The sequence below is a fragment of the Myroides sp. N17-2 genome (genome assembly GCF_002286775.1).
Classification (GTDB): domain Bacteria; phylum Bacteroidota; class Bacteroidia; order Flavobacteriales; family Flavobacteriaceae; genus Flavobacterium.
On record NZ_NSGJ01000036.1, the window covers coordinates 1 to 54,094 of the forward strand.

General features: G+C 36.5%; 43 protein-coding genes and 2 pseudogenes. 16 read left to right on the plus strand and 29 right to left on the minus strand.

Features of this window, described 5'->3' with window-relative positions; all coding sequences use genetic code 11:
* A pseudogene (locus CF599_RS20080) lies at window positions 1–192 on the minus strand (transposase); the annotation flags it as partial.
* Window positions 193–1,341: 1,149 nt separating this feature from the next.
* Between CF599_RS20080 and CF599_RS13925 the strand changes: the two are divergent.
* From CF599_RS13925 to CF599_RS13935, 3 genes are all read left to right on the plus strand, one after another.
* Complete coding sequence (locus CF599_RS13925) at window positions 1,342–2,274, plus strand: type IX secretion system membrane protein PorP/SprF (protein WP_121966618.1); 933 nt, start codon at window positions 1,342–1,344, stop codon at window positions 2,272–2,274.
* A gap of 26 nt (window positions 2,275–2,300) precedes the next feature.
* Complete coding sequence (locus CF599_RS13930) at window positions 2,301–4,325, plus strand: OmpA family protein (protein ID WP_121966619.1); 2,025 nt, start codon at window positions 2,301–2,303, stop codon at window positions 4,323–4,325.
* Between the two features lie 289 nt (window positions 4,326–4,614).
* A complete protein-coding gene (locus CF599_RS13935; RefSeq protein ID WP_121966620.1) occupies window positions 4,615–5,040 on the plus strand; it encodes a hypothetical protein in 426 nt (141 codons plus the stop codon).
* Window positions 5,041–5,158: 118 nt separating this feature from the next.
* Here CF599_RS13935 and CF599_RS13940 read toward each other — a convergent pair whose 3' ends face one another.
* From CF599_RS13940 to CF599_RS13995, 12 genes are all read right to left on the minus strand, one after another.
* Window positions 5,159–5,749, minus strand: coding sequence for a DUF3347 domain-containing protein (locus CF599_RS13940; RefSeq protein WP_121966621.1), 591 nt, complete (start codon window positions 5,747–5,749; stop codon window positions 5,159–5,161).
* A gap of 294 nt (window positions 5,750–6,043) precedes the next feature.
* A complete protein-coding gene (locus CF599_RS13945; protein WP_121966622.1) occupies window positions 6,044–7,648 on the minus strand; it encodes an efflux RND transporter periplasmic adaptor subunit in 1,605 nt (534 codons plus the stop codon).
* A 3-nt stretch (window positions 7,649–7,651) separates the two neighbouring features.
* Window positions 7,652–9,136, minus strand: a complete 1,485-nt coding sequence (locus CF599_RS13950) for a TolC family protein (RefSeq protein ID WP_121966623.1) — start codon at window positions 9,134–9,136, stop codon at window positions 7,652–7,654.
* A 78-nt stretch (window positions 9,137–9,214) separates the two neighbouring features.
* A complete protein-coding gene (locus CF599_RS13955) occupies window positions 9,215–13,105 on the minus strand; it encodes an efflux RND transporter permease subunit (protein ID WP_121966624.1) in 3,891 nt (1,296 codons plus the stop codon).
* 357 nt (window positions 13,106–13,462) lie between these two features.
* Entirely contained in the window at window positions 13,463–13,924 is a 462-nt protein-coding gene (locus tag CF599_RS13960; RefSeq protein WP_254050321.1) for a hypothetical protein, read from the minus strand.
* A gap of 199 nt (window positions 13,925–14,123) precedes the next feature.
* Window positions 14,124–14,537, minus strand: a complete 414-nt coding sequence (locus CF599_RS13965) for a heme-binding domain-containing protein (RefSeq protein WP_121966626.1) — start codon at window positions 14,535–14,537, stop codon at window positions 14,124–14,126.
* 113 nt (window positions 14,538–14,650) lie between these two features.
* A complete protein-coding gene (locus tag CF599_RS13970; RefSeq protein ID WP_121966627.1) occupies window positions 14,651–15,214 on the minus strand; it encodes a DUF3347 domain-containing protein in 564 nt (187 codons plus the stop codon).
* Window positions 15,215–15,387: 173 nt separating this feature from the next.
* Complete coding sequence (locus tag CF599_RS13975) at window positions 15,388–15,753, minus strand: hypothetical protein (protein WP_121966628.1); 366 nt, start codon at window positions 15,751–15,753, stop codon at window positions 15,388–15,390.
* Window positions 15,754–16,489: 736 nt separating this feature from the next.
* A complete protein-coding gene (locus CF599_RS13980) occupies window positions 16,490–18,061 on the minus strand; it encodes an MFS transporter (protein WP_121966657.1) in 1,572 nt (523 codons plus the stop codon).
* Between the two features lie 185 nt (window positions 18,062–18,246).
* On the minus strand, window positions 18,247–19,389 hold the full coding sequence (locus CF599_RS13985; protein ID WP_121966658.1) for an HlyD family secretion protein: 1,143 nt from the start codon (window positions 19,387–19,389) through the stop codon (window positions 18,247–18,249).
* Between the two features lie 197 nt (window positions 19,390–19,586).
* Window positions 19,587–20,906: a TolC family protein gene (locus CF599_RS13990; RefSeq protein WP_121966629.1), complete on the minus strand. Its 1,320-nt coding sequence runs from the start codon at window positions 20,904–20,906 to the stop codon at window positions 19,587–19,589.
* Window positions 20,907–20,997: 91 nt separating this feature from the next.
* Window positions 20,998–21,864: an AraC family transcriptional regulator gene (locus CF599_RS13995; protein WP_121966630.1), complete on the minus strand. Its 867-nt coding sequence runs from the start codon at window positions 21,862–21,864 to the stop codon at window positions 20,998–21,000.
* Between the two features lie 216 nt (window positions 21,865–22,080).
* On the opposite strand from CF599_RS13995, the gene CF599_RS14000 reads away from it, so the two are divergent.
* The 5 genes from CF599_RS14000 to CF599_RS14020 all read left to right on the plus strand — a co-directional run bounded on the left by CF599_RS14000 (window position 22,081) and on the right by CF599_RS14020 (window position 25,718).
* Window positions 22,081–22,512, plus strand: a complete 432-nt coding sequence (locus tag CF599_RS14000) for a MarR family winged helix-turn-helix transcriptional regulator (protein ID WP_121966631.1) — start codon at window positions 22,081–22,083, stop codon at window positions 22,510–22,512.
* The gene (gene dapB / locus CF599_RS14005; RefSeq protein ID WP_121966632.1) at window positions 22,509–23,309 is read left to right on the plus strand and encodes a 4-hydroxy-tetrahydrodipicolinate reductase; all 801 of its coding nucleotides are present in this window, start codon (window positions 22,509–22,511) and stop codon (window positions 23,307–23,309) included. Before CF599_RS14000 ends, dapB begins: the two co-directional genes overlap by 4 nt.
* A 336-nt stretch (window positions 23,310–23,645) precedes the next feature.
* Complete coding sequence (locus tag CF599_RS14010; protein WP_121966633.1) at window positions 23,646–23,879, plus strand: type II toxin-antitoxin system HigA family antitoxin; 234 nt, start codon at window positions 23,646–23,648, stop codon at window positions 23,877–23,879.
* 28 nt (window positions 23,880–23,907) lie between these two features.
* Window positions 23,908–24,045, plus strand: a complete 138-nt coding sequence (locus CF599_RS19545; protein WP_158221785.1) for a hypothetical protein — start codon at window positions 23,908–23,910, stop codon at window positions 24,043–24,045.
* Window positions 24,046–24,266: 221 nt separating this feature from the next.
* Complete coding sequence (locus tag CF599_RS14020) at window positions 24,267–25,718, plus strand: ATP-binding protein (RefSeq protein ID WP_121966635.1); 1,452 nt, start codon at window positions 24,267–24,269, stop codon at window positions 25,716–25,718.
* Between the two features lie 76 nt (window positions 25,719–25,794).
* On the opposite strand, the gene CF599_RS19550 is transcribed toward CF599_RS14020, so the two are convergent.
* The 3 genes from CF599_RS19550 to CF599_RS14030 form a co-directional block, all read right to left on the minus strand.
* A complete protein-coding gene (locus tag CF599_RS19550) occupies window positions 25,795–26,013 on the minus strand; it encodes a hypothetical protein (protein WP_158221786.1) in 219 nt (72 codons plus the stop codon).
* 315 nt (window positions 26,014–26,328) lie between these two features.
* The gene (locus tag CF599_RS14025; RefSeq protein WP_121966636.1) at window positions 26,329–27,513 is read right to left on the minus strand and encodes a multidrug effflux MFS transporter; all 1,185 of its coding nucleotides are present in this window, start codon (window positions 27,511–27,513) and stop codon (window positions 26,329–26,331) included.
* 67 nt (window positions 27,514–27,580) lie between these two features.
* On the minus strand, window positions 27,581–28,420 hold the full coding sequence (locus CF599_RS14030) for an AraC family transcriptional regulator (protein ID WP_121966637.1): 840 nt from the start codon (window positions 28,418–28,420) through the stop codon (window positions 27,581–27,583).
* A 473-nt stretch (window positions 28,421–28,893) separates the two neighbouring features.
* Here CF599_RS14030 and CF599_RS14035 point away from each other — a divergent pair, with 473 nt between their 5' ends.
* Both CF599_RS14035 and CF599_RS14040 read left to right on the plus strand, forming a co-directional pair.
* Window positions 28,894–29,247, plus strand: a complete 354-nt coding sequence (locus CF599_RS14035; RefSeq protein WP_143824823.1) for a hypothetical protein — start codon at window positions 28,894–28,896, stop codon at window positions 29,245–29,247.
* A gap of 1 nt (window position 29,248) precedes the next feature.
* Window positions 29,249–29,623, plus strand: coding sequence for a helix-turn-helix transcriptional regulator (locus CF599_RS14040; RefSeq protein ID WP_121966639.1), 375 nt, complete (start codon window positions 29,249–29,251; stop codon window positions 29,621–29,623).
* A gap of 114 nt (window positions 29,624–29,737) precedes the next feature.
* Here CF599_RS14040 and CF599_RS14045 read toward each other — a convergent pair whose 3' ends face one another.
* The 8 genes from CF599_RS14045 to CF599_RS14080 form a co-directional block, all read right to left on the minus strand.
* The gene (locus CF599_RS14045; RefSeq protein ID WP_121966640.1) at window positions 29,738–30,472 is read right to left on the minus strand and encodes an acyl-[acyl-carrier-protein] thioesterase; all 735 of its coding nucleotides are present in this window, start codon (window positions 30,470–30,472) and stop codon (window positions 29,738–29,740) included.
* A gap of 331 nt (window positions 30,473–30,803) precedes the next feature.
* The gene (gene miaA / locus CF599_RS14050; RefSeq protein ID WP_121966641.1) at window positions 30,804–31,724 is read right to left on the minus strand and encodes a tRNA (adenosine(37)-N6)-dimethylallyltransferase MiaA; all 921 of its coding nucleotides are present in this window, start codon (window positions 31,722–31,724) and stop codon (window positions 30,804–30,806) included.
* Entirely contained in the window at window positions 31,708–32,559 is an 852-nt protein-coding gene (locus CF599_RS14055; RefSeq protein WP_121966642.1) for an ion transporter, read from the minus strand. Before CF599_RS14055 ends, miaA begins: the two co-directional genes overlap by 17 nt.
* A 12-nt stretch (window positions 32,560–32,571) precedes the next feature.
* Window positions 32,572–33,921 (minus strand): exonuclease domain-containing protein, encoded by a 1,350-nt coding sequence (locus CF599_RS14060; protein ID WP_121966643.1) that lies wholly within the window; start codon window positions 33,919–33,921, stop codon window positions 32,572–32,574.
* A gap of 17 nt (window positions 33,922–33,938) precedes the next feature.
* Window positions 33,939–34,610, minus strand: coding sequence for a YggS family pyridoxal phosphate-dependent enzyme (locus tag CF599_RS14065; RefSeq protein ID WP_121966644.1), 672 nt, complete (start codon window positions 34,608–34,610; stop codon window positions 33,939–33,941).
* A gap of 74 nt (window positions 34,611–34,684) precedes the next feature.
* On the minus strand, window positions 34,685–35,908 hold the full coding sequence (locus CF599_RS14070; RefSeq protein ID WP_121966645.1) for a DUF1015 domain-containing protein: 1,224 nt from the start codon (window positions 35,906–35,908) through the stop codon (window positions 34,685–34,687).
* Window positions 35,909–35,989: 81 nt separating this feature from the next.
* A complete protein-coding gene (locus CF599_RS14075) occupies window positions 35,990–36,877 on the minus strand; it encodes a 3-hydroxyacyl-CoA dehydrogenase family protein (protein WP_121966646.1) in 888 nt (295 codons plus the stop codon).
* A gap of 29 nt (window positions 36,878–36,906) precedes the next feature.
* The gene (locus CF599_RS14080) at window positions 36,907–37,875 is read right to left on the minus strand and encodes a Gfo/Idh/MocA family protein (protein WP_121966647.1); all 969 of its coding nucleotides are present in this window, start codon (window positions 37,873–37,875) and stop codon (window positions 36,907–36,909) included.
* A gap of 150 nt (window positions 37,876–38,025) precedes the next feature.
* Here CF599_RS14080 and CF599_RS14085 point away from each other — a divergent pair, with 150 nt between their 5' ends.
* Entirely contained in the window at window positions 38,026–38,667 is a 642-nt protein-coding gene (locus CF599_RS14085; protein ID WP_173835557.1) for a protein-L-isoaspartate(D-aspartate) O-methyltransferase, read from the plus strand.
* 1,675 nt (window positions 38,668–40,342) lie between these two features.
* Here the strand turns inward: CF599_RS14085 and CF599_RS14090 are convergent.
* The 4 genes from CF599_RS14090 to CF599_RS14105 all read right to left on the minus strand — a co-directional run bounded on the left by CF599_RS14090 (window position 40,343) and on the right by CF599_RS14105 (window position 45,135).
* The gene (locus CF599_RS14090) at window positions 40,343–41,656 is read right to left on the minus strand and encodes a PQQ-binding-like beta-propeller repeat protein (protein WP_121966649.1); all 1,314 of its coding nucleotides are present in this window, start codon (window positions 41,654–41,656) and stop codon (window positions 40,343–40,345) included.
* Between the two features lie 75 nt (window positions 41,657–41,731).
* Window positions 41,732–42,184: an SsrA-binding protein SmpB gene (smpB, locus tag CF599_RS14095; protein WP_121966650.1), complete on the minus strand. Its 453-nt coding sequence runs from the start codon at window positions 42,182–42,184 to the stop codon at window positions 41,732–41,734.
* Window positions 42,185–42,286: 102 nt separating this feature from the next.
* On the minus strand, window positions 42,287–42,880 hold the full coding sequence (locus CF599_RS14100) for a porin family protein (protein WP_121966651.1): 594 nt from the start codon (window positions 42,878–42,880) through the stop codon (window positions 42,287–42,289).
* 314 nt (window positions 42,881–43,194) lie between these two features.
* Window positions 43,195–45,135: an oleate hydratase gene (locus CF599_RS14105; RefSeq protein WP_121966652.1), complete on the minus strand. Its 1,941-nt coding sequence runs from the start codon at window positions 45,133–45,135 to the stop codon at window positions 43,195–43,197.
* Between the two features lie 574 nt (window positions 45,136–45,709).
* Between CF599_RS14105 and CF599_RS14110 the strand changes: the two genes are divergently transcribed.
* From CF599_RS14110 to CF599_RS14130, 5 genes are all read left to right on the plus strand, one after another.
* Window positions 45,710–47,995, plus strand: coding sequence for an excinuclease ABC subunit UvrA (locus tag CF599_RS14110; protein ID WP_121966653.1), 2,286 nt, complete (start codon window positions 45,710–45,712; stop codon window positions 47,993–47,995).
* A gap of 179 nt (window positions 47,996–48,174) precedes the next feature.
* Complete coding sequence (locus CF599_RS14115; RefSeq protein ID WP_121966654.1) at window positions 48,175–49,026, plus strand: GNAT family N-acetyltransferase; 852 nt, start codon at window positions 48,175–48,177, stop codon at window positions 49,024–49,026.
* Between the two features lie 153 nt (window positions 49,027–49,179).
* Entirely contained in the window at window positions 49,180–49,785 is a 606-nt protein-coding gene (locus CF599_RS14120; protein ID WP_121966659.1) for a transposase, read from the plus strand.
* 383 nt (window positions 49,786–50,168) lie between these two features.
* Entirely contained in the window at window positions 50,169–51,953 is a 1,785-nt protein-coding gene (locus CF599_RS14125; protein WP_121966655.1) for an ABC transporter ATP-binding protein, read from the plus strand.
* 590 nt (window positions 51,954–52,543) lie between these two features.
* On the plus strand, window positions 52,544–54,004 hold the full coding sequence (locus tag CF599_RS14130) for a TonB-dependent receptor plug domain-containing protein (protein ID WP_121966656.1): 1,461 nt from the start codon (window positions 52,544–52,546) through the stop codon (window positions 54,002–54,004).
* Here CF599_RS14130 and CF599_RS19920 read toward each other — a convergent pair.
* Window positions 53,980–54,094 (minus strand): annotated as a pseudogene (locus tag CF599_RS19920) (IS5/IS1182 family transposase); the annotation flags it as partial. The gene CF599_RS14130 and the pseudogene CF599_RS19920 overlap by 25 nt on opposite strands.

A 54,094-nucleotide genomic window follows, 5' to 3' on the forward strand; every position in this document is an offset into this window, starting at 1 on the left:
ACTGCCTTTGAGTAATGGGATATCATAAGCTCCTTTATTATCAGCCGTTTTACCATTTGTAATATTAATATAAGCTGGTAAATTCCCATCAAAATCAAGGAGTGTATGCATTTTAACAGTACCTTTATTGGTCTTGTATTTTGCCCAATCAAAGATGCTCAAACACAGAGATATTGTTGTGGAGTCTAATAACAGGATTTTTGACTTGATTCGGAACTTCACCTGCTTAAACTTGGGATGCTGTCCTAAACTTTCGAGCAAAGCAAAATAGTACTCTTTAAAGAGCTCATGGGATCTTTTTTTAAAAAAATCCGTAAGGTTGACTTACTGACACTTATTTTATGTTCTTCTTTTAGAATTGCTAATACACTATTCAAATTTCTATTATTTGCTTCTAGTAGATTACTCACAACTTCCTTAACTGGCTCTAATTTAGGTTTTGCTCCTCTTCCTGGCTTTATTTTTAAAGTTGCTGTTTTTGCTTCTAAACCATCTGCATTTTCCCAAGCATTAAAGAAATCTACAATTCTAAGTCATTTAACATCTGTAAGTCGTGCAATCTCTTTCATAGAAAGTTTTTTACCAGACAATTTCAGCAAGTTACAACGCAGTCTTATAATATGATTTAAACTTTCTCTTTCAAGTTGGTTGATTAATACTTTTTCTTCTTCTGTTAGAGTAATGTGCCGCATTATGTTTCTTAAAAATGTTTTCGCAAAAATAAGAACTTATGACATACTAAGAAAGTATTTGATTAAATACGTTCAACTACTTAATAGGGAGGTAATTAGAAAGTATATAGAAAATCAAGGTAAGTCTGATACTGATTATCAAAAAGTATATTCAAGTCAGCTTACTCTGTTCTAGGAATACCTAGTGGACTTGCCCCGAGGTATTTTATTCTTTAGATAAAAATATGTCTACTACCTACCAATTTAAGCATCTAGATACTGAGAATAATAGAAAAAACGAGATTGTTGAAATATTGTTCAATTTGCGATTATTTGTTTTATGTGGTGGTAAAAATAATATCATTATCTAGGGGTGTGAAGTTGTAATGGTGATTTGTGATTATGTGTGATTATTTAGGGTGTGTTGATATTGTGTTTTAATTCGTTGTTTTGATTATATTTTTATAATTATGGTTATTTTGTGTTATTTTGTGTATTTATATTGAATAATATTTTGTTAATGTTTGTTTTTTGTGTGATATTGTTATTTTTGTATTGTGTATGAACTAAGTGAAAACGGCATTGTATTTGACTTTAGTCAATAGACTGTTTTTAGAAAGTGAAAAGGTTATTTGAAAAGTTATGATTAAGAAAATAAAAGAATAAACACATGAAAATCCAACAAAAGATAAAGACGATAGGATTAGGGTTACTTGCTTTGGGATGTTATACACAGGCTCAAGCTCAACAAGATCCTCAGTATACACATTATATGTATAATACGACTAATATTAACCCTGGATATACAGGTACTCGTGAGGTATTAAGTGTATTCGGTATGTATCGCACCCAATGGGTGGGGCTAGATGGAGCTCCTCAAACAGCAAATATATCTATCGATACTCCTCTAGGAAGTAATGGACTGTCAGGGGGAATTAACTATACGAATGATCGTATAGGGGCAATGTCTGAAAACAACTTCTCGATTAACTTAGCGTATGCTATTGACTTAAATGATACGTATAAGTTGTCTTTTGGATTAAAGGGGACTGCTAATATATTAGATGTAGATTATACAAAATTAGACGTATATGATCCTAGTGATCCTACTTTCGGTGAGAATATTAGCAATAAGTTTAATCCAAATATAGGGGCAGGTTTATTTATGTATTCTGAGAAGTCTTATCTAGGTATGAGTGTACCTAACTTCTTAACGACTGATAGAGCGAAGAATGAAGGAAGAGAGTTAATGAAGCAAAAGATGCACTTCTACTTATTAGGGGGATATGTGTTTGAGCTTAACCCAAGCTTGAAGTTTAAACCAGCTTTCTTATTAAAGACTGTTGAGGGAGCGCCAGTACAGGTGGATTTAACAGCAAACTTCTTAATTGTGGACAAGTTTACTATAGGAGCTGCTTATAGATGGGACGCTTCTGTAAGTGCACTAGCTGGGTTCCAAATCAATGATGGGTTGTTTATCGGATATTCTTATGATGCCGATACGACTAAGCTAGCTAGATATAACTCTGGATCTCATGAGATTTTCTTGAGATTTGATTTGTTTAATAAGTATAATAAGGTTAGTACTGCTCGTTTCTTCTAATCATAGAAGTAAAAAGAAAATATGCTATGAAAAAAAATATTTATAAAATTGGAATAATGACTTTGTTAAGTCTGTATTCTACAATTGGGGCTGCCCAAAATCATTATATCAAGAAGGCGAATAAGGAGATAGAGAAAATGGCGTATGCCGATGCGATTAAGACTTATGAAAGATTAGTATCAAAAGGTAAGCAGGGAGATGATATCCTTGTTAATCTGGCTAAAGCATATTATGAGAATGGGATGTACTTAGAGGCTAATCACTGGTATAGTAAATTATATGAGAAGGTGTCAAATCCTAATGATATAAAGGATATCGATGCATTCTATAAATATATTCAGACTATTAGAACAACAGGTGATTATGTTCTAGCAAGCGCAAAGATGGAGCTATTAGTAGAAAAAGTTCCTAATGATGGTCGCGTAAAGAAATATCTAAGTGATCCTAATTATTTAGAGCAGGTTAATGCTAATAGAGATGGCTATAGAATAAAACAGCTTAACAGCGTGAATACTGCTGGTTCTGAATATGGCTCGGCTTTATATAAGGGGGAGATCGTATACGCTTCTTCTACAAATAAAAAAGGAAAGAACAAGAAAACACATAGCTGGACTAATGATCCTTATACGAAGTTATACTCTGCTCCTGTAAGAATAGATGGGTATGTAGGAAAGGCTAAACCTTTTGCGAAAAAGCTTGAAGGGAATTTTAATGAAGCTAATGCAATCTTCACCGCTGATGCTAGAGCAATGTACTTCTCTAGTAACAATAGAGGAGATAATGCTTTAAGATATTCGGATGGTACGTTGATGGTTAATCTATATCGTGCATATAACTTTGGTTCTGGTAAATGGGGAGATGTAGAGAAGTTAAGTATTAATGTAGATCACGGTAATACTGCTCATCCTGCCTTAACTCCTGATCAGGATTGGATTTATTTTTCTTCTGATAGACCTGGTGGATATGGACAGTCTGATTTATATCGCGTGAGGCTGTATAGAGATGGTACTATGGGAACACCTGAGAACCTTGGAGATAAGATAAATACTGAAGGGAGAGAAAGTTTTCCTTTTGTTAGTTCTGATAACGTACTTTACTTTGCCTCAGATGGTCATCCTGGTTTAGGAGGACTTGACTTATTCGGTGTACAGATTTATGACGATGGGACATTCGGAGAGGTAGTTAACTTAGGGAATACAATTAATAGCCCTTATGATGACTTCGCAATGTATCTAGATCCAGAAGCTAAGTTCGGATTTATTACTTCTAATAGACCTAATGGAGAAGGAAAAGATGATCTATACTATGTGAGAATGAAACAAGGGACTGAACTTAATATCGCTCAGGAAATTAGAGGTAGTGTCATCGATAAAGATACTAAACTACCTATACTAGATGCTTACGTTTACTTATATGATAATAAACACAGGTTGATAGAAGAGGTAGAAGTAGATAAGCGTGGTGAATACGTATTTAGAGATGTGAAGGTAAATAGAGACTATTATGTAGGTGTAAAATCGGAAGGATATCCATCTGAAGAGTCATCAGTAGAGGACGTGAATAAGAATGATGTAATCATAGTTAAGTTTGAATTAGCACGCACTAATGGTAACTTTAATAAGAATGGAAACAATCACTATGGTCAAGGTCATAATGATGTGTCTGAAGGATTAAAGAAAGGGGATGATTTAAGTAGTCATGTTGCTTTAGCTCCGATTTATTTTAACCACGATAGTTTTGTCATTAGAAAAGATGCTCAACAGGAGTTAATGAAGATAGCATCTGTTATGAAGGCTAAACCGTCTGTGAAGATAGATGTAATATCTCATACAGATAGTAATGGATCAGATGCTTATAATAATAGATTATCTCAACGTCGTGCTGATGCTACCGTAGAATGGTTAGTAGGACAAGGAGTTAGCCCTTTAAGATTGCACGGTGTAGGTAAAGGGGAATCTGAGATTCTTAATCGTTGTAAAAATAATGTTCCTTGTAGTGAGAAAGAACATCAAGTGAATAGACGTAGCGAATTTATCGTTACTGATTTATAGTATTTCCAACCAAAAACTATAGGTTATAACTTTACCCAATATTAGTTCCTAATAGGAATAAAAGAGAAGGTCAGCTTTTATTAGTTGGCCTTTTTTTGTGGTGTCGTGAAGTTGAGAAGTTGAGAAGTTGTTGTTTGCCTTTGTCAGAGGGATGATATATACTGCGATTACTATATGTTCTTTATAAAGTGATAATGTAAAGTCTAGCGTAGCGACTTCCTAACATGGTTGTCTTTCATTAATGATGTTGTGAAAATATAAATTCATATATAGGTAAAAATAATTGATAATGAATAAGTTGATGCTATTTCTGATGACTCTCTTTATAGTTTCGGGTTGTTTATCAGATAAAGATAAAATAGATAACTTGCCTGAAATAGAACAGGGAATATCATATTCTGAAAAGATTAATCCACCTAAATGGTTACAGGGAAGCTGGGTAATACAAGGAACTCCTACCTCAGGTTTTATTATCTTACCTAATGATTTGTGTTTAGTATCACTAGGGCAGGAGTGTTTTCAATATAGGATTGATACTGCATATCAAAAAGACCCAAGTGTAGTCAAGGTAGAGCAGGAGTATAAAGATGGGTATTACCGCTTGAGTATAAATCTTGCAGGTAACATAACAGAGTTTTCTTTTACCCAGCGTGATATGTTTCAAGCTAAGTATACTATGGGAAGTGTAAAGGGGACTCTGTATAAAAACCACTGATTTGTTTGAGATATCAATAACAAAATAGGGTAGTCTTGACGTTATTATAACTTGAAGGATAAAACAAAGAAAGGGCGTAAAACATTATTTTAAGCCCTTTCCTCTTAGTCTATAGTTATTACTTCGCCTCGAAAGTAATCTTGTTTTGTGTAGCTCCACATTTAAGCATAGAAGATCCGTATAATGGATTAGATAATTCTTCTACATCACTTAGCCATTTACCACCAGTACCGTTGTCAAACATAGGGCAGTATTGTTCGAATACTACGCGGTCTGTACCTACTGTGTTGATTAGTTTTACTAAGTCTTCTGTTAAGTCCTCGAACTCTTCTCTCTGTACTTTAATGTCTTTAGATTCTAATTTAGTAGCTGTTTCGATTAGCTCTTTCACTAATTCTTTCGCTGTAGCATCTTCTGTAACTACTGCCTTTAGATTAGACACTAATGTTTTACCAGCTGTAGAAGCCTCTGCTGCGTTATCCTCTTGAAGAGCTTTCTTCACTAAGAAGTATGCATCTAAAGAAGACTGAAGTACATCAGATTCTTTTACTGTTGTAACACTCTCTGTTTTTTCGTTTGCAGTGTGCTCTTCGTGTCCTTCGTGCCCAGCGTGTTCTTCTGTAGCAGGAGTTGCTGTGTCTTGTTTTTTGTCATTACACGCAGTAAGTGTGAAAGCTAATACTACGAAACTTAAAATTACTTTTTTCATTTGATTATTTTGTTATTTGTTTTTTTTATTATGTGAAGTAAAGTTAGAAAAAAGAATGCAGAGTTACCTCTACATTCTTTTCTGTGTTTTTTGTTCTTTTGTATTTCTGTGTTTCTGTGTGTTGGCGTAGTGCTCGTAAAACATCAATGATGTTTTATGTGGACGTATGTGATACGTCCCTACCGTTGTGGAAGTGTATCGCAGATATATGTTCTGCACAAAACATATCACATTCTATCGGCACACAAACCTGCAAAAAAACAAAATACCAAAAACACAAAACAACAACAATTACTATCTCTCAAACTGGCAACAGCTATGTAGCGCTTTATAATCAGCCTCAGTAGCCTTGTCAAGTTCTGTATCGTGTCCTACCTTAGCTACTGCTTTAGAGATAGCTGCTTTAGAGGTTAGCTTCTTGTCAAAGTTAAGGTGAAGTACTTTCGCCTTTACATCCCAAGTAGCTGTAGATACCCCTTTTACTTTCTTAGCTGCAGTCTCTATTCTCTCTTTACATAGATCACAGTTTCCTTTTACCTTTAGCATAGCGTGTTCTTGATTAGCAGATGGAGTAGGGGCTGCTGCTGAAGTCTCACTATGTCCCGCACCGTGATTAGCATGACCTGTAGCTGCTGGAGCACCATCATTATTCATCATACTGCGTTTACCTTCTAGTTGAGCACTAGCATCTACTGTAAATACTCCATTAGTTACGATTTCCTCATCGTTCTCTAATCCAGACATCACTACGTAGTTATCTCCTAAAGAAGGCCCTAAAACGATCTCTCTTAGCATAAAGGCAGGTGTAGCCGTGTTAGGTTGTTTTACATAGATCACAGAGCGTTTACCAGTCCACAGTACAGAAGACTTAGGGATTACCATTTCTTTGTTGTACTGTTTTAGAGGAGCTGATATTTTTGCACTTGCATACATCTCCGGTTTTAACTGATTCTTTCTATTATCTGTTTCTACTCTTACTTTTGCTGTTCTAGAAGTAGCATCTATAATCGGGTTGATAAATGCGATCTTTCCTTTAAATACTTCTCCAGGCAAACTTTGTAGTGTATACTCTAAAACATCTCCTTCTTTAATAAAAGGCAAGTCATTCTCATAGGCATCAAACACAGCCCATAGTTTAGACAAGTTAGAGATGCTGTATAGCACTGTTCCTTGGTTGATGTAATCTCCTTGGTTTACACTTTTTTCTACTACGATACCGCTTGTATTAGCATGAACAGAGACGTAAGGAGAGGCTGTACCTGTACTAAGTACTTTGTTTATCTGCGCTTCAGACATTTTCCAAATACGCAGTTTCTCCTTAGCAGCGTCAAGAAGTAGGGGTTGTAAGTCTCTAAGTTTTGATGCCTCTAATAACTCTTGTTGAGCAGTAAGTAAATCCGGAGAGTATATCGTTGCAATAAGTTGTCCTTGTTTTACGGCTTCTCCTGTAAAGTTTACATACAGTTTCTCGATACGACCATTTACGTGTGAAGTTTGCGATTGTTGCAACCTTTCATCCACTTGTATGGTTCCATAGAGCTGTATATCCTTAATGGCGGCTTGATGACCTACTTTAGTGGTTTGAATATTGGCAAGAGCCACTGCTTCCTTACTCATCTGGATAGCTTGATCATCTACTACATCATCTCCACCATCAGATGACTTTAGCGGAATTAAATCCATTGCACACAGTGGGCATTTACCTGGTTTATCCATTCTGATTTGCGGGTGCATAGAACACGTCCATACTGTATTTCCCTCTTCCGTAGTCGCTGGTTCGCCATTGTGTTCGTGTGAGCCCGCATCTCCAAATACCATCCATCCAAGAAGAAGTCCCACTAGTAGAATAGCCCCGTAACGCACGGCATTATTCTTAAATATGTTTTTTAATTTATCCATTGTCTAAAGATTTTGTGTGTTGTCGCGTACTGCTAATAATTTCTTGATAGAAGCCACCATCGTATTATAGTTAGCGATTGCTTCTGCTTTTTTTAGTTTGTAATCCAGTAGCTGACGTTGTACTTGGATTACATTGGTTAAATCACTTTTACCTGTTACGAACTCCTTGATAATAAGGCTGTAGGTGGTCTCTGCTAAAGTGGTTTGTTTTTCATAAAGCGTCACTATTCTCACCGCATCATCAAGTTGACTCTTGTATCCGTAGTACTCACTTTTTAGGGTGTTATACGTATCTTTGAACTTGTGATCACTTGACTTCCACCATAGTTTACCTTCTTCTTGTTGGGCTTTATACTTCTTGCGGAAAATAGGTAAGCTTACTGTCATCATAGGCATAATCATATCTTTTCCATTCATATCTCCCATACCCAGCATCATATCATCTGTCTTTCCGATAATCATGTATTGTACTCCAAGGCCTATCATTGGGTAACTCATCTTTCTGTCCATCTCTGCCTTTGCCTTATAAGCAAGTCCTTCTTCTGTTATCATCTCCAGCATAGGGTTGTTTGCTTCGATCATTAAAAGAGCATCCTTTTCATTGTATAGAAAGCTTGTCTTTACTATTTCTGATAATACTACTTCCTCTTGTGCTTCTCTGTTTAGCAGGGCATTAAACTTCGCTTTCTCCGCTTTGATTTGCGAGTGTAAGCTCTCTATGTTATTCTCTATCTCGATACGCTCAAGGCCTATACGCAGTACATCAGACATGCCTGATGCGCTACCGCCTCCGCCCATCTCACTCATTCCTCCACCAGAACTCATAGAAGAAGACATAGCAGGTGCCGCGCTAGCTGTAGCGCCACCGCCCATACCCATGCCTCCCATACCCCCTGAACTAGCAGAAGATGCAGGACTAGAAGCTGTCTTACTTGTTACCTTAGGCGTAGCAGTTATCTTAGCACTGTTAGAAGGAGCAGAGAATTTTCTGATCGCTAGTTTTTCTAACTGATCTAATAACTTCTTATTCTCTTGATTGTTATCAAGCTGCTCATTTAACTTTTGCATGGCATACCACTGCGTGTATACCTGTAGAGTTAAGTTGTCTAAAGCTTCTTTATACTGTTGGTCTTGCATATTAGCCATATGATTTGCCTCTATACGTGCTGTTTTACGGGTTCCAAACCACGGAATCATTTGCATTACCTTTAGGTTTCCGATAGAGCGTCCACCTACGATATCCATAGGTTTCGTATAAAAGTCCATACCCAGTTCAGGATCTTGAAATGCGCCTGCTTGTGGCACTTTCTGTAAGAAGGCCTCGTGCGCATATTTCTGTGCTTTTACTCCAGGGTTATTCTCTATGGCTACATTTAAATAACGTGATAAAGAGTCCTTTGGTTGCTCTTGCGCTACAGCCGTAGCAGTGAAACTTGTCACTGCTAAGAAGGCCGAAGCTAAATATATATACATTTTATTTTTGTTCATTGTTTTTTTAGTTTACAGTTAACGGTTTGCAATTCATTGATTTTAGTTAACTTATCTTCTAAGTTTACTTGTCACGGATTACAAATCCGCGCCATCCAAATCCGCACCATCCAAATCTGCGCTATCTTGTTGCTTGTTGTTGGCTAGTTGTTTTTTACTCTCATTCTTAATCGCCCATTCTCTCCACCAACATTGGAACACAGGAACCACGAACATAGTCATTGACTGAATAAGCATTCCTCCAAAAGTAGGGATAGCCATCGGTACCATAATCTCGGCTCCTTTACCAGTAGAAGTCATAACAGGCAGAAGTGCGATTAACGCCGTAGCTGTTGTCATGGCCGCTGGTCTTACACGTTTAAGTCCTGCGTATACGACAGCCTCTCTGATTTCTTCTTTTGTTTTTGGGTCTCTAGCCTCAAAGGTGTCGTGGATATAAGTTCCCATTAATACTCCATCGTTAGTAGCTAATCCAAATAAGGCAATAAACCCAACCCAGACGGCAATACTCAAGTTGATATTGTGCATTTGGAAAAGATCCCTCATATTCATATCACCAACATTGAAGTTCATAAACCAAGGTTGTCCATATAACCACAGTAAGATAAATCCTCCTGCGAAGGCTACGAACACTCCTGAGAAGTGAATAAGTGATGCTGCAACTGTCTTAAACTGGAAGTATAGAATCAATAGAATCGCTAATAAACTTAGTGGTACTACCAGTAATAGACGCTGTGAAGCTCTCTCTTGTTGCTCATAGTTACCTGCAAATTTATACGATACTCCTTTAGGCAAGGTAAGTTCTCCAGAGGCTAACTTCGCTTGTAGAATCTTATCTGCTTCGTGTACTACATCTACTTCAGCTTTTCCTTCTATCTTATCGAAGATGACATACCCAAGTAAGAATGTATTCTCACTCTGTATCATCTGTGATCCTTTAGCATACTCGATATCAGCTACCTCAGTTAGTGGTATCTGTGCTCCTGTAGCCGTTGGGATAAGCATCTTGCCTAAGGCATCTGGATTATCTCTAAGCTCTCTTGGATAACGAAGTCTCACTGGGAAACGCTCACGCCCTTCTACAGTAGTGGTTAATGCCATACCTCCGATAGCTGCCCCGATAACATCTTGTAGGTCTGATACCGTGATACCATATCTCGCCATATTATTGCGATTTAGGTGTATCTCTATATAGGGAGCACCTACTGCACGATCATAAAACACAGTCGATGGCATAATAGACGGAATGCTTTTAAGGGCTGTCTCTAACGCTTTACCACCTGCTTCGATAGACTCTAAGTCTGGTCCTGATACTTTAAGTCCCATAGGAGCACGCATACCTGTAGATAACATCACAAGTCTTGCCTCGATAGGCTGCAGTTTAGGAGCAGAGGTTAGTCCTGGTAAGTGAGATACATTGACAATCTCTTGCCAAATGTCATCTGCTTTCTTGATTTGTGGTCTCCACTGACGGAAGAACTTCCCATCTTTATCTACAATTAAACTATCTCTTGGGATTATTCTAAATCCGTTATCTTGGTGGTGTGTAGTTCCGTTTATTAACTCAAACGCACCTTCTTTATCTGTTTTAAATCGCTCTCTATGCCCATTTTTATCTAAGATATACTCTGGGATATAATTAATCGTGTTTTCGAACATCTGAGTAGGAGCAGGGTCAAGGGCTGAGTTGACACGTCCCCATTTACCTACGATGATTTCTACTTCAGGAATGTTCTGAATACGCTTGTCTAATGTTCCGATGAATTGAAGGTTTTGTTCAATACCTGTATGTGGCATACTTGTCGGCATTAATAAGAAAGATCCTTCATTTAAACTTGGCATAAATTCCTGTCCAATACCAGGGAACGTAGCTGTTGACTTTTGCCAAAGAGCAGTTTCTCTAAATGACTTCCAACCCACAGTTTCAAACCCTTTAGCTACAAATCCGAAGCTCTTATCTACTCCTAACCATACTAGCATACCGAATGCCATCGTGATAATAGGTATACTCATAAACTTCCAACGGTGGGTTAGTGCCCAACGAAGAATTTGCTCATAATAGATAACCAGAATCCACAATATCCCAAGGATAGAACCAATAGCAAAGAATACAAAAATGAAGTTCAGTCCTGTGCTTTGTTGTGTTCCCAGTGGTAACCATTCTACTGTTAGGTAGTATAACGCTACAAATAGAGTAAGGGCTACGTTTATATAGTTGGCTATTGTTTCTCCTTTCCATGCAGGAGTAAATAGGTTGTTTATCGCTACTAAAGTCAGGGTTACAGCTACAAATTCTCCTGTGAATATCCACAGTCCGATACCTAATACAGCTAATATATAGTTGGCTATTTTACGTCCTTTTTGTTTGTCTATCTTGATAGAGTATACATAGTATGCTATGGTCGGAAGTACAATAATCCCTAAGATAAAAGCCGATAATAGGGCGAAAGTCTTCGTATAAGCTAATGGCTTAAACAGTTTTCCTTCTTGGGCTTCCATAGCAAATACAGGCAAGAAACTGATAATAGTAGTCATCATCGCTGTTGATAATGCACCAGATACCTCAGATACAGCTTTGGTAATTAGATTGACAAAAGCCATTCCCTTACTCTGTATTCCCTGGGCTCGTTCTTCTTCCATATACCGAATGATGCTCTCGACAAAGACGACTCCCACGTCAACCATTACCCCGATAGCAATAGCAATACCTGATAAGGCAACGATATTCGCTTCGACTCCTGTATATCGCATAATAATAAAGGTTGCGAGTACCCCTATAGGTAATATACTGGAGATAATAATAGAGGCTCTAAGGTTAATCACCAGTACGATAACTACGATAATACAGATCAGTATTTCGTGCGCTAAGGCAGTCTCCAAAGTACCGATGGTCTCTTGGATTAATCCTGATCGGTCATAGAATGGTACAACGGTTACCTTAGAGATTGTCCCATCGGCTAACGTTTTCTGTGGAAGACCAGCTTCCATTTCTTTAATCTTCGCTTTTACATTGTTGATGACATGCATCGGGTTGGCGCCATAACGGGCAACCACAACACCTCCGACTGCTTCGATACCCTCTTTGTCCAGTCCACCACGACGCGTGGCAGGACCAAGGTTCACAAAGGCTACATCTTTTACTTTTACCGGTACGTTATTACGCACGGTCACAACTGCGTCTTCTAAGTCTTTGACACTTTTTATATATCCGAGGCCTCGCACTAAGTACTCCGCCTTGTTAATTTCGATTGTTTCTGCTCCTATATCTAGGTTACTCTTCTGTATAGCAGTCATCACATCCATGACAGATACGTTATAGGCACGCATCGCATCTGGATTAACTTCTACTTGGTATTCTTTGATAAATCCACCGATAGAGGCTACCTCAGAGACACCCTCTGCGGCTGATAAATTATACTTAGTATAGAAGTCTTGAATAGTACGCAGTTCATCTGGATCCCATCCGCCTGTAGGTTCTCCTGTCTCAGGATTACGCCCTTCTAAGGTGTACCAATACACTTGCCCAAGAGCCGTAGCATCAGGACCTAATGAAGGGATAACCCCCTCTGGTAGCGTACCAGCAGGTAGTGAGTTAAGCTTTTCTAAGATACGAGAGCGGCTCCAGTAGAACTCGACATTCTCTTCAAAGATGATATAGATAAATGACATCCCGAACATCGAACTACTACGCACCGTCTTCACTCCAGGTATACCTAGTAGAGAAGTGGTTAGCGGATAGGTGATTTGTTCTTGGATATCTTTAGGTGAGCGTCCCATCCATTCTGTAGCTACGATCTGCTGGTTCTCACCGATATCAGGTATCGCATCTACCGGAACTGGGTCGCTAGGTAGTATGTTTTGATGCCAATTAAACGGAGCTGTTACCAGTCCCCATATAATCACCACCGCTAGTAATAATAGAGTGATCACTCTGTTATGTAAGAAGTACTTAATGATTTTATTAAGCATAAGATATGTATTACTGTATTAATAAATGACACCTACTACTATTTATCGAAACTATATTATATAGTATAAGTCACAACATATATGCCATAAAAGCTCAAAAGCCTTTATAGGTAATTAATAGGTGTGATAAAATAAAGAGTAGTGATGATAACTGTAATCATCATGTAGTCCAAGTGAAGTAATAGGGTATAGCACTAAGTAAAGTAAAATTGTATTAGCTATCTATAATAATAAATCTACAATAGAATTTCACTCTATGTACTGGGATAAATACTAAACTTGGAAAAAGTAACTATATAAGAATTGCTCGCCAGTATAGAATGGACTATTGGCAATTAGCTAGTTACTAAAAGGAAATCAAATACGATAGGTACAGATATAAGATAAGGGATCTATATTTTTAAACTTAAATCCTGTGGTAGAAACAGATAGAGGAGTAACAGAAACTAAATCAACAGTAGATCTATTCTCTAAGTAATTAGAGTTGAACCATTGTGATTTGATGTTTGCTGTTTTCGCCTTAGTATCTTGTGTGATTTTTAGGGACTCAACTTTTAATTCGGTTGTAGACGAAAGTACTCGTGAAGCAGGTGTACAACATGGCATATTCATATCCATACTGTGTGATCCTTGCGTAGACTCTCCACCACAACAAGACATATTGCTCATATCACTCATTTCCATACCACACGTCATTATCTCTTCAGTACATGACCACTCTATAATAGGGCTAGCTGTAACTAAAGTAGATAAGAATAGGAATAATATGGATAAATGTTTTTTCACTAAATGTCTGAATTGTTCATTTGTATGCGACAAAGATACTTATTTTTTGATTAAGTGCCTCTTTTTAAGCGTCTATTATGGGCTAAATCTGTTGTATAATTTGTAGAGATTGTTGTACTATTCCTAAAAGGATAGGTAATTAGGGCTTATTTGTCTATTCTCCAAGCTAGTAAAAATAATAACCGATAGCAACAAGTACTATCGGTTATAAGTATACATCAACTAGATTACCTTATTGGAGTTGTATTAGAGAATTAAAGTAATCAACTAATAGTTGTTGTTCTTCCTTGCTAAGAGCAGTGTTTTTATGCATTAGGGTATAGGAATCTAAAGGCATTTTATTCTGCTGAATCTGATTAATGATCTGTTTGAACTTTGATTTTGTTCTCCTAGGACCATAACTAGATAGTTCATCGAAGTTAAGTTTTTCTTTCCCATCCACGATATGTTCCTCCATTAGAGAAGCCATAGGTTGCACTTCACTATACCAAGGGTATTTGGTATTATTACTATGACAGTCATAACACGAGTTACTCAATACAGTATTAACCTGCTCAGGAACCTTATACGCCGTAGCGAAAGTAGTATTTTCTGAAGTTACAGAGATATTTTTCTCAAGTCTTTTTAGCTGTATAAGTAAAAAAATAACTAGTAGAGTAACTTCACTATTTTAGTAAACATAGTAGTTTGTTTTTTAAATTAGAATCTAGTTCACCCTGCTATGTGTTTAACTAAGCAAGGTGAAGCTTAGCTATAGACTTACTTTAGTTCTTCTTGAATTTCACCGCATGAAGACATTCTTGATCCCATATAAGGATTCTTATACTCCTTGTTCTCACTTAACCAAAAGGCTCCTTTTTTATCATTATACATAGGGCAGAATACTTTATAGTATGGCTTAGAAGTACCGAATAACTTTGCTATATCATAGATGTCAGTGCTGATATCGATTAAATGTTCTCTTTGATGAGCGATATTACCAATGTTATCAGCTATGTGTTCAGCATTCTCTTGAATGTTAGGCATAATATCATCATACATACTTTTTTGTTCTGCAGTTAGCCCTGTGCTATTTATATCTTTAAGAGCGACTAACATACCCTTTGCTGCATTTGCAGCGTCTTTATCGCTATCTGTAGCTAAGGCATTGATTAGTTGTTCATAATGGGCAAATAATTGAGAGAAGTCTGTTTTTTGAACTGCAGTCTCTATTGTAGTAGTTGATACTGAGTTTTCCTCATTATTTTGTGTAGTTTGCTTATTGTTGCAGCCTGTTAATACTAAGGCAGTAAAGGTAATTAATCCTAAAAATAAATGTTTCATTGTAATGAATGTTAAAGTTAAACTATCTTATTTTCGAGCATATAGAATAGGGGGACTTTACTATAAATAGTAGTCACATTACGATGCAATTCTAATGATTTTGAAAATAAAGGGATGTCAAAAGCGAACTATTGCTTTTGATCAGATATACTTTAGGCTATAAAGCCAATAATTTAACCGATTTTAGGTGGTTGCCAAATAGCTAATGCCTCAGAAGAATAAAGAGGCTGCTGATAAATAGGATAGGTATTCTTATCCTTTTGTATAAACACAACGTGAATCTGTTTAGAAGCTTGTGCTATAAAAGAAATGTGACAAAAACTTTGACACGATACTTGACAACAATCGTTCGATAAAGTAGACTCTGTATCTTCAGTATCATCACAACATGGATTACCACAGGTATCACTAAAAGACTGAGAAAGTACTTGTGTGGCTAAGACTTGATCACCACTATCAGTACATGCTAATAACTCACTTGGGAATAATATAATTCCGAGTAAGAATAGTTTTAAGTATGTACCTAAGCGTTTGTTCATATTTCCTATAAGATGACACAAAGGTAGATTATATTTTTAAATAAATTTCAGTCCTTAAAAAATGTATTTGGAGTGATTTCTATTGGTTAAAGACATTTGTTGTCAATTTTAAATGTTTTGATAAGTAAAAAGATGGTAAAAAGTACAACTTTATGAATGTATTAGAAAAAAAGTATACTAATGATATTTGTTGTTTTTTGATTTTTTGTTAAAAAAAGGCTTTTGGTTGGGGTTGTGTGGTTGTATTGTATCCTGTTTTTTGTTTTTTGTGTAAAAAAACGCTTATAAGTAAAAATAACACATTGTTTTATGTTAAATATTGGTACTTTTAAAATGTATTAACGATCAACTTGATACTAGATAGTTATAACTGAATAAAATGTTTTAATCAGTTATAGTTTGGTAAGTACTTAGTTATAAAATACATTTTTTTTCTTTTCTATTTATAAAGGCGAATCCCTAACCAAGTCGTCGATGTAAAACAACAAATGGCTAGTCTATATTATAGGCTAGCTTTTTTTGTTTCAGTCACCTTCCAGTCAGATTTCACTCTCGTTCCCAAAACAGACCTTCGTTGAGAACAAACAGGCAATCTTGGGAAGGAATTGGGAACAAAGGATTTATTATCTTTTCACTATGCTTACAAATGTCTAGTAATCGCTTTTGTATTTAACATAAAAAAATCCCTAGCACATAACTTATGAAACTAGGGATTTAAAGTACAAATATATAAATGCTACGAAAGCTGTTTTTCGATGCTCTTGCGGTCTTTTTTGCTCATAATAAGCTCACCAAGTTTATTGATATACACTCTTGTTTTAAGAGTGCGTATTCTACCGAAGTGATGGAATAGCACATAGAGTAGTACACCGATACTAGCTATGTTGATATATCCATAGAGTGTCTTGGTCGCTGCTAAGACGCCGTTAAGCTGTACCGCAGGTAGGCTAATGCCTGAGCCTGCTCGTAGTAGCACGGCATCATCTAAGTACACCGCTAGGTTATTAAGACTCTGGATCTGGAGTTGATACTGTACCCAAGAGTATAATGCGCTAAAGATACCTACAGCGATAAACGTACGCCAAACTACTGCAAAGCCTATTAATCCTAACATAATGGCGATATCTAGCTTGTCTAAGGTGTAGTACCACGTAGCGATAAAGATAACGCCCATACCATATCCTTTAAAGAACATCGGCAAGTACCACATCGAGTAGCTAAACTCTGTAGCCATAGACAGGTACATCGCTACGCTATAGAGCATAAACCCTGAGAATCCTGAGAAGATAAGCATACGGATAGGTAGTTCGTTCTTATACCAATTATAACAGACTAACGCCGCGGCTATCAGTCCGGGTATTAATAGTGTGTTTAAAGAGGCATTAGTCACAGGGTTATATCCTAATATCCCGACAGCGAAGATGTTCTGTATCGTAGCTGTGGCTAGGTACATCCCTAGGCACAATAGCATAATAACACCGTGTCGTACATTCGTTTTTCTAAAGGCGGTAAGCGGTAAGAATGGTCTTCTGACAACTTGCTGACGTAAGACAAATATAAACAGCAGTATCCCAAATAGCAGTGTGCAGTATCGTATAATCTCTGAGTCAAACCACGCCTGCTGTTTACCAAAGGCAAGGATATAGGCAAGGATCATAAAAGTGAAGTTAAATAGTAGTATACTTAACCAATCGATATAGATAAAGGGAACTTTGCGCATAAAGCGTTTGTTATGTTGAAAGACAACACATACCAAGGCGGCAAAGAAGCACATCATCGCAAAGCGCATATAACCGATTTGCCAATTATATAGATAAGATAATTTAGCCATATAGTATCCTGATAACTGCGTGACGATTAGTAATACGGAGTAATAAACACTATAGAATATCCCTCTGTTTCCCCCGACACTAAGAAGCATCATAAGGGGAAGAACCACTTCCATCATTCCCGCCATCTTAAACACGCCCATTAAGTAGGAGCAGGTGATGATGATATAGGGATTATGTGTCGTGCCTTGTATCACGTATAAAATACCTAGCATAGTTAGTGAAGTCACAAGTATCTCTTTAGTTCTGAACCTTGCTTTTATTCTAACTACTAGTGGCATCACTGTACCAAGTCCTATCGCATAGGCATAGTTCGCCCATAGGTAGTACTCCGTCGATGCACCTGTACTTCCTACGAGATAGGTGATGTTGGTTGTGTATATCCCACTGATACAAAAGAATACAAAGGCTATCAGTGTGATAAGTAACAACATAATAGGCTTGGGTACCCAAGTGTGAAATAATCCTTTGTTATACATTTTTGTTTTTTTGTGATGTTGTAGAGTTGTGATCTTGTAGAGTTGTGATGTTGCTTGAAAGACAATTTGCACTATTAAAGTTGAGTAAAAACCGTTAACTATTCACCGTTCACTATTTTAAAACTTATAGTGAACTATTAAAGTTGAGTAAAAACCGTTAACTGTCAACTGTTCACCGTTAACTCTTAATTCGCTAGTTGTATATTCATATTCATTCCTGCCTTAAGGCTAGCGATATCTTGGATATCATTGGTCTCTGTGAACTCTATACGCACAGGGATACGTTGTTGCACTTTTACGAAGTTACCTGTTGAGTTGTCCGTAGGCATACTAGAGTATCTAGATCCTGTAGCAGCAGAGATAGCAGTTACCTTTCCCTCGAAGTGTTTTCCCTTTACAGCGTCTGCGGTCATGTCGATTATTGCACCGAGTTGTATATTGCCCATTTGAGATTCAAGAAAGTTCGCCGTTACCCATTTCTCGTTATCTCTAACGATAGTGGTGATCTGCTGACTAGGAGAGAGAAGTTGTCCTTCATTGATCAGACGTCTTCCCATCACTCCATCATAAGGAGCTGTAATCACAGTATAAGACAAGTTTAGCTTAGCCATATCGAGCATTGCTTTTGTACGTTTAATATCAGCATCATTTAGCGCTATGCGAGTCTGAATCTCATTCACGGACAACTTGGTTGTATTCTGTTGTTTGACTAAGCTCTCGTAAGACGATTTCGCTGCCTGATACTCTGTTTTTACTTGGTCATACTGTTGTTGAGTGACTGCCTCAGCTTGTAGCAAGTTCTCGTATCTTTTGTTGTTTTGCTCCGCGTTCCATAGACGTGCTTTAGCTCCTTCAATATTAGAACTAAACACCCCGATATTATTAGAGGCAGTCTGTACAGAAGACGCTGTTACATTCTTAGCTGCTAATGCGCTTAGGTATGCCGCTTCAGCTTGTTCTACTTGCGTAAGAATCTCTCTGTCATCTAAGATCACTAGTGTATCTCCTTTATGTACCTGTTGGTGTTCTATAAATCGGATATCTTTAATATAGGCAGATACACGAGTGTTTATTGGGTTGATGAATTCTTCTACCTGTGCTGACTCTGTGTAGTCTTTATCGTTAATGTGGAAGTATTTAGTTAATAACCAAAAGAAGGCGATACCTATTATAGCAAAGGTTAGGGTGTTTACTAAAAGTATTTTTGCCTTCTTTTTTTTATCTTCTTTAGCCTTACTTTGCTTAGCCTCTTCTTGTGAAGCTTTATCTTTGTCAACTTGCTCCACTGGAGTAGGTTGTTCATTTATTGTATTTTCTTTATTTTCCATTGCTTTTATTGTGATGTTGTGAAGGTGTTTTTTTGCGATGTCGTGATGTTGAGAAGTTGTTCCCATCTATGTCACCCTGACGATAGGAAGGGTCACACTTGTAATTCTATCAAGTAACCGCAATCTATTTCACGTCATATAAGTACATTATGGCGTAGCCAAACATTCCTAATTCCTAATTAAATGCCCTGCGGGCATTAAAGCGTTCCTGTCGACTTAAGTAGATTATAATATTGATATAACACGTTAATCTCAGCGTTAGCGAACTGTAGTTCTGCCTCTAGCTTAGCATTAGTGGCATCAGTCATTTCTGCTTGTATGGCTAATTGGTTTAAGTATTTCGCCTCGATGATCTTATAGTTCTCTTGTGCGAGCTGTTGACTTTTCTTGAGTAGGTTAGCGTTTTGTACAGCCTCATCGTACTTAGTGTAAGAAGCATTGACTCCCATTTCCACTTGTTGCTGAACTAAGGTTACAGACTCCTCAGCTTTGTTTTTCTGAAGTTGTTCTAACTTTACTTTTTTCGGTGTTTTATATAAGTTGTCAATATTATAACTTAACGCAACACCTACTTGCCAAGCGTTAGAGTACATATCCATTACAGGATTAGTCGTAGTGATAGGTCTAGTCATATTATAACCACCTACTGCAGATACAGAAGGATACTTATCGGTATTGGCTATCTCTATTTTCTTTTGGGCTACTTCTACACCTTTCTCTACCTTTTGCATCATCGGATGTTGCGTGTAGGCGAGGTTTAAGTAGAAGTTATAATCTCCGTCTAGCACCTTGTGATTTAAGGATTCTATAGGGGTTAACTTAGTGGTAGTCGGCAGTCCAAGAGCGATATCTAGGTTATAGTTAAGAATAGACAAGTTGTTATCTACGATTAGCAATGCCTGATCCATATTCTGCAAGGCAAGTTCTCCTCTTATAACCTCGTTACGAGTCATCATTCCTTGTTTATAGAAGCGGTTTACATTCTCTAGTCTGATTTGCGCCAACTGTTTATTGTTTTGGTACACGCGTTCTTGGTGGATCAGTTTATAAGCGTCTAAGTAGTTTGAGATAACTAAGAACTTAATAGACTGTTGATCCTGTATAAGGTCTAAAGAAGCTAGTTGTTCTCCTATCTTAGCTAGTTCGATATTCTTATTAATCACACCTCCTTTATACAGTAACTCAGAAGCCTGCAGGGCATAGCTGTTCCCGAAGTGAGGCATACTCTTATTCATCACGTGGCTAAAGTCTCTGTCTAATATCTGTGCATCTGCTATATAAGAAGCATTGGCAGTAAATGCGAGGTGTGGTAGCTGTTGTTGTTTTACTAATAGTGTTTGTTGAGCACTAATATCCTTGTTTAACGCAGTGACTTTAAGTTGCTGATGGTTCTCCATCGCTAGGTTTACTGCCTGTTCTATACTAATTGTCTTTTCGCTTACTTGGCTATACACGGATGTATATGAGAGAAGAAGTAAGCTTAATCCACAAAAGTATTTGTGGGTAATTCTGATCATCTTATTTGTACTTTATGGGGACAAAGTTACCTCAGTACGCTATGGTATAAAATGATTGAGAATAGCAAAAAAGATGTTCGAAAGTATTATTTTATTGTTTGAACAGACTGCGGTACTCTGTTGGGCTAGAGTCTTGATGTTTTTTAAAGAAGTGAGTAAAAGCGTATTGGTCACTGAAGTTTAACTTCGTGGCTATCTGTTTAATAGGTAGGGTAGTAGTCGATAATTGGGCTTTAGCCTCATTGAATATAAACTCACTAATGATCTCATTAGGCGTCTTACCTGACGTGTCTTTGACTACGGTACTTAGATGTCTAATAGAGAGTTGTAGTTGATCTGCGTAGTACTGCACTGATTTGGTCTCTAGATAATGATCTGAGACTAACATCACGAAGCGGTATGTGATCTTCTGCTGTGAAGTCATCTGCTTACTAGGATCATCATTTAGCGGCACAGCGATACTCACGATGTGATATAGGATGATATTAAAGTAATCTTCTATAATGAATTTGGCATACTCTATCTCATCAAAATGCTGAAGGTAATAGGCTAGTGACTCCACGTTAGCCCAAAAGATGTCTATCTCGGGTTTGCTGATGTGGAAGTTGCGCTGTAGCTGTGTCTTTAGGTCCCTATATATCTTAAGACGGTGTAGCTTAAAGGATGCTGTCTCTAGAAAGTTCTTGTCATAGCTCAGTAGTCTTAGCTCGGCGTCCTCTGTGATCTCTAGTATCTCATAGACATACTTGACGTCAATTAAGAAGATAGAGTTCTCTACGATCTCAAACTCGTTAATCTGCTCGCGTACTTTAAGCCTTCCTTTTTTGACAAATAAGAAAGAAGAACGCGTAGGTCTATAGGGGTGACCGAACTGCGCATCTTCGAATATGTTCTGTTGATCATATATTTGGATGTGTATGTATGATGAGTTGGCGGTAGCTATATTTCCTTGGATCATAAGATGCTTTTGATGTGTGCAAGTTAAGCAAAAAAGAGAAGGTATGGACTTTAGATGTCTATCGGTATTCTGGATTAACTAGGGTCTCAAGGCTAAGCGTTCCTAGCCAGGTATACCTCAGTAAGTATGTTCTTAATGGATAAGAAACTGGAAAAGAAAAAGAACTCTTTCATAATTTAATAACACTTTGCTGGACTTACCAGCCGGTTAAAGAGATTGACAGATAATATTCTTTATAGCACAAAGGATTTTTATAAATCTGTTGATACAGATATTGAACCAAATTGGCATCTTGTTTTTCTATTACTCAAAGAAAATGATTCTCTAACAGTTACTGATATATCTGAGCGTTTGTTATTGTCTCATCCAGCCGTGATAAAAATAATTAAGAATATGAAGGCGGGGGGCTATGTAAACACGGTTCCGCACTCCTTAGATTCTAGAAAGCAAATGTTAAAGTTAAGTCAGAAAGCAGAGCAATCCCTTCCTGAATTTGAAAAATACTGGGCTGCATGTATATTGACAATGGAACAACTTTTAGAAGGTAATTCTATTTTTATGGATTCACTAGAAAAAATAGAGCAGAAGATAGAAGAAAGTAGTTACAAAGAAAGAACACTAAAAAACTTAAAAACGATAGAAAAATGATAAAAGTATTTATTGCTGGTGCTACCGGCTGGGCAGGATCTGCCTTAAGTAAAGGCGTATGCGAAAATAAAAACATGGAATTAGTGGGAGCCCTCTCAAGAAAACACAAAGGAGAAAATCTTTCAGAAGTGCTTGGAATTAATTACAGTAATATTCCAATATTTGAGGATATTCAAAGTGCTCTTGATAAAACTGATTTTGATGTTTTAATTGATTATACTAGACCTGAAGTGGGTAAAAAAAATATAATTGAATCATTAAAAAGAGGTAAAAAAGTAGTAATCGGTACTTCTGGATTAACCAATGATGATATAAAGGAAATTGAGGATGTTGCCAATGATAACGACACTTCTGTGCTTGCAGTTGGAAATTTTGCTATCTCGGTAGTACTGCTTCAGAAATTTTCTGAGATGGCTGCTAAATATATGCCTAATTATGAAATTATGGATTATACTCATGAAGATAAGATAGACAGTCCAAGTGGTACTGCAAGAGAACTAGCTTATAGACTTTCTAATGTTAATAAGCCTAATGTACATGTTTCTGAGGATGAACTCATAGGGGGAAAATCCAGTCGTGGTGTAGCATTAAATGGCGTTCAGGTTCATTCTGTAAGACTACCTGGTTTTGTTATTTCAGTGGAGACTATTTTTGGGCTGAAAGATGAGAAGCTTACCATACGCCATGATTCTGGCCAAGGAGCTGAACCTTATGTAAAGGGAGCATTACTTGCTATAGAAAAAGTAGGTTCTTTTAAAGGACTCAGACGAGGGCTAGATACAGTAATGGATTTTTAACTTTATGTTATTTATTATATCATAATATAACTCCATACACAAGGCAATTATGATAAATAAATATATCTTTTTTCATAACTAATATTTCTGTCGAGCAAGTTAAGCAAAAAAGAGAAGGTATGGACTTTAGATGTCTGCGGAGTTAATGAGGTATGCGTGCGGTGTTCTTGCTGAAGGAAGCCTTCTGAGCAGGCATACCTAAGAGAATAGGCACAAAATCGGCTATAAACCGCAAGAGGGGAGAGGAAATCAATTAGTAAGGTATGTTTTTATAATTCGTAAGTACATATTATATTTTTATAAATAATTATCAATGAGTGTTATAGGTGTGTTGGGATGAATATAAAAGTAATCAAAACAGAGAAAGAATATGAAGACGCTTTAACAAGGTTAGAGCTAATCTTCGATGCAGTGCCTGGTACAGATGCTGGAGATGAAGTGGAATCGCTAAGCATTTTAGTAGAAAAATACGAGAATGAACATTATCCAATAGATTTACCTGATCCTATAGAGGCTATAAAGTTTAGAATGGAACAGTTAGGGTATTCGCAGGGTAATGTCATTAGATAATCTAAAAGCTTGTGAAAAAGCACTTAATATGAAAGTATCGAAACAAATTAGTAATAGAGCTGATGAGGTGAAAGAAAGCCTTAAAATAGCTGTAGAAGAACTTAAGCTTGTAAGAAAGGGAAAGATGAGAGGATACTCAAAGCAAGAGTTACTTGATGAGCTATAATAGCAGTACTTAAAGTAGTATGATACAATCACTGTTTTACTCTTTTTTGTGCGAATTAGCTAAGCCTATTTTGTAAAAATAAGAGGTTAAATAGTCAAAAAAAAGCTTATTTAGACAAAAACGTCAAAATAAGCTTTTTTTTATATGTCTATTTTTACATATTTGTATAAATAAGATGTTTTTTAGATGCTTATTTGTACATTTGTGTAAATGATGAAGATATGGGAAAGTCAAGATTAATACCAACAGAAAAGATAGTCGATCGATTACAATTTGAAAATCCTTGGTGGATTACACAGAAGATACCTAGTGTGTATCAAGAGATGTCAAAACGATTGTATTTTGATTTATTCTATCCTTTTGTTACAGAACGTGAGATACGAAGAGCGGTAGTACTGATGGGACCAAGACGAGTAGGAAAGACAGTTATGATGTTTCATACCATCTCACAGTTAATAGAAGAGGGAGTAGACCCTAGACAAATATTCTTTGTAGGGATAGATAATCCTATTTATATTCACTTAGGACTTCAAGAGATATTAGACTTGTGTATTGATGCTGTGAAGTCTGATAATTTAGATGATTGTTACGTGTTCTTTGATGAGATACAATATTTAAAAGACTGGGAACGACACCTAAAGGTATTAGTAGATTCTTATCCGAAGACTAAGTTTGTTGTTTCTGGATCTGCTGCTGCTGCGTTAAAGTGGCACAGTACAGAGAGCGGAGCGGGAAGATTTACAGACTTTATGTTGCCACCTCTAACATTCCAAGAGTTTATTCATTTAAAAAACAAGAACTATCTTATACAACAAGGTTCTATTTCATATGGAGATAAGCAAGTTCCGTATTGTCTAAGTAATGATATTGAGGAATTAAATAAGGAGTTTGTTCAGTATCTAAATTTTGGAGGTTATCCTGAGGTAGTTATGTCTGAAAAGATACAGCAGGATATGGGACGTTATGTTAAGAATGACATCGTAGATAAGGTCTTGCTAAGTGACTTACCTAGTCTATATGGGATAAAGGATGTACAGGAACTAAATAGGTTTTTTTCATATGTAGCTTATAATACTGGCAATGAGTTCTCTTATGAGACAATGTCTAGAGAAAGTGGAATACAGAAAGAAGTAATAAAGAAATATCTAGAGTATCTAGAAGCAGCTTTTCTGATTAAAGTCCTAAATAAAGTAGATGTTAGTGCTAAGCGATTAAAACGAATTACAAGTTTTAAAGTTTATCTGACAAATTCTTCTTTGAGAACAGCGTTATTCTCTCCTATTAAGGAGACAGATAGCGAGATGGGAAATATGGTAGAAACAGCTATATTATCTCAATGGATGCACCGTGATAATTTAGATTTAACTTATTCTAGATGGAAAGAAGGGCGAAATGAAGGAGAAGTAGATTTAGTATTAGTAGATGATAAGCGCTTTAAACCTGTATGGGGTGTAGAAATTAAATGGAGTAATAGATATTATGAGAAACCTCAAGACTTAAGTAGCTTGATTCAATTCTGTAAAGTAAACGATTTTACAAGTGCTCTAGTTACTTCTATAGATAAACAAGGAACAAAAGAAGTAAGTGATTTAATGTTTACATTTTTGCCTGCGTCTATTTATGCCTATAATATTGGAGAAAATACCCTTAGAATGAAATCAACAAGTTATTAGTCTGCTTTGTAAAAATAAGAAGTTAAATAGTCAAAAAAAAGCTTATTTCGACAAAAACGTCAAAATAAGCTTTTTTTTACACCTCTATTTTTACATATTTGTATAAATAAAGTGTTTTCTCTATGATAGTAGTGTAGTTTACCCACTTCTCGCTTTTCTCTAGAGGAGCTTCTTTGCTTTGAGCACTAAGATTAAGCCCCAAAAATAGTGATAGAACAACTAATGTATTTCTCATAATATCAGTTGAATAATTAGTAATAGGATGTAAGATAAGGTTTAATAGCTTAATCCTCAAATTAATATTGTTTTCATTTTAACCCGGAATACGCGATAGACCTATTAACGAGAATGAATTATACAAAACAGCTCTGAATTTATGAAAAAAGCATACTATAGTATGGTTTTAGAAGAAATGAAAGAGATGTAAAGTAGAATTTATTCGTAGTATAGGGCGAATGCGGATTCTGGGTTTAACCATTGACTAGGGGGAAAAATATGCTAATACAGAGTTACTCAATAACCTATACTAGTAGCGCTACCACATCATTAAACTTCAAAAAAGAGTTAATACAAAAATGCCTTAACATGAGTTTGTTAAGGCGTTTTTGTATTATATAGTAGCTTGTTTCTCTTTGATCATATAGCAACCTAAGTATAATAGATGGCATGCTAGCAATGAGTAGGCTGTCAATGTTATTATATCTGCAGGGATAAGGTTAGTCACCGCTGAGATAATAAACGTCAATAGTAGCTGTAACGTACCCAGTAGGGCAGAAGCAGATCCACTATTAGTAGTAAAAGGTGCTAAGGCAAGCTTAGTTGTCGTAGGGAATAATACCCCTAGTGTTAGCACAATAAAGAATAGGGGTACTAATAGTGTTTCTATAGGCTCTTTAAGCACACACATTACAGCAAAACCTGCTGTCCATACTAGTCCAAAGTAGATGGTGTACTTAATGGTTTGCTCCACTGTCCACCAGCGTGATAAGACTGAGTTAGCCAGCCACGCACCTATGATTAACCCGATGGCATTAAAGGCAAATATACCACTAAACATATCCGAAGACATTCCACCATACTCCATTATCAAATAGGGCGCATTGGCTAGGTATATCATCAGGATACTGTAGGTTAAACTTCCGATAAGGGTATATTTGACAAAGATGTTGTTCTTTAGTATCTCTTTAAAGTCAGCCATTAGGTTGACCTTCTGTTTAACAGTCACTATGCGTGTTTCGGGTAAGAAGAAGATTACTGCTAATAGACAGATCAGTCCTAGTATCACTAGTGTCACGAAAGTAGATTGCCATACAAAGTGACTGATCAAGAAGTTACCTGCTACAGGACCAACAATAGGAGCTACTCCTGCGATGATCGCTAATAGAGAGAATACGTTCATACTCTGATCGGCTGAGTAATACTCATTCACCACCGCACGTGCGATAACGACTCCTGCACATCCTGCAAAGGCTTGGAAGAAACGCGCTACCCAAAACTGTTCTATCGTTTCGGCATAGATACACGCGACAGAAGCAAGGATAAAGAGAATCAATGAGACAATAGTCGGTAACTTACGACCATAGCGATCAGAGATAATTCCCCAAAATAATTGACCTACTGCAAATCCTCCTAAAAAGAAAGAAAGAGATAGCTGTACATTTTTAAGATCGGTATTAAAGGTCTGTGAGATTTTTAAGAACCCAGGCAAGTATAAATCTATACTGAAGGGTTCTAGAGCAGATAGTAGTGATAGAATAATCACGACTATAAACTGAGCTTTTGTTAACTTATTCATATTTGTGTTTTAATGAGGGCAAAAGTAGGTTCTATCACCCTCCTAAACATTATCTAAACGGAGTGTATTATTGGACTTTTTTCACATTCGTTCTAAAAACAAGTGGAGTTATCCCTGTTTGCTTTTTAAAGAAACGGTTAAAGTAGTTTACTTCACTATACCCGAGCTCTGCTGATATCTCTTGTATATTTAAGTCAGAGTAGCCTATTAATCTCTTGGCTTCTAACAGTAGCCTGTTCTGAATGTGTTGATTAAGCGTTATTTCTGTTGATTTGACCACTAGTTCATTCATTCGCTTGACCGAAAGGGCTATTTTATCTGCATAAAAAGAAGTGTGATAAGGTTTGGTATAATGCTCTTCCACAAGTTCTAATAGCTTTAATACTCTCGTGTCTATCAGCGGATTATCCTGATAAAGTTCTTTTAAATCTTGGATATGGGTAATGTATATACTGAGATATTTCTCTAATACCACAGTGCGCTTCTGAGTGTTCCACTCTTCTTCAAAGAGGATCATTAAGGCATTGAATAAGGCTTTCTTGTCCTTAGATAACTCAAACCACAAAGGAGGGTGTAGGCGAAACTTCTGCTGCTTAAACTCCTGTGCGATAATGCGGTTAAAGTAGTCTTTATTCACAGAGACGAGGTAACCTTTAATCCCCGTTGGGTCGATATTATGCATCTGCCCAGGGTAGATCACCCATACTTGATCATCTGTTATATCATAAGACTCAAAGTCAATTAACTGAGAACTGTTTTGCGTCTTGGTAAACCAGTAGATTTGGTAAAAGTTACATTGGTAATGGTAATCGAAGTTAAAGAGTTCAATATTGTCTTCTAACTTAAAGAATTCAATAGGCACGTCTTTATCGAATTGTTGCACTTTTACGACCTGTTGTTTAGACATTGCTTGATGATTTATGAGGGGTAAAGGTAGTGTTTTTTGGTATGTTTAAGTGAAAGTTAATAAAGAAGAGAGATGTTTTTAGGTATGTTTAAATACTAATAAGTGTATGTTAACTTATATGTTATTAGGTAATTATGTTTGTTTTCTTGTTTAGATTTGAAATAGTATATATAGTTATATTAGAATTGATAGTCAAAATTGCTTTGGCAGTACCGTTTTTTATGATAGAAAGGGATTGGTAACTAATGAAGTAAGTCTTTTTGTCTATCGTATAATAAATAAACCTATAGGTTGATATAATGAAAATAGTTAATATATTTGCATATCGGTTATTTGCCTTTCACTATGATGGTGAGGAACTTAATGAGTATGATCGACTATAGGATCTATGGAGTGATACAGGGTATCTGTATGAGTTTTTACAACAGAATAAACGAGATATTCCCATAGGAAGAAGATTAGAAGAGATGGTTATGGGGATAAGTGAAGATGCAGATCTTATAGATAGTACTTTAATAAGGATGGTAGATGAAGTAGATAAGAGTTTGTCTCACTTTTTTAAACCGTTGCGTAACTTGGAAAGTGACGTCAGAGTATTTTCTTTACAAAAAGGTAGGGCAGACTGTCTTAGGATATACGCTGTTAAGATAGATATAGATACTTTTGTCATTACGGGAGGAACCATAAAGTTGCCTTTACAGCATTTGATGAAAGACAGAGTACATACTACACTAGAAATACAAAAACTATATAAGGCAAAAGCTTATTTAAATGGAGAGAATGTTTTTGATGAAGATTCTTTTTTTGAATTCTTAAACGAAAAGTAAAATGACAAATAAAGAGAAGTTTTTAGCACTTGTTTCACTAGAGGAAATCAACACAGTAGGTCGTGCCAAGGCGCGTATTGCTAATAGAGAGTTGACTAAGGTGTCTCAAAAAATTGCTTTACATATATTAAATCGTTTGACTACGCTAGGATGGAAGCAAAAGGACCTAGCTGAGAAGATGGCTGTGACTCCACAGCAAGTAAGTAAATGGGTAAAAGGCAACGAAAACTTCACGATAGATACCTTGATTAAACTTAGCCGAGTATTAGGAGTTAGTCTATTTGAAATACCCTCTTTTGAGAGTAGTAATGTTGAGGTAAAAGAGGTTAGTAAAGTTAAGAGAAATACTAAAAAGCCAAGTAAAGTGATAGATTAGAATAGTGAGATAATAAAAAGGCTAATATATCACTTGATGTATTAGCCTTTTATATTTTATGATAATAAGTCTGTTCCCTGTTTCCAAGCGAAGCGACTCCCTGTTTCCTTATAACTATTCCACTACACACTGAAAACTAATATTACCGTCTTCTGTCTTGATTAGGAAGTGATCTTGATTCACTGTTGATTGTAAGATGTTATATGCTTGATTAAAGCGCAGTTCTTTCTGAAAGTGCATATCTACTAAAGTAATGTCTTTAGAAGAGGTATCAGATACTTTTAAGGCATCGATAACCCACTCAAGGTACTTGATGTTAGTTACGTGATTAACCATATCTAAATCAGAGTATCTCACAGTATCACTTACTAGGTGTTTTGTCTCGATATTCTTATCAAAGGTGACGAAATCTCCCTTAATGCTTTTCTTATCCTTGTGCAAAGTGAAGTGATCGTGTGGTATAGCCATCACTTCAGGACGGCGTTTCACTGTATTCATAATCACCCACATCGAACTAGCGCTTGCTACAAGTTCTCCATTACAGTGTACCTCGAAGTTACGCACAGAGCGAATACCATCTAGCGTTTCTATCCAAGTACTGACATCAATGCGTTCTTGCCATTTAGGCATTCTGCTTATCTCAACTCTAAACTTATAGACTACCCAAGACTGATTTGCCTCTTGTAAATCCCAAAAGCTTATACCTCCTAAAATAGCGTGATTAGACGATGCCATCTGTATGATCTTACACAGGTCGACTGTCTTAAGCTGTGCATTGGTATCACAATCGAAGTAATCAACATCGAAACTCTGTGTGAATATAGAAGTAAAGTTTGGGGATATAGGCATAGTTTGTTTTGTTTTTTTGTTGTTTTGTGATGTCGCTTGTTGCCCTCGTGTACGCTCCGCAAAGTCTCCCGACTTTGAGGTGTTATTTTTCTGTTTTTATGTGATGTCTTGATGTCGCTTGTTGCCCTCGTGTACGCTCCGCAAAGTCTCCCGACTTTGAGGTATTTGTTATTTAAAAGCCTAATTTGCTTTTAAAGAGCAGTACACTTTCTCCACTATTCCCATCCTTTGGAGGGGTGCCCGATAGGGCGGGGTGGTTGTTTCTCGTCACGGATTACAAATCCGCGACAGCAAATCCGTAACAGCGATATTTTATACAGGGCGTAAAGTATTACGCCTCTACGATATTCTTAATTGAATCTATGATTTGCTTCGTATCAGTAAGGTAATCAAACCACATCACATCAGGTGTACGTTTAAACCAAGTGATTTGGCGCTTAGCGAAGCGGCGTGTGTTTTTCTTTATCTCTTCTAACGCGAAGTCAAGTGTATACTCTTTGTCAAAGTACGAAAATAACTCACGGTATCCAACAGTCTGCAATGCATTGTTCTCACGGTGTGGGTATAAGGCTTCTGCTTCTTGTAGTAGGCCTTTGTCCATCATGATATCTACACGCATATTGATACGCTCGTACATCTTCTCTCTATCAGCTTCAAGCCCAATAACAATAGGAGTGAAGTTGCGTGAGTGTTGTTTGATATTTAAGAAACTTGAATAAGGCTTACCTGTGCCAACACAAATCTCAAGGGCTCTAGTAACCCTTTGTGGGTTGTCTATCGCTACTTTCTCATAGTGGATAGGGTCAAGTTCCTTTAGCATATTCTGCAAATAAGGAAGACCTTTTTCTTCTAAGTCTTTATTAAGCTGTTCTCTGATACTTGGATCTACATCAGGGAAGTCATCTAAGCCATTTAAAATAGCATTGACAAATAATCCTGATCCACCGACCATTACTTGTACAGGATTCTCCTTAAAGAACTCGTCTAGTTTAGCTAGCGCATCTCTCTCGAAGTCTCCTACTGAGTAGGTATCGTGAATACTGATATTCTGAATAAAGTGATGTGGAGCCGCTGCTAGTTCTTCAGCAGAAGGTACAGCTGTTCCGATAGCCATTTCTTTGTAGAATTGGCGACTATCACATGATATTATATTTGTGTTGAAATGTTGTGCTATTTTGATTCCCAATGCTGTTTTACCAATAGCAGTAGGGCCAATCACAACGATAAGATAATTGTTATTTTTCGTAGACATCTCCTAATTTTTGACCGCAGTTATAGCAGTAGTTGGCATCCTCGTCATAGATCGTAGTAGTACATGCGCTACAGTGTCTTCTTCTCTTAGCATCTAGTCGATTGCGTTTGATATTAGAGAACTCAGCAGTCACGATACCTGTAGGAACGGCGATAATACCGTAACCCATAATCATAATAAACGAAGCTATCATTTGTCCCAGTGTAGTCTGTGGAGCGATATCTCCATACCCTACAGTGGTAAGTGTCACGATACACCAGTAGATACTACGGGGTATACTTGTGAACCCACTTTCCTTGCTTTCGATCACATACATTAATGCACCTAGCAAGATAGAAACCACCACCACAAAGTAAACGAACACGATAATCTTGGTTCTACTTGACTTTAAAGCAAGCTTTAAGTGGGATTGTTGCCCTAGATAAGGTACAAGGTTTAAAATACCAAACAGACGCAATAAACGCAGTGCTCTTACTACAGTAAGAATACGTGAACCAGGTATAAAGAATGACAAGTACATCGGTAGGATAGAGATTAAATCCACTATACCATAAAAACTAAAGATATACTTTAAGGGCTTCTTATTACATACGATTCTCAGAGCGTATTCGATAGAGAAGAAGATCGTGATAATCCATTCACAGACTACTAGTCCGGTATGGTGTTTCATATCATAACTCTCTATTGATTCTAGCATAACTAGAAGCACACTCATAATAATTACTCCTAACAGGGAAATATCAAATAGCTTACCTGCAAAAGTATTCGAACCATAAATAATGATATAAATCTTCTGCTTTAATATGTCCCATTTGTTTTTTAATCTGCGTCTCACAAAAACTGTTTTTTAATAGTGAATTAATTTATACCCTGATTTCTTATTTAAATAATTAAGAAGCATATTTCTATTATTTCGGTTAAATAATACAGGCGTTAAATTGGCTGCTATTCGTTCTGGGGCGTTGATCTGGTGGTGTAAGTTAAAGAAGCAATATCCGTTGAGCTTACCATTCTCTAAAGCTACAGCACTCTTCTCATCTACTTTACGACCTTTATCGATGATTAACACATTGTCATTATCAATGTCAAAAGGTTTAAGAAGCTCTAATACTTTAGCATTGAACTCCTCTCTGGTTTGTGTAAAGTCAGTGAAGAAGTTATCTACGGTAATCTTCGTTGATTTCTTCTCATAGATAAAGTCTACATAAGGCAATTCATCCTGACCAACAAATACTTTGTGCAGGAACTTTCTCGCTTCATTAGGCGAGGTAAACGCCATTACATTTTTCTTTCTCCCATCTGTCTTCTCGATAGCTAGGTATATATACCCTTCTATGTTTGCTTTTAGATATAGAGAGTAGGCGAACACACTGCTCTTGTTCACTTTGTTATACTTCGGTTTATTCGCATTGATCTCCTCTGCTTCTTTAAGCAAGGCGATTAGCTCCGTACCCGTTTTTTCGAAAGTGACCGTGTAGGTCTCCTGTTGTATTTTTTTGAATATCGGTAACGTACTCGTAAAGTGCTGCAGTACCTTTTTTCTGATATTCTTGCTTTTTCCTATAAATATGATTGTACCTTCCTTGTCTAAGATATAGTATATCCCTATCGTAGAAGGTAGTGAATCTACGATATCTAAATACTTAGGACTGATACCGATCTTGATATCAGACTTAATCATCGAGGTCAGTATAGTCTTCTCTTTGTCTTTTGAGAGTAGTAGTTCGAATAGCTTCTCCGTAGCCATAGCATCTCCATTAGCTCTGTGTCTATCGGCGATCGGAATACCTAGTGAACGCACTAATTTACCCAAACTATACGAAGGCATATCGGGTAGCAGTTTTTGGGATAATTCTACCGTGCATAGTGTATTGCGACTATACTCATAGCCTAGTCGTTTAAACTCATTGCGCAGTATGCGGTAGTCAAACTCAGCGTTGTGAGCGACTAACACACAGTTTTCTGTTATCTCTATAATGCGCTTAGCCACTTCGTAAAACTTAGGTGCTAGCCGTAGCATAGACGTATTTATTCCCGTAAGTTTGACTACGAATGGCTGTATTTCCATCTCTGGATTAACTAAACTGATAAACTGATCTACTACTTGATTTCCATCAAACTTGTAGATAGCGATTTCGGTGATCCCTTCTTCATTAAACTGCCCACCAGTAGTCTCTATATCTAAAACTGCGTACAACTTCTGCTCTGAATTAATTAATAATTGCGGTTTCCGAAGATATTACTTCCTATTCTTACCATGGTGCTACCACATTCTATCGCTAGAGTATAATCATTACTCATTCCCATAGAGATAATAGTTAGGTCAAGATTATCTTGTATCCCGTATTGTTTTTTACACATCACAAATATATCATTTAGTTGTGTAAATTCTTTCTTTACTTGTGCTTGATTATCGGTAAAAGTTGCCATACCCATCAGACCGACTACTTTAACGTTCTTCAGTGCTTTAAATTCCTCACTTGACAGGATCTGATCTAGTTCGTTTTTATCTAATCCGAACTTCGTTTCTTCTTCTGCCACGAACATCTGTAATAGACACGGGATGACACGCTCGCATTTCTGCGCTTGCTTGTCTATTTCCTCTAATAGCTTGAAGCTGTCTACTCCGTGGATAAGAGAGACATACGGTGCCATATACTTCACTTTGTTGCGTTGTACGTGCCCGATCATATGCCACTGAATATCCTTAGGAAGTGCTTCGTATTTATCCGTCATTTCCTGAATCTTATTCTCACCGAATATGCGTTGCCCTGCTTCATAAGCCTCTACGATGTCCTCGTTGGGCTTCGTTTTAGAAACGGCAACAAGTGTCACCTGAGTAGGTAAGGTATCCTTAATGTGTTTTAAATTCGCTGTAATTGACATATCTTTCTAGTTTGTTATCTTAAAACTCTGACTCACATTATCACGAATGAAAATGTAAGTTACTGATCTAAGGTTTATATTTCGTATATAAATAACCCGTTCATAAACTTAGGCTCTATATACGTACTTTTAGGAGGCATGATAAGATCGTTATCAGCCACTTGTTTTATTTCACTCACATTGGTAGGATAAAGCATAAATCCTACTTCATATTCTCCATCATCCACTAGCTCCTTAATGGTAACAATAGATTCATTACCCGGAACGTAGTCTATACGTGCATCGTTTCTCAGATCATCTAATCCCAGTATAGGATTAAGTACCTCATCGTATAGTATTTGCGCATCTAACTGCTGTAAGATGCTGTCTGTTTCTTTAACGTCTTTTAGCGTTAGTGCATAGAAGTCACCATCTAAGTACATCCCGAACTCCATCTTCTTAGCTGGTTTCCACAGTTGTTGCTCTTTGTTGACTACCGTAAACTTGTTGCTCAAAAGCTTTAGAAACTCTTCTTTTGTATGGTTGTTTAAGTCGTGTATAATACGGTTAAACTCATAGATCTTAATATTGCTCTCTGCGATTAAGTATGTCATCACAGAATTGTGATGTACATGTGTACTCTCTGCATTCTCATTCTCTGTCTGTAACAACTCAGCAGAGGCGAAGCGGTGATGTCCATCAGCGATGTATAATTCACTGATATTAGCGAACTGCTCTGTTAGCCATGTCACATCTGTATCTTCATCTATCTTCCAGATCGTGTGTCTCTCTTTAGTTACAGTAGTAAAGTCATATAAGGGCTTAGCGTCCTTTTTGGTTTTAATCCACTGTTCGATATCTTGTTGATCTGGATACATCATCAGTACAGGCTCTGTATTAAACTTACTGTGATGCAAATATTCCTTAAATAATCTAACGCGGAACTCAAGTGTATCTTCGTGCTTCTTAATCACGTTACTCTGATAGTCCTCAATAGAAGTACCCGCCACAATACCTGTGAAACTCCAAGTCTTAGTACTGATCTGATATAGATAATATACAGGTTTATCTTCAGTAATCAAAATACCTTCTTTTTTGAAGTCATTTAATTTCGCTGCTACCATCTTATAACGCTTGTCATAAGTCACCTTAGATGGGTTGACATAAGCAGGGTTTAAGACGTGTAAAAAAGAGAAAGGATTGTATTCTAATAGATAAGCAATCTCAACAGCATTGTAGTCTTCAAAAGATCTACAGCTAACTAAGCCCACTTTATCTCGGGTAGGGCGCAGGCCCTTAAAAGGAATTATTTTAGCCATTCGTAATATGGTATCAAAAATATCAAAGACAACCAAGAATGAACCTGGTTGTCTCTTATTAATTATTTAGTTTATCTAAGGTTATGCGAACACCTTAGCTACTTTCTCAGCTTTTTTACTTTCGCTATAGTCGTAGAATCCTTCTCCAGATTTAACACCTAATTTACCAGCCATTACCATATTTACTAAAAGTGGGCATGGAGCATACTTAGGGTTTTTAAATCCGTCATACATAACGTTTAAGATAGATAGACATACGTCTAATCCGATAAAATCAGCTAACTGTAATGGTCCCATCGGGTGAGCCATACCTAACTTCATTACTGTATCGATCTCTTCTACACCAGCTACACCGTTATATAGTGTTTCGATAGCTTCATTAATCATCGGCATTAAGATACGGTTCGCTACGAATCCAGGGTAATCATTCACCTCCGTTGGAACTTTATCTAATGCTTTAGATAAATCCATAACTGCTGTAGTCACCTCATCACTTGTATTGTATCCTCTGATAATCTCTACTAATTTCATAATAGGCACAGGGTTCATGAAGTGCATACCGATTACACGCTCAGGATTTTTCACCACAGAAGCGATCTTCGTGATAGAGATAGACGAAGTATTAGATGCTAAGATTACGTTCTCATCACATACTTCACTAAGTTGTCTGAATATATTTAGTTTTAACTCTACATTTTCTGTTGCAGCCTCTACTACTAGATCAGCATTAGCTACACCATCTTTAATGTCAGTATAGGTAATGATATTCTCTATTGTCGCTTTTTTGTCAGCTTCAGTGATGCTTCCTTTAGCGATCATACGATCTAAGTTTTTAATGATCGTAGTCATTCCTCTTTCGATAGCAGCTTCTGATATATCGATTAAAAGAACTGTAAAACCTTTTTGAGCAAAAGTATGTGCGATACCATTCCCCATAGTTCCAGCTCCAATAACAGCTATTTTCTTCATAATGGTTGTTTTATATTGTTTGTGTTAATTTAATTTTTTTCCATTGCTTCGATGATTTGATATGCTAAGCGAAGCGCTTTAGTACCATCATCTAAAGTTACGACAGGAGTAGTCTTATTAACTATCGCATCGTGGAATGTCTCTAACTCATCTAATATAGCATTATTTGCTAATACTTCAGGGTTATCGTAGTAAATTTGTTTCTTAACGCCTTCGGCATTTTGTAAGATTAGGTCAAAGTCACCAGGTGTCTCTGGAGCTTCTTTCATCTTTACTACCTCACACGTTTTCTCTAGGTAATCCACAGAGATATAAGCATCACGTTGGAAGAAGCGAGATTTACGCATATTCTTCATTGAGATACGGCTAGCAGTGATATTAGCTACACATCCGTTCTCAAACTCTACACGTGCATTAGAGATATCTGGAGACTCACTAAGTACCGCCACTCCGCTAGCACTTACGTGTTTTACAGGAGATTTGACTACGCTTAAGATAGCATCTAGATCGTGGATCATTAGGTCTAATACTACAGGTACATCTGTTCCTCTAGGGTTAAACTCAGCTAGACGGTGTGTCTCGATAAACATCGGATTCTCTATCTTAGGAACCACAGCGATAAACGCAGGGTTAAAACGCTCTACGTGTCCTACTTGACCTAGTACATTATATTTAGTAGCTAATGCGATAATCGCCTCTGCCTCTTCAATAGTCGTAGTAATTGGCTTTTCTAAGAATACGTGCTTGCCAGCTTCGATAGCTTGTTTAGCACAGTCAAAGTGAGAAAGGGTAGGTGTAACGATATCTACTACATCTACTGCCTGAATTAACTCTTCTATAGTGTCAAATTTTCTATAGCCAAATTCTGCTGCTACTTTATCAGCATTCTCTTTAAAAGGATCATAAAATCCTACTAATTCATATTTTTCAGATTGGTTAAGTAAGCGTAGGTGAATTTTACCTAGGTGGCCTGCTCCCAATACTCCAACTTTCAACATAAAACTATATTTTGAAAACAAAAATATAATTTATTTATCTAAACTTTCAATATTCGAGGTGAAACTTTTATTCAATTAGAATCTCAAGGCGTATAGCGATTGCTTTTGTAAGAAAATAGTGGTTATTTTGTGGTAAATAATATTTTAATAGTGAAAGATTCTGCAAAACATCAAGGTCTTAGAAACCAGTTGGTTGAAGTGCTTAAGCAAAAAGGGATTGTTGATACGAATGTTTTAGACGCCATTAAGCGAGTACCACGTCACTTATTCTTAGATTCAAGTTTCGAGGATTTTGCGTATCAAGATAAAGCTTTCCCAATCGGCGCTGGACAGACCATCTCGCATCCGTATACTGTGGCGTTTCAGTCACAACTACTTCAGATCAAAAAGGAAGATAAAATCCTAGAGATAGGTACAGGTAGTGGGTACCAGACCGCTGTGTTAGTGGCTATGGGGGCTAGAGTGTACAGTATCGAAAGACAAAATGAATTATACAAGAAGACTTCTGCCTTATTGCCTAAGTTGGGTATTAGACCTCGATTGACTACATTCGGTGATGGGTATAAGGGATTACCTAATTATGCACCTTTTGACGCGATTATCGTCACAGCAGGAGCGCCTTTTATCCCACAGGCTTTATTAGGACAAATAAAAGTAGGGGGTAGGCTGATCATCCCTATCGGAGACGAACAGCAAATCATGACGGAACTTATCCGCATCAATGAAAAGCAATTCGAGAAATACGAACATGGTGACTTTAAGTTTGTCCCAATGCTTGAGAATAAGAATTAATTGAGAATTTGGATTTAGAGATTCTTAAGATAACATAAAGTATGAAAGCTATCTAGTGTCAACGCTAGGTAGCTTTTCTTTTTTGTACCAAACTAAAGATTTAAGGTTAAACCCAGAATCTACGTCAGCCAAATACTGTAAAGTAATTATTCTTAATATGAGATTATGTGATAGTATTGATAATGCTTGGTAATTTGTTAAATAGTATTTTTTACTCATTGTTAATTTTTTAATATTTAAGTGTTTTTTAAAGAAATCAGATAGCTGTTTAGATCAGTGTTTATGCGGAGTGTAAGAGGTTTGTTTCAGTCTTGTTCGGGGATCCTTCGGAAGAGGTTCGAAAAAATAGGGTTTTTTTCGAACAAGCCCCGAACAAACATCGACCAAAGCCTTATGAATGCTGGGATTTAGACGAAATTAGTGTGTTAAAATAATTGTTAAAATTCGAAATGAAAATTTTACAGTTTGATTTTTTTACTGCTGCAATGTTGTAGAAAACAACATTGTTTATTGGTTCATTATGTGTGTTTTTAAGGTAATGCACACAACCAATACTTGATAGAGATACAAATATACGAAATATTATAGACTTATAAAGAGAGAGTTTTTTGTTTTTATAGTAGGATTCATCTATACGTCTAAAGCGTATATCCGCAATACACTTCCACAGCGGTAGGGGTGTATTACATACACCCACATAAAACATCTTTAGATGTTTTCATAATGTGTTATTTCGTTGCAATCTTGTAATTTGCACGAAGTCGGGAGACTTTGCGCAGCGGGTTATCGTGACTACTGTGTGGAAATACACGGCACGGATTATGCCAACTCGCCGCCTGTCCCATTCACTAAAACTGTCCACAGGACACTTTTTAATGCTCTGTCCTGCGCCAGCGCAAGGATTGTGGATGTGGTTTGTGGCTACTGTGTCGATGTGACGTGGATTATCTACAACGGATTTCCACACAGTAACCACCACGGTAGGGGGTATTATATACGCCCACATAAAACATCTTTAGATGTTTTCATAATGTGTTATTTCGTTGCAATCTTGTAGTTTGCTCAAAGTCGGGAGACTTTGCGCAGCGGGTACTTTGGGACACAAAGATCTTGTTAATCCTACTAATCTTGGTTCAGACAATTGCGGTATTTTAAATAAATTGCTCAAAGTCGGGAGACTTTGCGCAGCGGGTTATCGTGGCTACTGTTTGGAAATACACGGCACGGATTTCAAATCCGCGCCAGCGCAAGGATTGTGGATGTAGTTTGTGGCTACTGTGTCGATGTGGCGTGACGTGGTTTATCTACAACGGATATCTGCAATCTACATAAGGTAGAGACGCATTATGGTTAACACGCCGCCTGTTCCATTCACTAAAACTGTCCACAGAGCACTTTCTTAACGTTCTGTTCTGTGCCACCTAAACCATATAAGTTGCTCAAATTCGGGAGACTTTGCGCAGCGGGGAGCATACATTGTGGTTACTGTGCGGATATTGTTTGAGGACATACACGGCACGGATTATGCCAACTCGCTGCCTGTACCTAGACATTCTTTGTGTGCCCGATAGGGCGTGACAAGGTTTATTCACAACGTATATCACCTAATGCCGAAGGCAACAAATTCCTAATTCTTAATTCGTAATTCCTAATTAGAGCGCAGCGACATTGGAGCTTAGCGTACGAGTTTGATATAGTTCTCTCTAGCATTCTCATTAATAGCGTTACGCATATAGATAAGGTCTTCTGTCTGTGTTGCTAGGGTAAGTTTGATTAGTCCTGCTTCACAGTAGTAGTATAATGTGCTGTCATCTAATACTTCGATATTCGAGATCGGTTTACTCTTAAGATTGATGGTCTGTAGTATTTTGCCTGTGTTTAGGTCTAGTTGAAATAGTGTGCCTTTCTTGTTATAAGCATATATTCTGTTGTTGAATTCCTCTAGTTGCTCTATGGCTGCTTGTCCCTCTTCGGTAGCCTTAGTTTGCCATATTGTTTTGCCTGACTTCGTATCTAGTGCATAGAAGGTATTATTGGTAGCTAGATATAGTTTATCCCCTTTAGTGAAGATTTTTGTTCCTATAGCGCGCTCTGCTAGTTCTACTTCCCATACCGTCTCTAGGGTATTTGGGTTTAAAGCATAGACTGTATTTCTTTCGTTAGCCACAAAGACTAGTTTACCATCACTCACAGGTGTGGTGTACATCGCGATATTAAAGTTGCGACGATTTAGTAACTCTCCTGTATTGGCATCAAAGCTATAGATATAAGGCGCATTCTGTGTGAATACCTTATCATTAGTATATAGTACAGGGATGTGATTATAGGGATACTGTAGTTTATAGTTCCATACTGAGTAACCTGTTCGCTTGTCAAAAGCGTAGATATTACTGTTCTCGTACTGAGAGGTGATATAGATAAGGTTGTTATTGATCGTTGGGATTTGGTTAATCCATATCTTGATATACTCACTGTTTTTTAGTCCTGCTTTTAGTTCCCAGAACTTCTCACCAGTTTTATGATTTAGTGCATACATCTCCCCATTGATAAATGGGATATATAAGACCCCATCTTCAAGCGTAAATTTGTTTCGGCTATAGGTTACTGCTTCATCCTTAGCTTTAAAGTTCCAGTTGATTTTCTGTGTTTCTAGGTTAAAAGATCTGACCGTACCATCATAGTCATATATAATGATGGCGTTCTTATCTAAAGGGATTTTCTCTAAAGGTTTAAACTGATCACCTGTGACGAAGTCATACTCCGTCAATATTTTGTTATTAGAGAACCTATTATTAGTGCTCTCAGCTATGCGCATAGGAGATGCATCTATAACAGGAAGTGCTGGTTCTGTTACAGTTTCTACCTCTTGTATTTGAGGAATGTATTCAATCTTAGGCGGTGGGGGCGGAGGTAGTTTCTTCTTTTTGGTTTGTGCTGATATAGTAAGTGCTGTCAGTAGTGCAATAGTGAGGATAGTAGTGTTTTTCATAGTGTTTTATTGTTGTAGGTACGAAAGTAAACAAAAAAAGCATCCACTAGGGATGCTTTTATATAAAGGGTGTCTTTAGAATGCTTTCTTAATTCGATCTAGGTCGCGTTTGTTATCGCGGTCTTTAATCGTATCTCTTTTGTCGTAATCTTTTTTACCACGAGCTAGAGCGATATCTAGTTTAGCTCTACCTTTCTCGTTTAAAAATAGTCTAAGAGGAATGATAGTCAATCCTTTATTCTGAACTTGCTTTAATAGAGACTTCAGTTCTTTTTTGTTTAAAAGAAGTTTTCTCTCTGTTTTTGCCTTGTGATTAAAGTGCTTGCTATGTGCGTATTCTTCTATATTACTATTGATAACGAATAGTTCGTGACCTTGAAACTCACAAAAGCTTTCAGCGATATTCGCCTTACCTAAACGTATAGACTTAATCTCAGTTCCTGTCAATACAATACCTGCAGTATACTTATCCAGTATCTCGTATTCGAACTTAGCCCTTTTGTTTACTATGTTTATATTCTTTTGCATCCCACAAAAATAGCAAATTTTTAAAGTGTATCTAATATTATTAGATAAAAAAAGAGTTGCACTTTCGTACAACTCTCAAATTATAGGATTCTATCTAACCTACTATAGGAAAAAGTATCCTACAGATACCATCCAAGTGTTCGGTCTAGATCCTGTTTCCTTATTAGTTTTGCTAAAGCTACCATCGTAAGAAACGTCAACTGTGAACTTAAGAATATCAACACCTGCACCTACACGGTATCCGATATTGTTCTTGTCAAAGTTGTCAAACTTAACTGTCTGTTCTATCTTAGCACCAGAGAATTTGTCATCAAAAGTGTTCGTATATACTCCACCTGCAAATCCTCTTAGACTGAATAGAGGTAAGTCTAATATCTTATGACCGATAACCACAGGTATTTCGATTTGTTTTGATTTAATATCAAAGCTATTACTATCTCCTTCGAATTTAGAGTTTTTCTCAGAGAAGAAAAGTTCTGCTTGGATGTATGTTTTTTTGATGTCTAGTCTAGCCATCGCCCCAAGACCATATCCTGTAGCAGTCTTACTACTATAGTCCTTCATATCTGTAGAGATATTAGTGAAGTTAGCACCCGCCTTGATACCCACGTGGAATGGAGAAGGTGATTGTGCATAAGTAGTAGCTCCTACAAACATAAGAGCAACAGAAGCAAGCAATTTTACTATGTGTTTCATTTTAGTAATGTTTTTAATAATTGTTTAGACAAAGTTAAATAAATTCTTAAGCTAGCCTTAGTTTTAAAGCTACTTATTGACAGATTTACAGTATTTATAGACAAACAGCTGTTTTTTTATGATAAACTGACTTGCCTATGTTTTATATTAAAACGTTTATTCATTTTATGTAGTATATATTATTGTGGTCAAGTAGTTTATTTGTGCTTTAAGTATATGTTTAGGACGTTGCCTTAAGTTTTGTAAAATAAAAAGAACCTATCTAATACAATAGATAAGTTCTTTATATGTGTCTATAACTTAGGAGAAGACGACTATCCTCTGATTTTACTAAACCAATCTTTGGCTTTTTCTAGTTGTTCTAAAAAGAAGGATTCGTGTTCTTCTTTGTTTTTTTCTGTTACTGGCAGAATGTGTTCATAATATGTTCCTTGTAAGAATTTTTCAAGTAAACCTTGTCCTACAATAGGTTTATCATCATTTAAGGCGTGTGCAGCTTTAAGTAGATGTCTAATATCGTATTGTGAAGGGAAAATATCAGGTACTTGTTTGTTTAAGTTTAACAATTGATACACTGCGTGTCTACCTGTTCGCACAGCGCTTTCCATAGTAAATACAACATCATTATTGGTTTCGACAAACTGTCCTATTAAACCAAGGTTAAGGCAGCCTTGTGGAACTACCTGTGGTCTATCTCCTTGTGCACGTGGCATAAACATAGAAGTGATATAAGGCATATAGGCTGTTCTAACAATAGTATTAGCGATCACATCATCTATCTGATCACCAATGTCTAAATGGAAGCATAACTCTTCTAAAATCTCATTTCCTGTACAGGCAGGCATTGTTTTTTTGATGTAGTTACCTTCTTTATCCATAAATAAGGAGTAAACCCAAAGTACCAATACATCATCAGGCTGAGTAGGGTAGTGTGGTTGGCGGTTACAAGTAAAGCTCATTAACCAATTAGAATCGGTAATGGTGATAATACCACCTGTAACTGTTTTCCCTGAATAAGGATCATTAACAGAGTATTGTTTCAACTTGTCTATTAAGGCAGAAGGCTTACAAGTTAAAGTAGCTGACTCCCAAGATGATTGGTCAATGTTAGAACAGAATTTCTCAGGATGACCAAAAATAGGAGATTTCGCAGCAAGGTTTTTCCATAACATCCACCCTGGGCTTTTTCCACTAGTAGAGGCATCTATTTTTAAAATAGGCACCTCGGTATTAGTTCCATATGAAGTATCTTCTGTCATAGAACCTGTAGTAACAATGACAAAGTCTTCTTGGCCAATTGCAATACGTGTTTCTACTCCTTGTTGTTCAGTAATAAGTGATTTGACGCGTTTACCTTCTGTATCACTGTGAATGTCTAAGTCTTTCACTAAGGTGTTTAATTGTATTTGAACACCTAGTTCTGTCAGATGGTTTCTCAGAGGGATAACAAAAGTATCATATTGATTATAACGAGGGAAGACAAGAGCAGATAAGTCTTTTAATCCATCTATATCGTGCAAGAATCGGTGCATATAGAGTTTGAATTCTAATAAGCTATGCCAATTTTCAAAAGCAAACATCGTTCTCCAAAAAGTCCAAAAATTACTTTCTAAAAAGGAAGAATTAAAGTACTGTTCAATGGTAATATCATCTAACTCTTCTTTTTTCTTAAGCAACAGTTTGATAACCGCCATTTGGTCTTTTTTTGAAAGCCCAAATTTGCTAAAATCTTGAACCTCTCCTTGTTTATGAATAAGACGAGATTTAGAATAGTTAGGATCATTGTCGTTGATTAAGCGATATTCATCTAGTACGCTATAAGGCTTAGGAAGCTCAAGGGCAGGTATGTCTTGAAAGATATCCCATAGATTTTCATAGGTCATATCCATTTCTCTACCTCCTCGAATGATGTAACCATCTGTTGCATTTCCCGCTCCATCTAAAGATCCTCCATCGATGTGTAACTGTTCTAAGAAAGTGATATTCGCCGCTGGAATACGCCCATCTCGAATAAAGTAATATGCAGCTGACATTCCTGCTATTCCACTACCAACGATATACACTTTACTTTGAGAAAAGTCTTTTAAGGGAAGCCCTATATTACGTTGGTAGTTTCCTGGTTCATCAGCGAAAGGCATTGAGCGTTGGGCTGTATTAACAGGAGGCTCAGTATTGCCATTAGGAGCGTGGTTTACGTTTCCATACTTAGGTGAATTCTCTAGTAATTTGTCAAACTTAGAGGTGTCTACTTTCATAATTTTGTTTTTTAGCGTGATTTAAAAAAGAATTAGATGTTTTCTAAACTCTCTTAAAGTTAAGCAAAACGTTTTATTTTGTGATAAATAAAAAGAATAATATTCTCAATTTGTTGATTATTGAAAAGATAGAGAGGTCTTGTTCGTTTCTTGTTCTTATTGCTTTGATTTTTAGTGTATAAGTGATTGTTTTTGTAAATATTTTGAGAAGAGTGTTGCTATTCTTTTTTATTAGATACTAATGATTTGATAAAGAGTATTACCGTAAATCTGCAACCACTATTTACTGCATATTAGTGCTACTTCATAGTTCCTTCATTAGCTCTATGATCATACTACATTTTATATCGCTTGTTTTATATTGGGGTGCTTGTTTACTATTTAATAAGAAGCTTCAGAAGCAGATATAGTAGCTATGTTAGCGATACATTTTGTTGTATTGAAGTATTTATTACTGTTTGTGCTTTTATATTGTTTTTTCGTTAATGAATATATCTATTTGAAGATGTAAATTAGGGATTGTTGAAACAAATCATTATATTTAGTAATTTGACAATCAATAAATTGCTAGAATATGAAAAATGAAAATACACATATCATATTAAGGGGAATTACAGAGAATAATTTAAAAAATATAGACCTTAATATCCCAAAGGGTAAACTTGTTGTCTTTACAGGGATTTCGGGGTCAGGAAAATCATCTATCGTTTTTGATACTATTGCGGCTGAATCTCAAAGGCAACTTTACGAGATGTTTCCTTTGTTTATTAGAAATAAACTGCCAAAAATAGAACGTCCCAAAGGTAATTTTATTCAGAACCTTACTACATCGATAGTCGTTGACCAAAAGCCTATACACGGTAATGTTCGTTCTACTGTAGGTACTATAACGGATATAATTCCTATAATACGCTTGCTGTTTTCTCGTGTTGGAGTTCCATCAGCAGGTACAGCTACGGCATACTCTTTTAATAATCCATTAGGAATGTGTACTGAGTGTAGTGGTGTAGGGCGAAAGGTACAGGTAGATATGGATAAGTTACTAGATAAAAACAAATCATTAAATGAAGGAGCAATTCAGTTCTCGCCTTTTAAAGTAGGTACTTGGCAGTGGAATATGTATGCCAATTCTAAATTATTTGACAACGATAAGCCGTTAAAGGATTATACAGAGAAAGAATGGTTTGACTTTTTGCACGGTTCAGGATTTAAAGTTCGAACAGAGAAACTACATGAACCCAATCCTGAGGATCAAGGATTACCTCTAGAATATCACGGAATATATGAGCGCTTTAATCGTCTGTGGATTAATCGTGATATAAGCAAACTAAAAAAGAGTTTCCAAAAAGAGATTGAAGGCTTGCTTCATGAAGATGTGTGTCCTAAATGTAAGGGGCAGCGATTAAACGAAGCTGCTTTAGCTTCTAAAATTAATGGGTATAGTATCGGAGATTATTTTGATATGGAAATAGATGATCTTATACCGATTATGAATGAAATAAATGATTATATCGGTAGAGTACTAGCAGAGCGTACTATAATAGGTCTCAAGCATATCGCAGATGTTAGATTAGGTTATCTAAACCTGGGACGTAATAGTGCCACGCTCTCTGGAGGAGAAGGACAACGTCTGAAATTAGTCAAACATCTAGGAAGTAGTCTTACAGATATAACGTTTATTTTAGATGAACCTAGTGCGGGTCTACATGCGCATGATATTGATCGTCTTAATAAAATGTTGTTAGATCTTAGAGATAAAGGGAATACAGTATTAGTAGTAGAGCATGATAGAAATGTAATCGCTATGGCAGATGAGATTATAGATATAGGTCCGTTGGCAGGACGAGATGGTGGACGTGTGGTTTACCAAGGGAGTTTTAAAGGACTACTGAAGTCAAACACTATTACAGGTCAGGCGCTAAGTCAAAAGGCTGTTCTCAATACTCTGCCGCGTATAGCACAAGATAAGTTTAAGATATATAATGCATCTAGTAATAATTTAAAGAATATTTCGCTTGATATACCCAAAGGTGTTTTTGTGACTATAACAGGTGTAGCTGGATCGGGAAAGAGTACTTTACTAATGGATGTTTTAAGAAAGAATAACCCCGAAGCGATAGTTGTTGATCAGCGTTTAGTGGGGGCTAATTCTCGTTCTACACCTGCGACATATACTGGAGTTATGGATAATATCAGAAAGTTATTTGCTGATGCGAATAATGCACCTGTTGGAATGTTTAGTTTTAATTCTATTGGAGCATGTCCGGTCTGTCAGGGAAAGGGTGAGATATTGCCTGATATGGTATTTGCTGATCCTATAGCAATCCAATGTGAAGAATGTGCTGGGATGCGCTACAGTCAGCAGGCCTTACAATATACTTATAAAGGAAAACATATAGTCGATGTATTAAACCTTACTATTACAGAAGCATTAGAGTTTTTTGATGTAAAAAGTATTTATCACAAAATAGAAATTATAGAGGCAGTTGGATTAGGTTATTTAACGTTAGGGCAATCTGTGAGTACTCTTTCTGGAGGAGAAAAACAACGTATAAAACTTGCAAGTGAACTACATAAAAAAGGAAATATATATATTATGGATGAACCAAGTACGGGACTCCATGTTAGAGATGTTGCACAATTATTAGAATTAATAAACACATTGGTAAATAACGGTAACTCTGTTGTTGTGGCAGAACATCATCTTGATATTATTGCCGCAAGTGATTGGATTATTGATATGGGGCCTGAGGGAGGAAAGAATGGAGGTGAAGTTGTATTTGAGGGGACACCAATGGAGATTATTGAGGATCAAAAATCTTATACAGGTCAGTATCTTAGAAAAAGCTATCAAGTATAAGTGTTTTTGTAAATTATAGAAGAATGATGTAGCGTTTTTTAAAATAATTAAGGGATAAGTAACTTTAAACGAGTGTTTAAAGGTGCTGTGAGTGAACTTTGCTTCAAATTATCGCTATATGAAAACTTGTTTCTACAATCTAGAATACTACATTTGACTTCTACAACATACCATATAATATGAATATTACATACCAAAATGCAACTATAACAGATAATTATTTATTAACCGAAACAGCTTTAATTTCCAAGAGATATTGGGGATATAGTGAGGAGTATATTTTAAAATGGACAGATGACTTGACGATCACAGCGCTCAACTTTAGAAACGGAGAATTAGTAAAGTGCTTTTTAGACGATGAGTATATAGGATTCTTTGAACTTAGAGATAAAGGAGCTTATGTGCGTTTAGAACACTTCTGGCTCTTGCCTGAGTTTATTAATAAGGGATATGGGAGTATTATCATTTCTGAGATAAAAGCCAAGGCTAAGACCAAAGGATACAAATATATAGAGGTATATGCTGAACCTAATGCTAATTTATTTTACGAGAAGATGGGCGGGGAACTTATCAAGCAAATCTTGACGAGTGTGCCTGGGCGTATGATGAAGATATATCACCTAACTGTAGTAGAACAGAATTGGGTAAATCTAGATACAGCAGGACTTGTGATAGTAAAAGAGGATAAACTACTACTGGCTTATAGTAATAATAAGAAAGCATGGTATCTACCCGGCGGTAAGTTAGACAAGGGAGAAGACAGTCAGACAGCACTAATTAGAGAGGTAGAAGAGGAGCTGAGCGTATCATTAAACCCTAATCGACTAGCTTATTTATGTCGTATCACAGCACCTGCTTATGGAGAGAAACTCAATATTATGATGCAGCAGGACTGTTATACCTATCAGCTAAACGGCGAGGCGATTAAGGCTACTAGTGAGATAGGTGATGTAAGGTACTTTAGTTTTGAGGAGTATAGAAAGGAAGAAATACAGGTACCTGGTGTACTGATGGTGTATGAGGTGATTTAGGAGGAGAAAATGGGTGTTTCTGTTTTGTTTATACTTGGGGTGTACACACCCGACTTTGAGTAATAATTATCTGATATTTATAGCAATAGATTAATTTATTGTTTTATTTTTAGTTAAATAAAACAAATGGGACATATTTTAAAATATAAAAACATGAAAGAAGGATACATCATAAGAGATCAAGATAAAATACATTTCATTACTTGTACTGTAGTAAGCTGGATAGATGTCTTTACAAGAAAAGTATATAGAGATATAATAATATCATCATTAGAGTATTGTATTAAGGAAAAAGGAATGCTTCTCTATGGATATGTAATTATGAGTAATCACATACATCTTATTCTTCAATCTAAGCATAGTAAACTCTCAGATTTGGTAAGAGATTTTAAAAAGTTTACATCAAAGAGTACTCTTGAGGCCATACTAAATGAGCCTGAAAGTAGAAAAGAGTGGATGTTGAAATTATTTAAAGAAGCAACAGAGAGTCACTGTAGAAATAAGAACTATCAATTATGGCAATATGGTAACCACGCTGAGGAAGTCAACTCGTTAAAGTTCTTATGGGATAAGTTACATTATATTCATTTAAATCCTGTAAGAGCAGGTATAGTAGAAAAATGTCATCATTATATTTATTCTTCAGCTAGTAATTATGTTGAAAATAAAGGATTACTAGATATAGAGCTTGTAGATAATCCAATTGTAGATGTGACTAAAGCAAATCAGTTTTGGAAGTATAATACGTATGATGATTAGGCTCAAAGTCAGGAGACTTTGCGCAGCGTAGTAAGCTTGCGTGAAATAGTTTAAGCTCAAAGTCAGGAGACTTTGCGCAGCGTAGTAAGCTTGCGTGAAATAGTCTAAGCTCAAAGTCAGGAGACTTTGCGCAGTGTAGTAAGCTTGCGTGAAATAGTCTAAGCTCAAAGTCAGGAGACTTTGCGCAGTGTAGTAAGCTTGCGTGAAATAGTCTAAGCTCAAAGTCAGGAGACTTTGCGCAGCGTAGTAAGTTTGCGTGAAATAGTCTAAGCTCAAAGTCAGGAGACTTTGCGCAGCGTAGTAAGTGTGTATAATTAAATCCCCTCTACTTTTTTTGACCTATATCAATACTTTCTATTTAGAACAGTTCTTATCTTTGCCCTATGAATTTAATAAAGATACTTAGACAGATTAAACCTTTTGTGATGCCTTATAAGAGGCTGATAATTGGGACGTTAGTTCTAACCGCAATAGGTTCTTTTGCAGTACAGGTAAATGCCTTAATTATTCGCCATATGGTCGATACCCTAAATGATGTAGTCAGTGGGGTGAAGGATTTGGCTTGGGGGTATAAGATGCTACTATTTAGTAGTGTGGTACTGATCGTAAAGGAGATAGTGAATGCATTTATACAGTTTGGGCAGAAGTTCTTTGGGGAGAAACTGCGTATCTATGTCTCTAGAGATATATCACAGTTGATCGTTACTAGGATGTTGACCTACCGTATGGCTTTTTATACTTCTGAAGAAAATGACAGTGGGAAGTTGCAGACTCGTGTAGATCAAGGAGTGGGGAGTATTACAAGGTTAATACAAAACTTCTTTATTGATATCCTGCCTTTGTTTGCTAATGCTATTGTAGCGCTTATTTTTATCTATACAGCTAATGTATATGTTGGAATGGTTAGTACTGCGATGATACCTTTATATTTTTATGTGAGTCAACGTCAGGCAACCAAATTAAAAGGTTTTAGAAGAAAGATGCGTAGCTATAGAGAGAATAAGAACAATGGTATCATCTCACTTATCAACTCTATTACTGTGATTAAGTCTTTCGTTAGGGAACCTTTAGAGGCTGAGAAGCACGAGGAGATACAATATGACATGACAGAGAATCAACTGCAAACTAGACGAATGAGTTTCTTGTTTGATGCCATTAAAGGCTTTATTGAGCAGTTCGGATTGGTTGTGATTATCTTAATGACTGCTTATTTTGTATTAAAAGGAGAGATGACAGTAGGTGCGATTATGTTTCACGTTCTACTTTTTAATAACGTTACAGCGCCTATTAGACAGCTTCACCGTATTTATGATGATGTAAATGATGCGATGATCTACTCGGAGAGTTTCTTCGAAATTATAGAGGCAGAGCACGAGGTAGAAACTACGGGAACGTATGTACCTACACAGATAAAAGGAAAGATAGAGATTAAGAATGTATCGTTTGATTATCCTAATGGTACCAATGCTTTAAAGGATATATCTATGGTGATAGAACCTAACAAGACTACTGCTTTAGTAGGTCTTAGTGGAGCAGGTAAGAGTACTGTGATTAACCTATTAGATAAGTTTTACGCGCCGACTTCAGGACAGATATTTTTAGATGGAGTGGACCTTGCTGAATACGATACTAAGGAACTTCGTAAACATATCGGTCTTGTACTTCAGAAGAACCATATCTTCCAAGGGAGTATCGCTGAGAATATCCGTTATGGTAATGCTCAGGCGACTATGGAAGAGGTAGAGTTAGCTGCTAATAAAGCTTATATACACGAGCAGATTACAGAACTTCCACAAGGTTATGAATCTGATGCGCGTCTATTATCAGGAGGACAACAACAGCGTATCGCTATCGCTCGTCTGTTCTTAAAAGATCCTGCTATTATCTTCTTAGATGAGCCAACAGCAAGTCTTGATGCGATAGCCACAGAGCAAATCAAGAAAAGCCTTGATGCTATTAAGGAAAATAGAACAGTCATTATCGTTTCACATAGTATCTCTCAGATTATAGACGCAAATGATATTGTGGTGATGGAAAAAGGTAGAGTAGTGGAGAATGGTAAGCATGAACAGCTATATGAGAATAAGAGTACATACTACGAGATATTCTCTGCTATGGCCAATAGCTTAAACTTAGAGAAGATCTCTCAGACTTTACACCAAGAGTAAAGTAAACATATATATTAGGTTGTGTAATAGAGCCACTGCGTATGCGGTGGCTTTATTTTTTTAGTGCAAATTACTTTTTTGACTTATGTCAATGTTTTAGATATTCAAAAGTGGGTACTTTGCTGTATTAGAATGTGAGAATAAGTAGTTCTCTTATTTTGATCGGTTAATTGTTATAAAATAAAACACAACTCGTTGTATCAAGATTTACCCAACATTAGACTTGTTATGTGATTTAGACTCTCACAAATATTAGTTGTGATAAAAAAAGGCTACCTGTATAGGTAGCCTTTTTTTGTGATTATTGTTTTTAAAATAAGGTGATTTATAGGTAATTAACAATCACGAACGGTGATTAATGTTAATTTTAACATAGGGGTGTGTTAAAAAAGATTACGTAATTTAATTAGTATAATAGCTTAGCGTTTTTGTTTTAAAATAGATATATTAATTGAATATATTTATGTAATTAATTAATTTTATTAAAATTATTTAGTGATTGTTTGTGATGTATTGTGTTTTGTTTAAAGTTGATTTGTCTATTTGATATAGTGTGGCTATGTTTGAGAAACTAATTAATCAATTTTTTTATGAAGAAATTAAGACTTAAGTGGTTTTTTGTAGGAAGCTTTGTCTTTACTGCTCAGTTTGGTTTTGCTCAAAACAAAACTTTAAATGGAGTTGTAAATGAGGGAGGTATGCCTCTGCCAGGAGTTTCAGTTACTATACACGGAACTCATCACGGAACACAAACAGATTTAGATGGTAAGTATTCTATTAATGTTAAACCTGGTGATAAGCTAGTGTTTAGTTTTATTGGGATGCAAGACCAAGTTTATACTGTCGGAAGTGCAGCAACACATAACGTTGGATTGCAAAATATATCACAGGAACTAGAAGGTTTAGTGGTATTGGCTTATGGTCAGACTAAGAGTAGAAATGAGATTACAGGAAACGTAGTTGCTGTAAAAGGCGATATTATTGCTAATACTCCAGTAACTTCTGTAGATCAGGCATTACAGGGAAGAGTAGCGGGATTACAAATGGCTGCTACATCAGGTTCTCCTGGAGCTATGCAAAATATACGTATTCGTGGACGTAACTCTATTTCAGCATCTAATGAACCATTATATGTAATCGATGGTATACCGATGACTAATACCAATATTTCAGGAAATGTTAGTTCTACAGAAGAAGTAGTAGGGACATCATTATCATCATTGTCAGCTATTAATAGTGATGATATTGAGTCAATGACAGTTTTAAAGGATGCTGCAGCTACTTCAGCTTATGGAGCTCGTGGTTCTAATGGTGTTATTTTAATAACGACTAAGAAAGGTAAGCAAGGTAAACCATCTTTTAACTTCAAAACAAGTGTAGGTTTTCAAAACCCTGCACGTAAAGGACCTAAGTTTTTATCTGGCGAACAGAAAAAAGAATTATGGTTAGAAGCGATATACAATACTTATGGCGAAAGTAAGGGCTTTGAGCAAGAAGGAACTTGGGACTGGTATATGAGTAATAATGGTGTTTTTGGTGCTAATACAGATCTTAAAAAATGGGTTGCAGGTGGGTCTATTGATAATGATTGGAAAGAAGCAGTTCGCGTTAAAGATGCTAATATGTCACTATTGAATTTTTCTGTTAGTGGTGGAGATGAGAAAGGAACTTATTTTGGGTCATTAGCACACGAGAAATATGATGGTACTGTAATAGGATCAGATTTTAGAAAAGTGAATGGTAATTTTAATTTTACTAGAAAATTATCTGATAAAATTGATATTAAAGTAGGTGCGATAGTTTCTAATATTCGTCAAAATGGAATATTAGAGGGAGCTGCATACTTCTCAAATCCCAACCTTACTAAAATGTTTATGAGTCCTTGGGTTAATGTATATAATCCTGATGGAAGTTATAATATAGATACAGGTGGAGGGATACCTAACGCGCTGTATATTATGGAGCATAATAAATATCAAAATGATATTACTCGAGTAATATCAAATAATGCATTAGGATATAGAAGTCATCTTGACTTTTTAGTTTTCTGAAATTTCTTTAGTCCTATAACAATAAAAGCCATAAAATTCCACGCCATCCAACTAGAAAGTGTGGTGTCAAACCTATTGAGTAAAGAACGA

Coding starts and splice junctions, on each gene's coding strand:
- CF599_RS13975 (WP_121966628.1), bottom strand. CDS start 15,753: ATGAACAAACGCTTAGGTACATACTTAAAACTATTCTTACTCGGAATT.
- CF599_RS13980 (WP_121966657.1), bottom strand. CDS start 18,061: ATGTATAACAAAGGATTATTTCACACTTGGGTACCCAAGCCTATTATG.
- CF599_RS13930 (WP_121966619.1), top strand. CDS start 2,301: ATGAAAAAAAATATTTATAAAATTGGAATAATGACTTTGTTAAGTCTG.
- CF599_RS13925 (WP_121966618.1), top strand. CDS start 1,342: ATGAAAATCCAACAAAAGATAAAGACGATAGGATTAGGGTTACTTGCT.
- CF599_RS13935 (WP_121966620.1), top strand. CDS start 4,615: ATGAATAAGTTGATGCTATTTCTGATGACTCTCTTTATAGTTTCGGGT.
- CF599_RS14105 (WP_121966652.1), bottom strand. CDS start 45,135: ATGAAAGTAGACACCTCTAAGTTTGACAAATTACTAGAGAATTCACCT.
- CF599_RS14110 (WP_121966653.1), top strand. CDS start 45,710: ATGAAAAATGAAAATACACATATCATATTAAGGGGAATTACAGAGAAT.
- CF599_RS14020 (WP_121966635.1), top strand. CDS start 24,267: ATGGGAAAGTCAAGATTAATACCAACAGAAAAGATAGTCGATCGATTA.
- CF599_RS14035 (WP_143824823.1), top strand. CDS start 28,894: ATGGGGATAAGTGAAGATGCAGATCTTATAGATAGTACTTTAATAAGG.
- CF599_RS14090 (WP_121966649.1), bottom strand. CDS start 41,656: ATGAAAAACACTACTATCCTCACTATTGCACTACTGACAGCACTTACT.
- miaA (WP_121966641.1), bottom strand. CDS start 31,724: ATGTCTACGAAAAATAACAATTATCTTATCGTTGTGATTGGCCCTACT.
- CF599_RS13990 (WP_121966629.1), bottom strand. CDS start 20,906: ATGATCAGAATTACCCACAAATACTTTTGTGGATTAAGCTTACTTCTT.
- CF599_RS14125 (WP_121966655.1), top strand. CDS start 50,169: ATGAATTTAATAAAGATACTTAGACAGATTAAACCTTTTGTGATGCCT.
- CF599_RS13985 (WP_121966658.1), bottom strand. CDS start 19,389: ATGGAAAATAAAGAAAATACAATAAATGAACAACCTACTCCAGTGGAG.
- CF599_RS14065 (WP_121966644.1), bottom strand. CDS start 34,610: ATGTCAATTACAGCGAATTTAAAACACATTAAGGATACCTTACCTACT.
- CF599_RS14130 (WP_121966656.1), top strand. CDS start 52,544: ATGAAGAAATTAAGACTTAAGTGGTTTTTTGTAGGAAGCTTTGTCTTT.
- CF599_RS14070 (WP_121966645.1), bottom strand. CDS start 35,908: ATGGCTAAAATAATTCCTTTTAAGGGCCTGCGCCCTACCCGAGATAAA.
- CF599_RS14080 (WP_121966647.1), bottom strand. CDS start 37,875: ATGTTGAAAGTTGGAGTATTGGGAGCAGGCCACCTAGGTAAAATTCAC.
- CF599_RS14030 (WP_121966637.1), bottom strand. CDS start 28,420: ATGTCTAAACAACAGGTCGTAAAAGTGCAACAATTCGATAAAGACGTG.
- CF599_RS14025 (WP_121966636.1), bottom strand. CDS start 27,513: ATGAATAAGTTAACAAAAGCTCAGTTTATAGTCGTGATTATTCTATCA.
- CF599_RS14100 (WP_121966651.1), bottom strand. CDS start 42,880: ATGAAACACATAGTAAAATTGCTTGCTTCTGTTGCTCTTATGTTTGTA.
- CF599_RS13945 (WP_121966622.1), bottom strand. CDS start 7,648: ATGGATAAATTAAAAAACATATTTAAGAATAATGCCGTGCGTTACGGG.
- CF599_RS13940 (WP_121966621.1), bottom strand. CDS start 5,749: ATGAAAAAAGTAATTTTAAGTTTCGTAGTATTAGCTTTCACACTTACT.
- CF599_RS14120 (WP_121966659.1), top strand. CDS start 49,180: ATGAAAGAAGGATACATCATAAGAGATCAAGATAAAATACATTTCATT.
- CF599_RS13950 (WP_121966623.1), bottom strand. CDS start 9,136: ATGAACAAAAATAAAATGTATATATATTTAGCTTCGGCCTTCTTAGCA.
- CF599_RS13995 (WP_121966630.1), bottom strand. CDS start 21,864: ATGATCCAAGGAAATATAGCTACCGCCAACTCATCATACATACACATC.
- CF599_RS14045 (WP_121966640.1), bottom strand. CDS start 30,472: ATGCCTATATCCCCAAACTTTACTTCTATATTCACACAGAGTTTCGAT.
- CF599_RS14040 (WP_121966639.1), top strand. CDS start 29,249: ATGACAAATAAAGAGAAGTTTTTAGCACTTGTTTCACTAGAGGAAATC.
- CF599_RS14075 (WP_121966646.1), bottom strand. CDS start 36,877: ATGAAGAAAATAGCTGTTATTGGAGCTGGAACTATGGGGAATGGTATC.
- CF599_RS14115 (WP_121966654.1), top strand. CDS start 48,175: ATGAATATTACATACCAAAATGCAACTATAACAGATAATTATTTATTA.
- dapB (WP_121966632.1), top strand. CDS start 22,509: ATGATAAAAGTATTTATTGCTGGTGCTACCGGCTGGGCAGGATCTGCC.
- CF599_RS13955 (WP_121966624.1), bottom strand. CDS start 13,105: ATGCTTAATAAAATCATTAAGTACTTCTTACATAACAGAGTGATCACT.
- CF599_RS13970 (WP_121966627.1), bottom strand. CDS start 15,214: ATGAAACATTTATTTTTAGGATTAATTACCTTTACTGCCTTAGTATTA.
- CF599_RS14010 (WP_121966633.1), top strand. CDS start 23,646: ATGAATATAAAAGTAATCAAAACAGAGAAAGAATATGAAGACGCTTTA.
- smpB (WP_121966650.1), bottom strand. CDS start 42,184: ATGCAAAAGAATATAAACATAGTAAACAAAAGGGCTAAGTTCGAATAC.
- CF599_RS19545 (WP_158221785.1), top strand. CDS start 23,908: ATGAAAGTATCGAAACAAATTAGTAATAGAGCTGATGAGGTGAAAGAA.